Raw genomic sequence first — 57,671 nt, 5'->3', positions numbered from 1 at the left:
TATTTTATTTTTTGAATGTCCACCTTTAATAAGAACATTTTTAGCTCCAAATTCCATAAGCTTATTTGCAGCGTAAATCATATCTTCAACAGATATGATTTTTGTTTCAGTCAAAATTTCAGCTTCAGGAATATTAGGGGTAACTAGTGAAACTTTTTTTATTAATTCCGATTTTAATAACTTAATTGCTTTATTATCTATTAATTTGGCACCACCTTTTGCAACCATGACAGGGTCTAAAATAATACTTTTAACTTTAATTAAATTTAATGCTTTAATTACCATCTTGATAACATTAGATGAGTGTAACATTCCTATTTTGATTGCATCAGGCTTAATATCTTTTGAAGTAAAAACTATTTGATTGAAAATTTCTTTCGGATTAATACCAACAATTGATTTCACACCTGTAGTATTTTGAATTGTAACTGCAGTTATAGCTGTCATCGCATAAGAACCTAGAGCTGTAACAGTTTTAATATCAGCTTGTATACCAGCCCCACCAGATGAATCTGAACCAGCAATAATTAAAATTTTCGAATTTGGTTTCAATTTATTTTATTTTTTTGGATATCATTTTTACACATCTGGATAAAAGTATTTTATTATCACTTTCTGCCATCACTCTAATTTTAGCTTCTGTTCCCGATTTTCTAACTAAAACTCTTCCCTTACCATGAATTAATTTTTCTGCGAATTTTATAACTTTTTTTATTTCAGGTTTATTAATAATATTTTTATCTTTAACAGTTATATTTTCTAATAATTGAGGAGTTTTCTTAAAACTCTGAAAAAATTCACTCGTTTTTTTTCCTTTTCTCAGAGCAAAAAGAACTTCTAAAGCTACAAGCAGCCCGTCTCCAGTTGTTGCAAATTTACCTAAAATAATATGTCCTGATTGTTCACCACCTAAATTAAATTTATATTTTTGCATTTTTTCTTTAACATATCTATCGCCTACATTAGCTCTTAAAAATTTTATTCTTTTAGATTTTAAATATTTTTCCAATCCATAATTAGACATTAGAGTTCCAACAACACCACCTTTTAGCATTTTTTTATTTTTCCATCTTGCAGCTAAAGCAGCTATTATTTGATCACCATCTACAATGTTACCTTTTTCATCGCACATTATAATTCTATCAGCATCTCCATCTAAAGAAATGCCAATATGAGCTTTATATTTTTTTACAGCTGTTCTAATTTTTCTTGGAAAAGTTGAGCCACAATCTTTATTAATGTTTAAACCATTTGGGTTTACACCTATTGCTATAACTTTAGCGCCTAATGATTTTAATAACTCAGGCCCTGCTTTATAACCAGCACCATTGGCACAATCTATAACAATTCTTAATCCTCTTAAATTGAACTCTTTTGTGAAATTTTTTTTTAATATTTTAATATATTGTTTAGTTCCTGTTTCTAATCTTTTAACTCTTCCTAAGTTTTCAGGACTGGAAAGGTTATTTGATATTTTTTTATCTATAAGAGCTTCTATTTTTTTTTCTATTTTATCTGATAATTTCATTCCATCAGGACCAAATAATTTTAATCCATTGTCATAATGAGGATTATGAGAAGCTGTAATCATAATACCCATATTAGCCTTCATTTCTTTTGTAAGCATAGCTAATCCATTGGTTGGTAAAGGACCCAATGTGTAAACATGCATGCCAGCAGAAACCAAACCAGAAACAAGCGCAGGTTCGAGAGTATATCCTGACAATCTTGTATCTTTTGCTATTATTGCTGTTTGTTTTTTTTTCTTTTGGGATTTAAAATATGTACCACTAGCTAGTCCAAACTTAAAAAACATATCACCATTAATATTTTTACTATTAATAGCTCCTCTTATTCCATCTGTTCCAAAATATTTTTTTGCCATTATTTATTTGTTATCTCTTTAAAAACTTTAATTGCTTGCATAACTTCATTAACATCATGAATTCTTAAAATCTGAACTCCTTGTGTCATCAAATATAATGATGACGATATTGTTCCTCCAATTCTAGTAAAGCTATCATTTTTTTTGGAAATATCTCTAATAAATCTTTTTCTAGAATTTCCTACAAGTATAGGAAATCCTAATGAATGAAAAATAGAAACACTTCTGATTAAATTCATATTATGTTTCAGTTTTTTTCCAAACCCGATTCCAGGGTCTAAAATTATATTGTTATGTTTAATACCTTTAGACCTTAGAAGTTTTATTTTCTCCTCAAAAAAATCATAAATATCTAGTAATTCATTATTATATTTTGGATTTTTTTGCATATTTTCTGGTGTTCCAAGCGTGTGCTGAATGACAAAAGGAACTTTATTTTTTTTTAATACGTTTATTGTTTCTGTATCAAAACTTAAGCCTGAAACATCATTAATTAGTTTTACACCTAATTTAATTCCATTTTTCATTATATCAGATTTTCTAGTATCCAAAGAAATCGGAATTTTTTTTACAATAGATTTTAAGATTTCATTAATTCTTTTCCATTCATCTTCTTTATTTACTGTCTTTGAACCTGGTCTTGTTGACTCTCCTCCAACATCGATTAAATCAGCGCCATCGTTATATAGTTTAAAAGCATGACTTATTCCTCTTTGTTTTGTATTAAATTTTCCTCCATCAGAAAAACTATCTGGGGTAAGATTTAAGACACCTAGTATATTTGGAACTTTTTTAAATTCTAAGTTAGAAAAATTTTTTTTTTTAGTTTTAATTTTTTTTAAATCTAAATTAACTTTTTTCTTTAAATCATTTGGTAAATATTTTATTTGATTAATTGAAATTTTTTTCTTTGATTTTCTAGTTATTATTTCAATATGATCAAACGATATTTCCTTAATTTGATGTAATGGTATGGCTTTTTTTTTACTTACTAAAATTTTTGATTGATTACCATAATAGAAATTACACGCTCTTGTGTAATATCTTTGCATTATAAATTAATGAACAATTTTTGGTTTTAGACCCATGGCTCCTAAAGCCGAGTCATGATCATCTTTTGAGTCTTGATTTTCTAAAATTTTATCTTTTGGATATAAGTTTTTGTTAATTATGTTCTCAATCTCTTCACCTGTTAAGGTTTCGTAAGTAATTAATGCTTTAGCAATTTTATGTAGATCATCAATTTTCTCAGTCAAAATTTTCTTTGCTTGATTATATCCTTCGTCGACTAGTTTCCTAATTTCCTTATCAATTTTTTGAGCAACTTCTTCAGAAACTGATTGTGTTTGAGTAACAGATCTACCTAAGAAAACTTCCTCTTGATTTTCTCCATACTCAACTGGACCCATTTCCTCACTCATACCATATTTAGTTACCATCGCTCTTGCAAGTTGAGTAGCTTGATTAATATCTGAACCACTTCCTCCACCTGCTCCTGTAGAAATGTTATCTTTTCCAAAAATTAATTCTTCTGCAACTCTTCCTCCAAAACAAACTGCTAGTCTAGCTTTTAAATATTTGATTGAATATCCATGTTTATCTCTTTCTGGTAAATTCATAACCATTCCCAAAGCTCTTCCTCTTGGAATGATAGTGGCTTTGTGAATTGGATCATAACTAGGCATATTAAACGAGACTAAAGCATGGCCACCTTCGTGATATGCGGTAAGTTTTTTTTCATCCTCAGTCATTACCATTGATCTTCTTTCAGCACCCATTAATACTTTATCTTTTGCCTCTTCAAATTCTAATAAAGTTACAATTCTTTTATTTTTTCTAGCTGCTAATAAAGCAGCTTCATTGACTAAGTTAGCTAAATCTGCTCCTGAAAAACCGGGGGTCCCTCTTGCAATAGTTCTTAAATTTACATCGGGTGCCATCTTAATTTTTTTCACATGGACTTTTAAAATTTTTTCTCTTCCAATAATATCTGGGTTTGAAACAACTACTTGTCTGTCAAATCTTCCAGGTCTTAATAGTGCTGGATCAAGAACATCAGGTCTATTTGTTGCTGCAATTATGATAACTCCCTCATTAGTATCAAACCCATCCATCTCTACTAATAATTGGTTTAAAGTTTGCTCTCTTTCATCATTACCTCCACCTAAACCCGCACCTCTACTTCTTCCAACTGCATCTATTTCATCAATGAATATTATGCACGGAGAATTTTTTTTACCTTGTTCAAACATATCTCTTACTCTTGATGCTCCAACACCAACAAACATTTCAACAAAATCTGAACCAGAGATAGTAAAGAAAGGAACTCCTGCTTCACCTGCAATAGCTCTTGCTAACAAAGTTTTTCCCGTTCCTGGAGGTCCAACCAATAAAGCACCTCTAGGTATCTTTCCACCAAGTCTACTAAATTTTTTAGGGTCTTTTAAAAATTCTACAATTTCTTCTACTTCTTCTTTTGCCTCTTCTACTCCAGCAACATCATTAAATGTTACTTTGCCTTTAAGTTCATTCATCATCTTAGCTTTTGACTTGCCAAATCCCATTGCTCCACCTTTTCCACCTTGCATCTGTCGCATAAAAAATATCCAAACAGCAATTAATAAAAGCATTGGGAACCAAGAAAGTAGTACGCCAAATAAAGATGGCATTTTTTCTTCTAACGGAGCTGCTGAAATACTTACTCCTTTGTCTGATAATTTTTCAATTAAATTTGGATCGTTTGGAGCATAAGTTGAAAATGAATTTCCATTTGAGTAAACACCCTTGATGTTGTTTCCCTGTATCTCAACTTTTAAAACTTCTCCATTTTCAACTGAAGTTAAAAAATCTGAAAAAATTATTTGATTTCCTCCTCTAATATTTGATTGAGGATTTTTAAACATGTTATAAAGACCAATAGTTAAAAAAACTATTATTCCCCACATAGCCAGATTTTTAAAATTCATGGTGTAAAGATAAGAATTATTGCAAATTAAACAAGTGACAAAATAACTATAAATTTAGTGATATTAACGCTCTTTATATACAATTACAGTTTTCTTGATTTTTTTTATTACACAATTCCCAAGTGTAGACTTAAAAGTAATTTTACTCTGTAGATTTTCTAAAATATTGGTAATTTTTTTACCTCTGGGTGGAGAATACTTTTTCCCAACTAACTGTAAGATCTTTGAAAATGACCTGAACAAAACTTCTTGAGGAAAGTTAAAAAATTCTTCTTTTAATACAACTTTATTTTGAGAAATAATCGAATTTTCTTTTAAATTTTTTTCACAAAAAAACTGGATTGATTGATCAACACTTTTTAAATTATTAATTGATAATTTAAATTTACTTTTATCTAAACCTTCACTTTCAAGATTTTTAATTAAATTTCTAATTCTTACTCTTTTAAAAATTTCATCTTCATTTGAAGGATCTTCTACATATTTATTAAAGACCTTTTTTGAGATGTAGATTAAATCTTTTTTCTCAACGTTTATTAAAGGTCTTAAGATATTTGCATTGTTATTTAAAGTCGTTTTGTCTAAAGATACGATACCCTTTAAACCACTGCCTCTTAAAAGCCTAATTAAAAAATTTTCATAAACATCATCTTCATGGTGACCAAATAAAATATGATTAATTTTAAATTTTTTTGATTGGTTAATTAAGAGATTATATCTTTTTTTTCTTGCGAGAGATTGGATATTATTTTTGGGTTTTTTCCCATTCCATTTTAAAATATCTAAATCTATAGAAAAATCTTTTAAAAGATTTTTTACAAATAAAGCTTCTACAGATGAATTCTTTCTCAATTTATGGTCAACAAGAAAATATTTGACTTTTAAAGATTTTTTAATTGAATAAATTTTTGAAAAAAAAGCTAAAGCAAGGCTATCTGGGCCACCTGATACAGCAACTGTAAAATCGTTATTTAAATTTAAATTATTTTCAAATTTATTATAGATTTTATAAATTCTTTTATCTCTTAATTTATTAAGAAGTTGTTTATGAATCTTGCTTGACGCATTCAAATTTTTTAGACTCATATTTTGCTTTTTGTATTACAGACTGATTTGCATTTGGATATTGCAACTCTACACCATTAATCATCTTACAGCCTTGATCTTTTTCGCCAATTTGAACCATTGAAACTCCAAGCTTTAATAAATTTATTGGAGCTTTCTTGCCTTTTGGATATTTTTGGTATCCTTCGAGATAAGCTGAAGCAGCATCGGTATAAAGTTGTCTTATTCTGAAAGTTTCTGCATACCAATATTGAGCACTACCTGCTAATTCATCATCAGGATTTGACAACACAAATTCTCTAAAAGCTCTTTCTGCTGTACTGTAATCTCCAACTTTTAAGAAACTTGTTGCAAATTCATATTGTTCTTTTGGAGTTAAATCTATTGGTAAAATTTTATCTTCAGTTTGAAAAGTTTCTTCTACAATAGAAGCTGTAGTATCAACCGATTGAATCTGTTGATTCTCCTCTGAAGTTTCCATATCTTTATAAGAAATTGTGCCTAAGTCCTGAGGCTGTGAGCTTCCAGGAAGAATTTGCTTTTCAATTTTAGGCGCAGAACTCAGTTGTTGATTACTATCAATTATACTGACAGAACTTAAATCATTTTCTATATCTTGAAACCTTATCTGATTATCGGATTGTAGCTTGGATACTCTGTTTGAGAGTTTATCAAGCTTAAAATTAATTTCCTCAAATTTATTAGTAAGTTCTCTAAACTGCTCTTCTACCTCAGATAACTTTAACAGATGCCTGGTCAAAACATCTTCAGAGTTATTATCAAGATTTGATACTGATTGATTATTTGTGTTACTTTCTATTTCAATTGATCCAGAGTAAACAGCTCTTTCAAGAGTTTTTAAATCTTTTTTTATTAAATCTAAAATTTCATAAATATTGTGATTATCTGAATAAGCAATTCCTGAAAAAAAGAAATTTAATATTATTATTAAATTAAATAATGTTGATCTGAAAAGTGATCTCATTAAATTTTTATATGATTATAAAAAGGCGAAAAAAAGACCCTAAAATTTTTCGATTTTAGGGTCTTTTTTAAAAATTCTTTAATTTGCTTTAACAGTAACTGATCTTCTGTTTTTAGACCATGCTAAAGGATTTGATCCTGAATCGACAGGTCTTTCTTTACCATAACTGATTACTGTAATTCTGTCTGATGAAACACCATAAGTCATTAGATAATCTTTTGCAGCATTAGCTCTTCTTTCACCAAGTGCTAAGTTATATTCTCTTGTTCCTCTTTCATCTGCATGACCTTCTAAAACTACAGTGATGTTAGAATTTTCTCTTAACCAAGCAGCTTGAGCCCTTAAAGTTTCTCTTGAAGCTGTAGTTAATATAGATTCGTTAGTTGCAAAGAACACTCTATCAGCAACACCATCTGCTAAATATTTTACGCTATCCGTTCCAACGTAAACATCTCCTTGCATTTGACCTGCAATTTTTTCAATCTTAGTTACTTCTTCTTTTTTAGTTTCTTCTTTAGGTGCCTCTTTTTCAACGGCTACTTCTTTTTTTGTTGCACACGCTGTTAAAATTATTCCAGCAGAAATAACTAGTAACGTGTTTTTGAAAATTTTGTTTAATCTCATTAATTTGCTCCTTGCTGCTTTTTCAAATACTATTTTTTTCACAACTAAATAGATGTTTCAACCGAAAAAATCAAGAAATTTCATCGTATTTAAAGATAAATTGATATTAATTACTTAATAAAGACGACCAAGATGGGTCAGATGCGTCCGTCTCAGTTTTTATCAATCTTTCATTATACCCAGTTAAATCAATAGACCATAATTTAGCAGAAAAACCTTCGCCTTTAGAATTAGTTTTTGTTTCTCTATAAAATATCAAAACTCTTCCATTCGGTGACCAAGATGGGGCCTCTTGATAATAGTTTTCTGTTAATAATCTTTCACCAGTCCCATCTGTCCGCATAACTCCGATATAAAATTTTCCTTTATGTAATTTTGTAAATGCTATTAAGTCACCCCGAGGAGACCAAACTGGTGTTCCGTACAAACCATTGCCAAAAGAAATTCTTTTCACATCACTTCCATCATTTTTCATGACATAAATTTGTTGGTATCCACTTCTATCAGAGTTGAAAGTTATATATTTTCCGTCTGGAGAATAAGAAGGTGATGTATCAATTGAAGGATGATTGGTTATTCTCTCTACCAATCGAGTTTCTAAATTCATAGTATAAATATCTGATTTTCCATCTTTTGCGAAACTCATGATTATTTTTTTTCCATCAGGTGAAAATCTAGGAGCAAATGTCATTCCAGGAAAATCTCCAACAACTTCCTGTGTTCCTGTTTCAATATCTAAAAGATAAACTCGTGGCATATTTTTAAAATAAGATAAATAAGTAACCATTTGACTTGCAGGGTTAAATCGTGGAGTAAGTACAAGCTCATTTCCCAAAGTTAGAAATTTATTATTAGCGCCATCTTGATCCATTATAGCTAATTTTTTTATTCTTTGCGTTTTTGGTCCTTCTTCAGCTACATAAATTATTCTTGTATCAAAATATCCTTTTTCTCCCGTTAATCTTTCATACACTTTATCTGATATGATATGCCCAACTCTTCTCCAATTTGTTGGCACAGTTGTAAACGCTAAAGCCATCATCTCTTTTGCAGCAAGCACATCCCAAAGTCTAAACTCAACTCTTAATTTATCATTAATAAAATTTACTTTACCCGTAATAAGAGCTTGGGCTTTAATTAAATTCCAATCCTCAAATCTTGGTTTTAAATTTGCTATATCTGGAGCTTGTAAAAATGCTTTTTTGTCTAAAGGATTAAATAAACCTGAAGTTCTTAAATTATTTTCAACAATTAATGATATTTCAGAACCAATGTTCTCTTTATCTAAAATCTGTTCAAAACTCTTTCTAGATGTTTCATCTATTGACAATGGGGAGACTGCAAGTGGCAGAGGGTTTAGGTTTCCCCTTGTAATATCAACTTCAATTAACGCTAAAGCTTTTATTGGAATTAAAACAAAGATCACAATTATTAGTTTTTTAATCATAAACTCTTTATACTAACCTCCTAACATCTCTCTTGCATCAAAATTTAATTGTAATTCTTTCCACCTCTCATAGCCAGAAGCTGGAACTCTTAAAGGTTGACATAATCTTACTGCTCTTAAGGCACTTTCTGCTAAGACTTTATAGAAACCTTGGCCAGGTTTATTCATTCTAGCATGATCTAATATCTCAGTTTTGGTGACTGAACCATCTGGTTTAAGCTTTAATTTTATTCTAACCAGTAAATTTTCATCATATGGCAAACCTAACGGGATACTCCAACAACCAAAAATTTGGGCTTTTAAAGCATCTTCCTCACTTAGAGTAAGCTTAGAGTTTTCAACGTTTCTTACTTGATCTTGTGTAACATCATTATTGGTTTTAACTTTTTCCGCTGTTTCCTCTTTTGATTTATCTATCAATGCAGCAATGTTATTTGGATCAAATAAATCTTTTTTTTCAAATTCAGATACTTGTTTTACTTCATTATCTACCTTTTCTGGATTTTGTTTTTTTTCTTCTTTAGTCTTTAGTTTTTTTACCTCTTTATCTGGCAAAGGGACAGCTTCAGGATTTTGTTTTTCTATCGTTTTGTTTTTTTTCTCTGAGACAACAGTCTTAGTTTTAGTTTTTTTTACCTTTTTGGGTGGAGCTTGTTCTGAAACAAGTTTTTTTTCTTTTTCTTTTACTTTTTCAATAATTTTTTTTGCTTTAGGCGCAAAAGGAATATTTGTTTCTTCTGTTATTTGAATTAATTCAACAGAAACTATGGGTGGAAGGTCTATTGGTTTTTTTGACAGAAAAGGCAAACTTAAAGCTGTAAGGACAACTAAAGATATGTGTAAAGCTGAGGATATAGCTATACTACTACTCTTCACCGCAACTACCTTTGTTTAAGAGGCTCAGAGATTAAAGCAACTTTTGTAAAACCAGATCCAGATAATAAACCCATTATCTCTAAAACTCTTCCATAGTTTATTGTTTTATCACCTCTTACATAAATTCTTGTGTCAGTTCTATTTTTTGAAACAGCTAAAACTTTAGCAATTATATTGTCATATTCAACTTTTGACTCCTGTATAAAAATTTCACCTTTAGCATTGATAGATAATGTTAAAGGTTCTGTTTCCTCAGGTAAAGAATCTGCTGAACTCTCAGGTAAGTCAACTTGAACACCAACTGTTAAGAGCGGTGCCGTGACCATGAATATAATTAATAGAACCAACATCACATCAACAAAAGGAGTGACGTTAATCTCACTCATTGGTTCCTTAGATGAGCGATTTAATTTAAAAGCCATTTAAATTATTGTTAAAAATCTTTTTGAAAAATTCTCTAATTTTTCTGAGTATTTTTTTGCGTCAGTATTAAATTTATTATAAGCAACTACCGCAGGTATAGCTGCTAAGAGTCCTAACGCTGTTGCAAATAATGCTTCCGCGATACCAGGTGCAACTATTGCAAGACTAGTATTTCTTGAAATAGCAATTGACTGAAAAGAATTCATAATTCCCCAAACTGTTCCAAATAATCCAATAAATGGTGCCGTTGAACCAACAGTTGCTAAAAAAGTAAATCCTTTTTCAATCTTTGACATTTCTTTTTCTATTCCACCCTCAAGGAAGGCTGTCATTCTTTCACTCAAGTTTGTTTTAGATTTTTTCTTTAGTAAGTTTTCCATGGCATTTTGGAATACCAAAGACATTGGGTCTTCTAAATTATTTGGTAAACTATTATAAAAATTTTCAGCAGATTTAGAGTTCCAAAATTTTTCTTCAAATTCCTCTGAAGATTTATTTATTTTTTTAAATAGTCGATATTTTTCTATAATCACCGCCCATGAGTATACTGAGCAAAGTATTAAGCTAATCATTACTGCTTTAACAATTATGTCTGCTTTTAAAAATAAACTAAAAAGTGAAAAATCTGTATTTGTTCCTAAGTCTATTGCATTTGCGGCTATGTCTGCTTCCATAATCACTCATCACACTTAATTGTGTCATGAATTTGACTATATAATTTTAAAGATTAGTCATTTTTGTATGTTTCGTGAAAATAACTGGCTATCAGAATTGCATCTGCTTTATTAGAATCTTTTTTTTTTGATAAATTTGACGAAAAATAAGGAAATATTTCAATAGCTCTTGTCCTGCTAGCATCCTTTTCTGAGTTAATTAAATTAAAATATTTTTTCCATTTTGCTGGTCTTACAAAATAAATTGGCAACTGCATTGCGCTGCAAATTCCTTTTAAAATTCCAAAAGATTGACCAAAATTAAACATACTAGTTACACCTTGACCTGGCATGGCTGAAACTTGTTCTACAACAACTTTAATATTTTTTTTTTCATATGTTTTTATTCTAAGAGAAATTTCATTAAATATTTGAGATCCATTTACTTGTTTTTTATTTTTTTTTCCTTCGATCATTGTTGGCATTTCAATCACATCTTTGATTATTCCATCTTCTAAAAAACATATAGATCCTGATATTCCTGGATCTATTCCAATTATTAACATCAAATATTTCCCAAATTTACGTTTGAAAAAACGTTCTGAACATCATCATCATCTTCTAAATTTTCTAAAAACTCAATCACACTTTCTTTCTCATCATTTTGAATATCAACACTATTTATAGGCACCCACTCAATTTCTGTTGAAATAAAGTTTGCTATTGTATTTTCTAAATTTTTTTTAACATTATATATTTCATTTGAAACACATTGAACTTCATGAAAATCCTGGTGAGAAATACATTCCTCTGCACCAGCTTCTATAGCCAATTCAAAAATTTTATCATCTGATATTTCATTTTTATCAATTTTTATTATCCCAAGTTGTTTAAAGTTATGAGATGCTGATCCTTGGGTACCTAGACTTCCACCAGATTTTTGAAAAATAGTTCTCACATTGGAAGCTGTTCTATTTTTATTGTCAGTTAAAGTTTCTACAATTACTGCAATTTTCTTTGGTCCAAATCCCTCATACCTCAAGTTTTCAAAATTTGCACCAGATGCAGCAGAAGACTTATCTATTGCTCTTTCTATATTATCTTTTGGCATATTTGCTGATCTAGCAGCCTGTACTGCTGATCTTAATCTTGGATTCATTGCAGGATCTTTGTCTCCAAGTTTTGCAGCTACTGTAATTTCTTTAGATAACTTTGAGAATATTTTTGAACGTTGCTTATCAGCTTTTCCTTTTTTATGTTTAATACCCGCCCAATGAGAATGACCTGCCATATCTAAATTAAAAATTTTTTAATTTTTCTCCAAATATATAACTATTAATACTTTTAGCTAAACCAGTATTTATATCACAATCAACAATAACACCAGACAAAGTCCCTTCTCCAACTGCAGGAAAATGTTTAACCGAGTCTTTTTTTAAAAATCTGTTTAATGAATTCTCTTTGTCCATCCCAATTACAGAGTCGTAATCTCCACACATGCCTGCATCAGTTTGATATCCAGTGCCTTTGTTTAGTATTCTGGCATCATTAGTTGGTACATGTGTATGAGTTCCGACAACCAAAGTTGCATGACCATCAAAAAAATGACCTATGGCATTTTTCTCACTGGTAATTTCACCATGAAAATCAACCACTAATAAATCGTAATCATCTTTTAATTTATATTCACTTAAAAATTTTTTTGAAGTTTCAAAAACATCTTCACACTTTTTCATAAAAACATTTCCCATGAGGTTAAGTACCCCAACTCTTATATTTTTATCTGTTTTAAAAATTTGAAAACCTCGACCAGGTGCAGGCTCAAAAAGATTTTTAGGACGTAACAATCTCTCTTCTTTTTCTATGTATTTCATGATTTCTTTTTGATCCCAAACATGATTACCTGTTGTGATTACGTTAACACCAGAGTTATAAAAATCTTTGCAAATTTCTTCTGTCAAACCAACACCTTGGGCTGCAGCATTTTCACCGTTGGCAATAACAAAATCTATTTTTTTTAATTCAACTTCACTAAGTAAGCTGCTTGTAAGTTTAGAGCACCCCGAAATACCAACAACATCGCCTAAAAATAAAATTCTCAAAATATTAAACCTCTTTCTGTAATTATTAAATCAAGCTTCTTATCATAATTATTAATTGGTACCTCTTTTAATTCTTGGAAAGAAAAAGCAAATCCAACTTTAAAGACCTTTTTTTTAATTTCAATTTTTTCAATATAACGATCATAAAAACCACCACCATAACCTAAACGGTTAAATTGCTTATCAAAAGCTAATAGTGGAACTAATAAAATATCTGGATAAACTTTCTTTTGAGATAATGGTTCAATAATCCCATATTTGTTTATCTTTAATGGATTATCTTTGGACCATTCATAAAAGTCCATTTGGTTATCTTTCTTGATGATCGGTAATGAGGTAATTTTTTTATTTTTACTAAATAAATTTAAAACTTCTAAGTCATCTATTTCATGATTGCATGGATAATATCCTCCAACAATTCTTGTTTTAAGCTTATTATCACTTAGGAATTTAATTAATTTTAAAGAATTGATTTTCAAATTTTCTTGAAAATTTTTTTTTCTAAGTGATGTTATCTTTCTTCTTAATTTAGATTTATTCACAAATTTATTGAGGTAAATTTTCTTGTTTTGCTTTTTCCACAAAACTTGAAATTTTCTCTGCTGCAGTATCAATTAAATCTTCATATTTTTTTTGATTAGTTTCAATCTCGATTTTTAATTTATCATGATTTAAATTTAACTCTTTTATTTCTTCTTCTTTTTTATCTTTATATTCATAAATTAGAGTTTTTAATTCCTTAAATTTATTTGATAAATCTTTTAATTCTTGTTTTTTTTGTTCAACTTTCTTTTTTGTTTCGTAGTATTCATCCATTATTTTAACTGCTGTAATTAATAAGAGTTTATTCTCTCCTAAATTGCCAAGATCATTTTTTAAATGATTAAATTTTTGGTTTATTTGTATTAACAATTCTTCTAGATGTTCCTCTTGCCCATCATCACAAGATAGTAAAAACTCTTTATTATTAAATTTAATACTTACATTTGCCATTTATCAATCTCTTCCAACAAAGTATCTGTTTCTTGATTTAATTCATCAATTTTCTCAGAAAACTCTATTTGTTTTCTTTCTTCAGCCTTTTCTTTACTTCTGAACTCATCTAATCTTTTTGACAAAATTTCGTTCTGATCTGATAGCTCTTTATATTTTTTTTCTAGCTCATTTTTTTCAATCTCTAATTGATTTTTTTGCAAATTAAGATTTTGAATATTATTTTTCAAATCTGGATTAGTTAGATCTAAATTTTTTAATTCTTCTAAAGCTTGATTAAGTTTTTTTTCTTTTTCGTTTATAGAATTCATATATATATACTTATAATATTAAATAGAATCTTCTTAGTCTAGTCAGGATAATTTTGAGTAAAATACATAACGATTTAGCAAATTGTATTAGATTTTTATCTATTGATGCAGTTCAAAAAGCTAATTCTGGCCACCCAGGAATGCCAATGGGTATGGCGGACGTTGCGACAGTACTTTTTAGGTATTTTTTAAAATTCAATCCACAAAATCCAAATTGGATAAATAGAGATAGATTTGTTTTATCAGCTGGGCATGGCTCAATGCTTCTTTATTCATTATTATACTTAACTGGTTATAAAAGTATTTCGTTAAATTCGATTAAAAAGTTTAGACAACTAAAATCTATTTGTGCAGGTCATCCAGAGTATCATCCAAAAACTGGAATTGAAACAACCACTGGACCACTAGGACAAGGAATAGCTAATGCAGTTGGATTTGCAATAGCTGAAGAAATCCTCAAAAAAAAATTAGGTAAAAATCTAATTAATCACAAAACTTATGTTCTAGCTGGCGATGGTTGCTTAATGGAAGGTATTAGTCACGAAGCAATGAGTTTAGCTGGTCACTTAAAATTAAAAAATTTGGTGATGCTTTTCGATAATAATAATATTTCAATTGATGGTCCAACAAGCCTTGCTGTATCAGATAATTTTAAAAAAAGATTTGAAAGCTATGGATGGGATTACATATTAGTTGATGGTCACAATCAAAATCATATTTATAGAGCTTTAAAAAGAGTTCAAAATGCAAAAAAACCAACAGTAATTTCTTGTAAAACAAAAATTGGATATGGTTCTCCAAATAAATCTGGTAAGTCGTCTTCACATGGTAGTCCTTTGGGATTAGATGAAATTAAATTAGTAAGAAAATTACTTAAATGGAAATATAAACCTTTTGAAATTCCAAATAAATTATTAGACCAATGGAGAGCTATTGGAAGAAAGGGTCAGTTAATTGAAAAAAAATGGGACAAATTAACTAAAAAACAAAGTAAAAAATTAAATCTAATCAAAAATAATAATAACTTTAAAAATGTTTTAAATACAGAAAAGAAACTTGCAATCAAAGAACCTAAAAGCTTAGCAACAAGAAAATGTTCTGAGTTAACTTTAAGCGCATTAACCAATTCAAATAATAATCTTATTGGTGGTTCTGCAGATTTGGCTGGATCTAACAATACAAAAACAAAAAAACATAAAATTATTACACCAGGAAATTTTGATGGAAATTATATTCACTATGGAGTCAGGGAACATGCAATGAGTGGGGTTATGAATGGAATCGCACTACATAGTAATTTTATTCCTTATGGTGGAACTTTTTTAATATTTTCTGATTACTGTAAACCATCGATAAGATTGTCAGCTCTAATGCAACAAAGAGTTATTTATGTGATGACACATGATTCAATTGGCTTAGGTGAAGATGGGCCAACACATCAACCAATTGAGCAATTATCTGGTTTAAGATCAATTCCAAACCTAAATGTCTTTAGACCTGCAGATAGAATTGAAACAATTGAATGCTGGGAACATGCTTTAAAAACTACAAAGACTCCAAGCGTGTTGTCTCTAACAAGACAAAATTTAGATCCAATCAGAAAAAAATATTCCTCAAATAATAAATGTTCACTTGGTGCTTATGAGGTGCTTAGAACAAATAAGAAAATTAAATTAACAATTTTGGCAAGTGGTTCAGAAGTAAATCTTGCAATCGAGGCTAGCCATAAACTTGCTAAAGATAAAATTTATTCTAAAGTTATATCAGTACCTTGTATGGAACTTTTTGATAAACAAAGTAAAACTTATAGAAATAAAATACTAAATGAAACCAAAAATAAAATCTCTATAGAAGCTGGTTCAAGTGATTGTTGGAAAAAGTATGTTGGTGAAAATGGAAAGAATTTTGGAATTAATGAATTTGGTAAAAGTGCACCATTTAAAGAAATATATAAATATTTTGGGCTAACAAAAGAAAATATAACCAATAAATCAAAAAATTTAATTAAAAATTAATAATGACAATTAAAGTTGGAATTAATGGAATGGGTAGAATTGGTCGAATGGTAGTTCGATCAATTATAGAAAACCAGGATAAAAAAATAAAAATACAACACATAAACAATAGATCAAATTCTGAGACTACTTGTACATTAATAAAATATGACTCAATTCATGGTAGATTTGATGCTGATTTAGATTTTGATGAAAATCACTTAATAATAAATAATGAAAAAATTACATTTTCACAGGAGTCTAATATTGAAAACATAGACTGGAAAAAATTTGATGTTGATTATGTTTTTGAGTGTACAGGAAAATTTAATTCTAAAGAAAAACTTTTAGCTCATGTTAAAAATGGAGTAAAAAAAGTAATAGTATCTGCGCCATGTAAAAACGCAGATAAAACAATTGTATTTGGTGTAAATGAAAAAGATATAACCAGTAAGGACCAAATAATCTCAGCCGCATCATGCACCACAAACTGTTTGGCTCCAGTTGTACATACACTAAATGAAAATTTTGAAATTGAAAAAGGGTTTATGACCACTATTCATGCGTTTACAAGTGATCAAAGAATTCTGGATAATTCACATAAAGACCCAAGAAGAGCAAGATCAGCAAGTCAATCAATTGTCCCAACATCTACTGGTGCATCAAAAGCAATTGGTGAAATAATTCCTAGCTTGAAAGGTAAATTAGAGGGAGTTGCAATGAGAGTACCTACCCCAAATGTTTCACTTGTAGAATTAGTTTTCTGTACAAAAAAAAATATCAACAAGGAAAATATAAATAAATCATTTGAATTAGCATCAAAAAATAATCTTAAAAATGTATTAGAAATCACTCATGAGAAGTTAGTATCAATTGATTTTAATCATAACCCTGCATCTGCGATTGTTGATGGATCTCTTACCAATGTTGTTGGAGACAGTATGGGTAAAATTTCAGCCTGGTATGATAATGAATGGGGTTTTTCAAATCGTATGTGTGATATTGCAGAATTTATTCATCAAAATTCTTAATGCAAAGTGTTTCCAAACTAACCAACCTACAAGGTAAAAAAGTTATTTTAAGATTGGATTTAAATGTCCCTCTTAACAATGGTGAGATAACTGATACAACGAGAATTGACAAAGTTCTTCCAACAATAGAATTTTTATTAGAGCAAAATTCAAAAATAGTTATCTTATCTCACGTTGGTCGACCTAAAGGAAAAGTAATTAAAGATCTTTCGTTAAAACCAATTCAAAATGATATAGAAAAAAAATTAAATGAGAAAATTAACCTTATTGAAAAAAGTATTTATGAGATAAATAAAGACTTACTTGATAATTTCAGTGAAAAAATTTTATTAATTGAAAATATTAGATTTTATCCAGAAGAAGAAAAAAATGACACTAATTTTGCAAAACATTTAGCAAGTTTAGGTGATATTTATGTAAATGATGCTTTTTCATGCTCACATAGAGCTCATACATCTGTTTGTGAAATTTCAAAATTTTTACCGTCTTTTTCAGGATTACAACTAGATTTAGAGATTGGTGCATTAAAAAAAATTACATCTAATATAATTAAACCTGTTACTTGCATAATTGGAGGATCTAAAATTTCTACTAAAATTAATATTATTAAAAATTTAATTCCAAAATTTGATAACATAATAATTGTAGGTGCAATGGCGAATAACTTAATTGAACACGATGGATACAACATTGGAAAATCTCTTAAAGAAGAAAATGTTAATTCTATAGTTAATGACATACTCTCATATTCAAAAGAAAAAAAATGTAATATAATTTTTCCAGAAGATGTAATAGTGGCAAATGGTTTAAATGGTCAGCCTAAAATTAAAGAATTGAATCAAATTAAATTAGATGAAATGATTTTGGATATAGGTCCAAAAACTATTGAAAGTATATGTAATATTATTGATAATACAAATACCATATTATGGAACGGTCCTGCTGGATATTTTGAAAATCCTAATTTTGCTAATGGAAGTGCTGCAATTGCAAAAAAAATAGTTGAAAAAAATAAAGAAGATAAAATTTACTCTGTTGTAGGTGGTGGAGATACCGTTTCATTAATTAATTCTTTGAATGCTGTTAATGACTTTAATTTTGTTTCAACTGCAGGTGGAGCATTTTTGGAATATCTTGAAGGAAAAGAACTTCCTGGTATAAGCTCCTTGAATTGATATGTCAGAACTAAATAAAATAGCTCTTAAAATACTTTCAAATGGCAAAGGAATACTTGCTGCAGATGAAAGTAACGGAACTATGACAAAAAGACTTGAGGCTGTAAATATTGAGTCTACACCAAAAAACAGACTCTCTTTTAGAGAAACACTTTTTAGTTCAGAAAGCATGAAAGATTGTATCGGTGGTGTGATCTTATACGATGAAACAATAAACCAAATTTCAAGTTTAGGTAAATCAATTCCTGAATTAATCTCTGCTAGTGGAGCAGTACCTGGAATTAAAGTAGATACAGGTGCAAAAATTTTAGCAAACTCTCCAGAGGAAAAAATTACAGAAGGACTAGACGGGCTAAGAGAAAGATTAAAAAAATACTATGAGCTTGGTGCAAGATTTACAAAATGGAGAGGTGTTTATTCGATAAGCAATAACTATCCTAGCAAACTTGCAATTCATTCTAATGCTCATGCACTTGCAAGATATGCCGCTTTAGTTCAAGAATGTGAAATGGTTCCTATAGTAGAACCAGAAGTTTTAATGGATGGTGATCATTCAGCTGATGAGTGTTTGGAAAAAACTTCAGAAGTTATAAAAAAGTGCTTTGAAGAATTAATTTTGCATAAAATTGATTTATCAGGGATTATATTAAAACCAAATATGATTTTAGCTGGCAGTAATTCAAAAAACAAAATCTCTAATGAAGAAGTTTCAAATAAAACACTTGAATGTCTTAAAAATTCAGTGCCAACGGAAGTCCCTGGAATAGCTTTCTTGTCAGGAGGTCAATCTGAAATAGAAGCAACAGAAAATCTAAATTTAATTAGCAAAAACAATAGTACTAATTTTATAATGACCTATTCATATGGTAGAGCTTTACAACAAAGTGCTCTTAAATTTTGGTCTAAAGATACAACTAAAATAACCGAAACACAGAATGTATTTAACCATAGAGCAAGAATGTGTACTTTAGCTGCTCAAGGCAAATGGGCAAGCGATCTTGAGAATAAATAAAAAAAAATTCATCTATCTTATCTCTCCAAATAAAATTAAGAAGGATTTTTACCAAAATCTAAACAAAGTATTAAAATCAGATAAAATTAGTTTTTTTCAAATGAGATTTAAAAAATACTCTTTTAAGAAAAAAATTTTGATAGGAAAAAAAATTAGACAACTATGTAAAAATAATAGAGTAAAATTTATCGTTAATGATGACCCAATTCTTGCAAAAAAATTAAACGCTGATGGATGTCATTTGGGGCAAAAAGATATAAATATTAAAGAGGCCAAAAAAATAATTGGAAATAAAATTATTGGAATAACATGTCACAACTCAATTAAACTTGCAAAAGAGGCAATAAAAAATAAAGCTAATTACATTGCGTTTGGTGCTTTTTTTCCAACAAAAACAAAAAAAGCTAAATACAGTGCTAATATAAAAACTTTGAATAAAGTAAAGAAATTAACAAATATTCCCATAGTTGCTATTGGTGGAATAACAAACGAGAACTATAAAAAACTTTTATTGAACAATGCAAATTTTTTAGCTATCTCAGGTTACATTTGGAATAATAAAAAATACAAAGCTACAGAAGCTATAGAAAGTTTAATATGAAAATAAATGCAAGTGAAATTAGAGTTGGGATGCTTTTAGAATATAAAAATGATCTTTGGCAAGTTCTAAAAACACAACATGTAAAACCTGGAAAAGGTGGTGCATTTGCACAGGTAGAAATGAAAAGTGTTGGTAAAAATACCAAGCTAAATGAAAGATTTAGATCTAGTGAAACTGTTGAAAAAGCATCACTAGATGAGAATAAATATAATTATATGTATGAAGATGATGCTAATTATTTTTTTATGGAACCGAAAACTTTTGAACAAATTGAAATTAAAAAAGAAATTATTGGAGAACAAGGCAAATTATTAACTGAAAATCTTGAAGTATCTGTAAGTTTTTATAATGAAAATCCAATTTCAGTTGAATTACCAAATCAGGTGCAGTGTAAAATAGAAACAACTGATGCAGCATTAAAAGGCCAAACTGTATCTTCATCTTATAAACCTGCAACCTTAGATAATGGTTTAAATATTCAAGTTCCGCCATTTATAGAAGCAGGGGACGAGGTAATTGTTGATACTCGAAATTTAGAATACGTTAAAAAAATTTAAAATGATATCAATATCATCAAATCTTAATTTAATGATAAAGGCTGCTGAAAAAGCATCTAAATCTGTGATTAGAGATTTTGGTGAAGTGGAAAAATTACAAGTTTCTAAAAAAGGCCCTTACGATTTTGTTACAAAAACAGATAAAAATGTAGAAAAAATTTTAATTGAAGAATTGTCTAAATCAAAAAAAAATTACTCATTCATTACAGAAGAAACGGGCAAGATAAATAATAAAGACAAAGAAAATGTTTGGATTATAGACCCCATAGATGGAACTACTAATTTTCTTCATGGAATTCCTCATTTTGCTATTTGCATAGCACATATGTCTAATAACGAAATTATAAGTGGATTAATTTTTGACCCAATAAAAGATGAAATGTTTTTTTCTGAAAAAAACAAGGGGGCATATTTAAACAATCAAAGACTAAGAGTTTCTAAAAAAAATTCTACCGAAGATTGTTTATTTTCAAGTAACCATGAAGGTACAAAATTTAGTGACCTAAATATGAGATGTAGTGGATGTGCAGCACTTGATCTAGCATATGTGGCTTCTGGAAGACTTGATGGTTTTTTTCACAATAAAATTAATATTTGGGATGTTGCGGCTGGTGCTTTGATGGTTGAAGAGGCTGGTGGAATAGTTAACGAAATCAACAAGTTTGATATAAAAAATATTGATATCCGAGCCTCAAGTAGTGCAATTAACGATAAAATGCTTGAAAAATTAGTTAACTTTTAATTGTTTTAAAAAATTCTTTTGCTATAAGTCTCCGCATGAAAAAAAATATTCATCCAAACTATCATACTATTAAAGTAGAAATGACTGACGGTACACAATTTGAAACAAAATCAACTTGGGGTGCTGAAGGAGATTTACTTAAGCTTGAAATTGATCCAAAATCGCATGCTGCGTGGACGGGTGGAAAACAAAAATTAATGGATAAAGGTCGAATAAGTAAATTTAATAAAAAATTTCAAAACTTTAAATCAGAAAAGAAAAATTAAATGTCAAATGCACCTCTAATGCCAATGGCTACTGCCGTTTGGTTAGTAGAAAATACAACTCTAACATTTAAACAGATTGCAGATTTCTGCAAGCTACACGAAGTAGAGATACAAGGTATAGCAGATGGGGAGGTTGCGAAAGGAATTAAAGCTTATAATCCAATTATTTCAGGACAACTCTCAAGAGAGGAAATAGAATTATCATCTAAAGATGAGAATAGACCACTACAAATCAAAAGTAGTGATATTGAGATTTCAAATGATGAAAAGAAAATAAAAAAATATATACCCCTTTCAAAAAGACAAGACAAGCCAGATTCTGCTTTGTGGCTTATCAAACAACATAATATTTTAAAAGATTCACAAATAGCTAAATTGGTTGGAATTACAAAAAATTCTGTAACTTCTATAAGAAATAAAAGTTACTGGAATTACAATAATCTTAACCCAAAAGATCCTGTAGCATTAAATTTATTTTCTCAAAAAGACCTTATGGATGCAATAGAAAAAGCTGAAAGAAGAATTAAAAGAGAAAAAAAAGAGAAAGAAAAACAAAATAAAGTTAATCAAGCAAATATATAATGTACAAAACCAATAGACATAAATTAATAAAAGTGATAACAAACCACTTTTTTGGAGGTAGTTATTAAAATAGAAGTTAAAGATAATAATGTTGAACAAGCATTAAGAGTATTAAAAAGAAAACTGCAAAGAGACGGTTTCTTTAAAGTTATTAAATTAAAAAATACATACGAAAAACCTTCTGAAAAGAAAAAAAGAATTCTTCAAGAAAACATTAAAAGAGTTAAAAAGTTAAATAAACTAAAGAATAGAATTTAAATATATCGCGGGGTGGAGCAGTCTGGTAGCTCGTCAGGCTCATAACCTGAAGGTCGGCGGTTCAAATCCGTCCCCCGCAACCAATTTAGTTATAATTTAAAATTAGATTTTTTGCTATCGATTAAAAATGCTTTGACTGTTTCAACAGTTAGCTGTTTAAAGGACTTACCAAAATTTTCAATTTTTTCAATTAGGGTTGGTGGGATAGTAATTATATGACATCCCAATTGTTTAGCTTGTAAAAAATTATATGGTTCTCTCACACTGGCCCATAAGATTTCTACATTTTTAAATTTCTTTGCTAATTTTATACTTTTAACAAATTCTGGAATTGGATCTTTGCCAGTGTCACCTGCTCTTCCAGCAAAAATAGATATAATTACATTTGTTTTTTTGTTTATTACTTTAAGTATTTTTGAAGTTTGTTTAGCTGTGTATACAGCTGTTATATTCAACTTAATATTTTTACTATTTAGCTCTTTAATAACTTTTCCTGAAAATTTATTTTTTGAATTAACTACTGGAACTTTAACGTATACATTTTTTCCCCAAGTATTTATTTCGTTTCCTTGTTTAATCATAGATTCTTGATCATCAGCAAATACTTCAAATGAAATTGGTTTATTTTTACAAACTTGAAGTATTTGTTTAGAGTATAATTTGTAATCTTTTGCTCCAGCTTTTCTCATTAAGCTTGGATTTGTTGTAAATCCTTTTACAATTTGTTTCTTATTAAATTTTTTAATTGAAGATAAATCTGCAATATCACAAAAAATTTTTGTATTCATTAAATCTATAAATTCTTTGTAATATCCTCAGTCATTTTTTTTGCATCAGCAAATAACATCAATGTATTTTCTTTATAAAATAAATCATTATCAATTCCTGCGTATCCAGGAGACAAACTTCTTTTAACAAATAACACAGATTTACATTTTTCAACATCTAAAACTGGCATTCCATAAATTGGACTTTGTGGATCTGTTTTTGCTACAGGATTAGTAACGTCATTTGCACCAATTACAAATGCAACATCTGCATTTGCAAAATCGTTATTAATCTCCTCAAGTTCAAATACTTCATCATATGGTACATTTGCTTCTGCCAACAATACATTCATGTGTCCAGGCATTCGTCCTGCAACTGGATGAATAGCGTATGAAACTTTAATATCATTTTTCTTTAACGTATCTACCATTTCTCTAAGGGCATGTTGAGCTTGCGCAACTGCCATTCCATATCCTGGGACAATTATAACTGATGACGCATTTTTCATTAAAAAGGCTGCATCATCTGCATTACCACTTTTTACTGGTCTTTGCTCTTTACTTGGACCTCCAGTTGTTTGATCAGTTGCACCAAAACCACCTAATATAACATTAAAGAATGATCTGTTCATTCCTTTACACATAATATATGAAAGTATTGCTCCTGATGATCCAACCAAAGCACCAGTAATAATCAGCGCAGTGTTTTCCAAGGTAAATCCAATTCCTGCTGCAGCCCAACCAGAGTAAGAATTCAGCATCGAGATTACAACCGGCATATCTGCACCACCAATAGGAATTATAATTAAAAATCCTATTAAAAAAGAAACTGCAATTAATATCCAAAATAGATTAGATGATTGAGTCGAACAAAGATAAATTGTTAATATTACAATCAATATTAACAATAAAGCATTCAATAAGTGCTGACCTTTAAAGGTTATAGGAGCACCTGACATTATTCCTTGCAATTTTAAAAACGCTATAACAGAACCAGAAAAAGTGATAGCACCAACAGCTGCTCCTATTGCCATTTCTATTAAACTTGCAAGCTTAATATTTCCTGGAGTTCCAAGATTAAAGGCAGCAGGATTTATAAATGCTGAAATTGCAACAAATACCGCTGCTAATCCAACCAAGCTATGAAAGCCAGCGACCAATTCTGGCATTGCAGTCATTGGTATACGATATGCTATAAAAGCTCCAATGCTGCCACCAATAGCTAAAAAAATTAAAACATAAATAAATCCAGAGCTAAGATTACCAACAGACAGGAATGTAACTGTTACAGCAATAACCATTCCTATGATTCCAAATAAGTTTCCTTGTCTTGAGGTTTCTGGGGATGATAATCCTCTTAAAGCTAATATAAATAATACACCAGATACTAAATATAAAATTGCAGATAGATTTGCAGACATTAATTATTAATCCTTTTTCTTTTTTTTATACATAGCCAACATTCTTTGGGTGACTAAAAAACCACCAAAAATATTAATTGCTGCTAAAATAATTGCTAAAAATCCATAAATACTAGACGATGAAAAAACAACACCATCTCCTCCAGACAAGGCTGCAATTATTGCACCCACAATAATTACTGAGGAAATTGCATTCGTAACTGACATTAACGGAGTATGTAAAGAAGGTGTTACACTCCATACAACATAATATCCAACAAATATTGATAATATGAATATACTTAATCTAAATATAAAAGGATCTATTTCCATAATACTACTTAATAAGCGTTTTCTCTATTATTTCATCTTCTAAATTAATATTTAATTTCTTGTTTTCTTTGTCATATAAATTTGAAATAAAATTAAATACATTTTTAGCATATAAATTAGAGGCTGATACGGGTAGTTTATTTAGTATATTTGCCTCTCCTAAAATTTTAACACCATCTCTTACAACAGTTTTATCAACTTCGGTAAAAACAGTATTTCCTCCTTGAACCGCTGCTAAATCATAAATAACTGAACCTGGTTGTAAGTTTTTAAACATATCTTCTTTAATTATTTTTGGAGCTTCTTTACCTGGGATTAAAGCAGTACAAATTACTATATCAATTTTTTTTAATGTCTCTGTTAATAATTCTTCCTGTTTCATTTTAAACTCCTCTGATGCTTCTTTTGCATATCCGCCTTCAGTTTCTAAATTCTCAGATCCTTCAACTGTAAGAAACTTTCCACCTAAACTCTCAACTTGTTCTTTGGAGGCCATTCTTACATCGGTTGCAAATACCACTGCTCCCATCCTTTTTGCAGTTGCAATAGCTTGTAATCCTGCAACACCCGCTCCAACTACTAATACTTTTGCTGCAGGAATTGTACCAGCTGCAGTCATCATCATTGGAATAGCTCTTTCATAAATTTGGAAAGCTTCTACCACAGCTTTATATCCAGCAAGGTTGGCTTGAGATGATAAAATATCCATCGATTGAGCTCTTGTTATTCTAGGTAGCAACTCTAAAGAAAAACAATTTATTTGATTTGATTTTAAATTCTCTAATTTTTTTTTATTTAAAAAAGCATTTAATGAACCAATCAAATTTTGGTTTTCTTTAAATAATGATAATTTTTCTTCATCTGGTAATCCTAATTGAATAACAATGTCAGAATTTCTAATTATTTCCGCTTCATTATCTAAAAAACTGACTCCTAAATTTTTATAATCCTCGTCAATAAAACCTAAATGAGCTCCATAATTATTAGGTAATGTTAAATTAAAGCCTAAGCTGATATATTTTTTTGCTATTTCAGGTGTTATAGCTATTCGCTTTTCAATATCTTGATTTTCTGAAATGGAAGCTAAATTCATGATAAATATAAATTAAAATATTATAAAAGAAATATCGCCATTAAAACTAAAACTAAAATTACTATGATTGTTCCCCACAAAACAAACTTGGTAAAATTATTCCAGGTGTTTTTATGGTTTTCATTGTCCATAAATTTACTTTTGTCTTGCTTTAAATTTAGGATTGGTTTTATTTATTACGTAAACTCTACCTCTTCTTCTGACCAATTTAGAGTTTAAGTCTCTTTTTTTAATAGATTTTAATGAGCTTTTTATTTTCATAATATAATAGCCGGCGATGTCCTACTCTTCCATGTCTTAAGACAAAGTACCATCGGCGCAGAAGGGCTTGACTTCCGAGTTCGGAATGGGATCGGGTATGACACCTTCGCAATAATCACCGGCGAGTGTGTTATACATAATTAATGAATATTGTAAACAAAGAAAAAGTGTAAGATTAGGATGATTTAATCAAATTTAATATGTAATTTTTCAAGCTTTTCTTGCCAAACAATTTATATACCCTGTTAGATAAATTCATGTTAGTCAAAGCTGAAGCGTATCTTTCACCAGGTCTTTTAGGCAAATATTTAATCTTACCTCTAAACATTTTTGCAACCTGAACAATAGTATAACTTTTTTTGTTAGAAATGCTGTAATGTCTACATTTATTTTCTTTCCACGCATAATAACAAGCCCATACAGTATCATCTACATGTGTAAATCTTCTTGATTGAGTACCAGGTTTTACAACTGTTAAAGGTTTCTTTTTTTTATATTGATTTTCAAAAATTCCTATCACGGTAGCCATACTTCCTGCAGAAATTTGCATTGGTCCATATACATTATAAAAGTAAATTACCTCATACTTAAATCTAAACCATTTTTTTAAATTTTCTAATAATTCTAAGTTTTTTGCTTTTGTAAAAGCATATGGGGATAAATTTTTATCGAGTCCCCTATTTCCTATACTTGCTGAAGTAGCTGAATAAACTAACTTAATATTATTAATCAAGCAAAAATTAAATACTGCATTTGATCCTATAGAATTTGAGTCAATGCATTCATTCATTCTAATAAAACTCTGATAAATTCTCGCAAACTCACCAAAATGAAAAATGGTATGTATTTTGTTTTTAAATTTATTAAGAATATTTGAAATATTTTTTGTATCTGATTTAATATATTTTACTCTTCTGCTATTGTTATGATTTTTTTTTGTTCCTGTGGAGTAATTATCTATACTAATAATTTTATATTTTGTTTTTTTAACAAATAAATTAACTAAGTTTGATCCTATAAAGCCAGCTCCTCCAGTTATTACAATTGTATTTTTCATTTTTTTATCTCTTTTAAAAAAGAATTGTAAGTTTTGATAATTGATTTTTTTAAGTTTAATTTAGGCTTCCAACCATATTTTTTTGCAAGGCTAATATCTAGTACTTTTCTCTTAACACCATTAGGTTTTGACCTATCATAATGAATTTTAATTTTTTTTTTAAGAATTATTTTTGATATTGTATTTGCATAATAATCAATAGTGTAATCTTTGCCTGTACCTATATTTATTAAAGAATGATCAGTTTTCTTTTTCATAAAAAAAACACAGGCTTCAGCTAAATCATCAACATGAATAAATTCTCTTTTAACTTTTCCATTTCCCCATAAAGTTATGTTTCTTAAATTATTAATTTTTATTCTATGCGATTTTAATATTAAAGCTGGTAAAAAGTGGGAATTTTTTTCATCATAATTATCATTAGGTCCAAATGTGTTCGCAGGCATTAAGCACTTATAATTACATTTATATTGCTCATTAAAACTTTCACACATTTTTATACCTGCAATTTTAGCCACAGCATAAGCATCATTAGTTTCCTCTAATTTACCTGTTAATAAATATTTTTCTTTGATTGGTTGTTTGGAATTTCTTGGATAAATACAGCTAGAGCCTAAAAAGATAAGATTCCTTACTCCAGCTAAATATGATGAATAAATTAAATTAGTTTGAATTTGTAAATTCTGAGTAATATAATCAGCTTTAAAGTTTTTATTTGAATAAATACCACCAACTTTTGCAGCAGCAATAAAAACAAAATCTGGTTTCTGTTTTTTTAAAAATTTGGCAACTTGAACTTGGTCTGTTAAATCTAATTTGTTTTTTTCTCGAAAAACTATGTTTTTATATCCTTTTTCATTTAGTTTTCTAACAATCGCACTTCCTACCAAACCTCTGTGACCAGCAACATATATTTTAGATTTAAAATTGATCATTTTTGATCGTTTAATTTAATTCTTTATGAACCATTTCTTTTATTAACTTTTTGATATTTCTTTTAGGTCTCCAGTTCAATTCTTTATGGGCTTTTCTTGAGTCTCCCAACAAAGTATCTACCTCTAATGGTCTGAAGTATTTTTTATCACATTCTATTATACATCTTCCATTTGACATAAAACATCTTGATTTTATTCCTTTTCCTTTCCAATAAAATTGGATTTCTAACTCATTTAAAACCATATTAACAAATTCTCTAACACTATATTGAACGCCTGTTGCAATCACATAATCTGAGGGCGTTTTTCTTTGTAACATTTTCCACATTGCTTCTACAAAATCTTCCGCGTGTCCCCAATCTCTTTTAGCCTCTAAATTTCCTAAATATAGTTTTTTTTGACTGCCTAACTTTATTCTACATAGGGCGTTGACTATTTTTTTTGTTACAAATGTTTCTCCTCTAACTGGGCTCTCGTGATTAAACAAAATTCCGTTACAAGCAAAAATTTTATATGCCTCTCTATAATTTACTGTGATCCAATGTGCATAAACTTTTGCTACTCCATAAGGACTTCTTGGATAAAATGGAGTATTCTCATTCTGTGGGACCTCACTCACTTTTCCAAACATTTCTGAAGTTCCAGCTTGATAAAATTTTGTTTTTTTTTCATATCCATGAAATTTAATAGACTCTAAAATTCTTAAGGCACCTATAGCATCAGCGTTTGCAGTATACTCAGGTACCTCAAAAGATACTGCAACGTGTGATTGAGCGGCTAAATTATATATTTCATCTGGTTTTACTTTTTTTACAATCATTGAAACTGAAATTGCATCAGTTACATCACCATAATGTAAAAAAAATACTTTGCCTTTTTCGTGGGGATCTTGATAGAGATGATCTATTCTACCAGTATTAAAGGAGGAGGATCTTCTTTTAACCCCATGAACATAGTATCCTTTTTTTATCAAAAAATTTGCTAGATATGAACCATCTTGTCCAGTGATACCAAATATTAAAGCTGTCTTTTTTTTCATTTTAAAAAAAACATCTTAATCATTTTTATTAAAATTAGTAGTCCATCCCAAAATGCATTTACTTTTTTTTTTCCTGCAATTCTATTTCTTTCAAATGATGGTATTGTACTCAATTTAAAATTCTTTCTCTTTGCTTTTACTGGCATTTCTACACACAAAGTAAAATCATTTGAAGAAAGATTTAATTCATTAAAGATTGATGTCTTTCCCATTACGTAAGTAAACAAAATATCAGAAATATTAAGTTTAAAAAATATGTTTCCAATTGAGGTAAAAAAGTAATTTCCAAATAAAGTTATAAAATTATCATCATCACTTCCACCTTCAGGTTTTTCATATCTACTTGCAAATAAAAAATCTATGTCCTCAACTTCTACTTTTTTTAACATTTTATCTAAATAAATTGGGTTCATTGAACCGTCTGCATTAATTATACAAAAATATTTTGTATCTGTGATACTAATTCCTTCTTTTATTGCAGCTCCATAACCTTTTATTTTTTGATAGTGTATTTTTATGTCTCCATAACTTTTAATAGAGTTAATTGTTTGAAGGTCATTCTTCTCTAAAATTACTATTTTTTTACATTTAAAATCTTTTATTTCATCTAGAAAAATTGGTAGTGACTCACTTTCATATTTTGCTGGAATTACTAGTGATAAATCTTGCATTCAATTTCTAATATTTTTAATATAAATTATTCAATTAGTTTTTGAGTTTATAAACATTTATAAAAAAAAATCTTAATAAAATTGATTTGATTAAATAATTTTATTTAAATTATAATCATAGATACAACTATTATTTCTGTATTTGAATAAAATAATATCCATTTTTTTCATAAGTAACTATATTGTCACTGTAACCTTCTCCACAAGGAGATGGGGTATCCCAACAATGATGTGCAAAATACATGGTTAAACCTGTATCAAAATTTTTTTGAGTATACTCTTTTTCTCTTAAAGCAAAAAACGGGAAATTTGAAAAATTATAATAGTCTGATCTCTTAAATTCTTTAGTGATTCTTATTATATTTTTAATGTCTACTATACTAATTACTAATATTATAATAAATATTATTTTTTTTCTTTCATTATTATTATTTTTTAATTTGTAAAATAAAAATGCAAATGGAAAAGATACGAGTAAGTAAAATGCGCTATAACCTCCATATCGAAGTGTTGGATGGTTTGAAAACCAAATATAAAAAATAACTACTATCATTGATAAAAATAATACAAACTCTCTTTTAAATAAAAATTTTTCATTTGATAAACTGAATTTTTTTAGGAGGAAAAATATTAATACAATACAAGATCCTAATATTGCAATTTGATCTAAAAATTTTACAATAAAATATTTTTCTATCCAATTAGATAACCAATTAAAGTTTTTGATATACTCTTCACCATTCTCAATTACATATGTAGGACTAGCACCTGCTTTTGACCATTGTTCCACCCACATTGAAAGTCCTTTAACATCATTTAAATCTCTAGCCCATATCAATGATTCATCAAAACATAAAATTGGTAAAGGAGAAATTAAACAGCCAGTAGCGACAAAGTGATGAGAAAATGTCAAAGTTAATATCAAAACAAAAGATAGAAATGGTTTTGAAAAAATTAAATAATTAAAATTTTTAAGATAATTTTTATCAATTATAAAAATTGATAATCCGAGCAATAAATATGTCAAAAAGTAGGTTTTGGTACTTATACAAAGTCCAACTAGAGGCACAAGTAACAAAATATTGTCAATTTTTTTTTCATTACTTTTTTTTATTATTGTTTCAAATAGTGATATTATCAAAATAACTATTAATAGCTGTCCAGGTTTATCCATTCCAAATTCAGCTAATCGATTAAATGATAAGTTAAAGAAAATAAAAGTTAGTAAATAAAAATATTTGAAAAATTTGTCTGTTTTAGAAGAAAAAATTTTTACTAATAAAAAATAATTAAAAAAAAGTAAAAACGAAATTATAGTAAAATGAAACGAATATAATTTTATGAAGGGTAAATAAAATGTTGAATTTAAGAAAAATAAAGACGATAAAAAATTATACCCAGTATTGATATTTCCCATTCCAAAAATAATATGATACTCCGTCAAAAATTTGGTAAATGGATAATGATAAAATGAAAAATCATCATGAGTTTTAGAAATAAATAGAACAGGTAATAAAAAGATAGAAATATAAAATATATTTTTAAAAAATATTTTATGTTCTTTAAGTGGGCTATAAAAAAAATAACTTACACCAATAATATGAAAAATAATATTGTGATAAAAGTTATGTTTTAAAAAAAAACTAGTAAATAACGATAATAAAGTCATTAACATAATCCCATAAAATCCTATATAAATTGTAATGTCCTCATCATAATAAATTTTATTTAAGAAGACTTTTTGAAATATTTTGCCATATCCAATAATAGAAATTAAAGAAACATAGAAGGAAAATATAAAAAAAAATAAATTAATCACTTTGTAACTTTAGTTTTTTCAACAGTAAATAATAGCTAATAAGATAAACAAAAATACAAAAGAAAATTAAAAATATTAACTTAACTGTTGAGTATAAAAAAAAACTACCGATATAAAAAACAAACAAATTAAAAGAATTAATAATTAAACCTGAGATCGAAAATTTTAAATAATTGTTAAATTTGTAATTATTGTTAAAATATTGAAAGATAAGATGATGCAAATGCATTAAATCAGCTTTATCAGGTCTAGAATTCTTTGAAAAAACTCTTCTTAATATTGAAAATAAATTTTCAAATGCAGGATACCATAGAAATAATACTACAAGATATGGTGAAACGTTTTCAATAATTTGGAAGTTAATTAAAGTATATCCAATAACTAATGATACTAAATAAGATCCACCATCTCCTAAATAAGATTTATTTAAAAAATTATAAAAGACAAAACTTAGCAAAACAGGGAATAGTATATAAATAAGATTAATATCATCTACAGCTACTACTTTTGAATTTAATAACATTAATATTATTGAAATTGTTAAATAAAAACCCGAACACTGAAAATTTGACCCATCAATAAAATTTGAACCATTGATCAGAATTAGCATACAAAATGATGTAAAAATTAGTGAAAATAAATCATTGTTTAGGTAAAAATCAAATACTGGCAATCTAATTGATCTTAAAAAAAGCTCATTAAGAAATATAAATATTACAATTAAAACACATTGAAATATCAGTCTTTTGGTCGGAGAGTTTAATCTTTGAATATCAGCCAATAATCCAATTAAGAAAATTAATGAGATTAATATATAGTTTACTAAACTAAAATAATTAAAAAATAATAAATTTAAAAAAATTACAACACCTCCTGATATTGGGACCTCATCTAAATTAATTAACTTCTTATGAGAATTTTTTTTTTTAAGGTCGATTAAAAAATTTTTCTTTAAGATAAATTTATTAACTAAATAAAATACTGATATATTGATAAAAAAAATTAACAATGATTGTAAAAATAAACTATTGATCATTTTTTTTTAAATTAACTGTATAAAATAAATAATTCATCCAAAAAAAAGTTGAGGTAAGAGTGGAGAAAAAACTACCATTTGGCAGTATTGGAATAAAATAAGTAATTAAATATATTAAACAAACAGAATTTATATTAAATTGATAACTGGAATGCATGTTTCTTAAAAATAGTTTCAAAAAAATAAATATTAAAACTATTAATCCAAAAAGACCATGCTCACTTAAAATTTCATTATATATTTGATGCGGATGACTACCACATCCATTAGGATAAATCCTACCTTTATTTTCGTCAATATTTCGCAAAATTTTATTTACTTTATCTGTATAATTAGAACATTCTTTTCTAAAATTTTTTGTACCAACACCAAATAAAGTATTTTCTTTAAATATTAAGTAAGACGAAATTGTATGTGAACCATACTCTGATGTTAAGTAACTATCAATAAGATTTAAATTTTGATTTGATGAATATGTTATGTTTGACAAATATCTACTTTTTAGATTTTCTGAAAAATTTAATAAGATTGCTAGAAATAAAAATATCAGAGAAATTTTTATAGTTTTTAATAAAACACTATCTTTAAGTAAAAAAAGATAAATACAAAAAAAAATAAAAATAAATTTTAAAAAATTTGATCTTTCACCTGTTAAAAAAATTATAATTAAAAAGAAAAAGAAATAAGAAAATAAATAAAGTTTATTTTGATTACTAAAAATTAAAGTATAAATGATGTATACAAAAGATAATAAAAAACCTCCAGCTACTAACTCATCCATAAAAAATCCACTATTTCTGTTTTCAATATAAGAGACGTAATTAAAAATGTTATTTCCAAAAATAGATTGATAAATTATATCAAAGCTTAACAATCCAATTGTAATAAACCAAACTAAACCTAGTTTTTTTTTATTAATTCTTTTATTTTCTAAAAAATCTTTGTAGACAAGGATAAAAACAAAAAATTTAAAGTAAGGTATTGTTCTCAACAAAGAAATCTCAATATCCTTAGCCAATAAAGAGTTTAACAACAGATATAAATAAAAACACAGAAATATTTTAAATTCAGAACTTTCACTAAAAATAATTTTTTTTTGGTAAAAGCATTTAAAAAAATATATCAAACAAATAACAACTAATGATAAATTAATTAAAGCATTACCCAGTATTATAAATACAGGAAAAAGATAAAGTATAAATTTAAGGATTTGATTTAAATAATTTGACTCTGCTGTCATTATCTATACTTAATAATGTTAAATAATCTTCCTAAAAATCTGAAAAAAAAACCTAAACTTCTGTAAAAATTATTTATTGGATTTATCGGTAAAATCAATATGTAATAAACTGACAAAAACAAATTTAAGATTAATTTAATTAAATTAAGTACAATAGCTATTAAAAATCCATAAATTTCAGTATCAATTAAAATTCCAGTTAAGCCATATTTAAAATTTCTTTGTAAAAACCATTTGATGTTTTCTCTGTTCTTTTGTTTAATTTCATAAGTTGGATTTCTATTCCAAATAATTTTCTCACCCAATTTTGACAATTTATAAAAATAAAGTTGATCTTCTCCAAATCCGTACTGACTTACAATATTTGAAAATAATAATTTATGTTTCAAAATACTTTTTTCAAAAAAAACATTATTTGTTGAAGCCCATGATACTAAGGATTTGTTTTGAAAATTTCTCTCCAAAAATCTAAAAAATGCTTTTTTAGACATATATAATTGGGGACCGCCAATTATTTTACTTCCACTTTTTTTTATAAAATTTAAATGAGAAATTAAAAAATTTTTTTTAATTTTACAATCATCATCTAAAAAACAACAATATTCAAAATTCAAAAATTTTAACTGCTTTAAAATTTTATTACGTGCGTATGAAATTCCAATTTTTTTCTCATAAAAAATTTTATATTTTATTTTTCTTAACTTTTTTTTAATTACTTTTTCCTCTACTGATTTAATCTTTTTAAAATTATTAAATACAATTAAAACTTTTATATTTAAATTATAACTTATTTGATTTTCAAAAATATTTTCTAATAAATTGACAAAATTATTATTAAAATTTCTAGAACAAATACAAATAACTATTTTATCTTTTTTCATTGATTTGAAATAATTTATTGAAATTTTTACTATGCTCTATTTCTGAGTATTTCATTGAATTTATGTAATTAATTTTAATATATTTTTTTATTTTTTTTTTATCTGTAGACATAAATTCATCAAAAGTTGAGATTAAACTTTTAATATTATTATTCTTAAATAGAAAACCACTTTTTCCATTATTAAAAAATTCTCTCGGACCACTGGGGCAATCACTACTTATAACTATTTTTTTTAAAGCAGCAGACTCTATCATAACAAAACCTGGATCTTCCCACAAAGAAGAAACTATCACACAAACTGATTTATTAATGTATTGATAAACTTTTTTTTTATGTCCAAGAAATTTTATACTTTTTTCAACATTAAGTTTTTTTGCTAAGTTCATTAGTTCATCTAATTTTTCACCTTCACCTAATATTAATAAATTAATTTTTTTATATTTTTTTGAAATTTTTGAAAAAAAATTAATTAATATTTTTTGATTTTTCTGCTCAGTCAATCTTCCAACATTTAAAATATATTTATTATTAAAGTTTAACTCTTTTTTGTGATTGGAATTTATTTCTTTTTTTAAAAATACTGGATCAGGTAAATAGTACAATTTTTTTTGATCAAAAATATTCATTTTTTTTATTTTATTTAAAGTTTGAATTGTTGGCACAGTAACAAAATGAATATTATTTTTTGATAATTTCCAAATCATTTTTCTAAAAAAATTAAATTTAGGCTGACCAGATATTCTTAAGATTAGTTTGGTCTTGAAGTTATAAAAAAAGAATAAAACTAATGGCAATGAAGTAATTAAATGAATGATTAAATATTCTGGATTATTTTTTTTTAAGATATTTTTAAGAAAAAAAAATGATTTAATAAAAATCTTAACAAATAAAATTCGACTTAATATATATCCACTTACAAATTTAATTTTACCTTTTTTTTTATTTTCTAAAATTTTTATATTTTTATTTTTTATTTCTTTTTTAAAATTATTCCATTCACCAAAAGAGTTTAGGATGTATGTGTCGTGATAAAAATATTTTTTAAGACTGTAAGCTGAATTTATAACTGCTTTAATTGTTGCAACATAAGATGTAAAAGGTGACCAGTAATATATTTTCATAAATTGATAATTGTTATTATATATATATCTTCTATTAAAATTAAAATTATGAAAAAAATTAAATTATACTTTTTTCATCCGTATTCTAGAATTGGTGGTGCAGACCTTTCATTATCTCGATTAATAAATAGTTTAGATAAAAAGAAGTATAGTATTACCTTTATTACACTGGAAAAACCTAAAATTAATTATTATTTAAACAGGAAGATTGACATTAAAGTCATAAAACAAAAAAGAGTAATATTTTCAATTTTTGATCTAAGAGAAATTGTCAAAAAAAATAAAGAAAAATTTTCTAAAGTTATTTTTTTATCTAATCAAAATTTTGCGAATGTAATTTCAATAATATCCTTATTAGGAATTAAATGGGTTAAAATAATTTTAATTGAAAGAAATAATCCTATAGAATTAAATTATTCAGGTAAGATTAAAGATAAAATAATTAAAGTTTTAATTAAATTAACATATAGATTTTCAGATAGGATAATAGCTATAAGCAAAGAGCTTGGAAGAGATTTGCAAAAATTATGCAAAAAAAAAGTTACTACGATTTACAATCCATCTTTTGATAAAAACATTCTAAAGTTTATTAAAAAGAAAAAAAATAGTGACACTAAAATTATTTTAAATGTTGCTAGATTTGAAAAACAAAAGAATCATTCGATGTTATTAGAAAGTTTTAAAGACATTCACAATCAGGTAAATGCAAATCTTTTATTGGTGGGTTATGGTGCTGAAAAAAAAAAAATCAGCAATTTTATAAATAAAAATAAATTAAATAATAGAATCATAATTGTTAAAGATTACATAAACGTATTTAAATACTATAAAATAGCTGATCTTTTTGTTCTTACATCATTATATGAGGGATTTGGAAACGTTTTGGTTGAAGCAGGGATTTTTAAAATACCAATTATATCAACTGATTGTAAATCAGGACCTAAAGAAATTTTAAATAATGGTAAATATGGGGATCTCGTAAAGATAGGACAAACTAAGAAATTATCAAAACTAATATTAAAAAATCTAAAATTTCCTAATAAAAATAAAATTACCAAAATGTATAAATCGTTAAAAAGATTTAATATTCAAAATCATATTAATGCATATGAAAAAATCTTTAAAGAAATTTAGAAATAATATTATTTTTTTCTGTCCTTCTATTGAAGAAGGAGGTGTTGAAAAAAATCTTATAAATATAAGTAATGGACTGTCTTATAATCATAACGTATCGTTGATTACTGCGAACAAGAATAAAAAAAAGTTTTTTAATAAAAAAATTAATTTTATTTCTTCAAAAAGTGATTTTTTTAATAACAAAAGTAGAATTACTAAAAGTATATATTGTTGTTATTTACTATACAAATATTCTAAGGACAATAAGGCTACAATAATTTCTTTTCAAGCTAATGTCTCTGCTATATTAGCCTCTAAAATTTTAGGATATAGAGTCATCATAAGATCAAACCAAAGTCCAATTTTCTATGCAAAGAATTTTTTAAAAAGGAAGTTGATACAGTTTTTTTTTAAAAAAGCTGACAATATAATTGTTAATAGCAAAGACTTTCAAACTGAATTTAAAAAATATTTCAATTTAAAATCAGCTGTAATTTATAATTTATTCGAGAAACAAAAGATTATTAATAGATTAACAAAAAAAAATATTAAACAAACTTTTTTTAAAAATTCAAAAAACATTACAAATCTTCTATCAATCGGAAGACTAGTAGCTCAAAAAGATCAGATAACAATTCTAAAGGCTTTAAATTTAATTAAAAATAAAAAAAAGTTCAAATTATTAATAATAGGTAAGGGTGTCGAATATAAAAACTTAATATCTTTCATCAAGGACAACAAATTAGGTAATTCTGTTAAAATTTTAAATTACCAAAAAAATGTATATCCTTATTATTTAAAAGCCGATGTATTTATTTTAAGTTCATTATATGAAGGTCTTCCAAATACATTGATAGAAGCTGTTTCACTAGGGGTACCTATTATTTCATCAAACTGTAAAACAGGTCCTAAAGAAATTTTAAGAAATGGTAGATATGGTAAATTATTTGAAGTAAAAAATTATAAAAAACTCTCATTGCTTATTTTAAAAACCAAAAAAAAACGAAAAATTAAATTTATTAAGGACAAGAGATTTGATTTTATGTCAAATTTAAAAAAATATGAAAAATTAATCAATTCATTAAAATAATTATGAATATTTTATTTTTAGGAGCATCATCATTTACTGGTTTTCATTTTGTTAATCAATTATCGAAAGTCAAAAATATTAAAATTTATTGCACTTTAACCAAAAACATAAATCAGTACGAATCTTTGAGATATATGAGAATTAAATTATTATCAAAAAAAGAAAATGTAATATTTGTAAAAAAAATAAAATTTGGAGATAAAAAATTTACTAATTTATTGGAAAAAATTAGGTTTAATGTTTTTTGTTTTCATCATGCTTTAACAAAAAACTATAATGATAATTCAAAGTTTAATCTTAAAAAGTCATTAAAAGAAAATACAAATAACATTGAGGAAGTTTTTAGGAAAATTGATTATAAAGCTACTGTTATTATATCAAATACAATCTTTCAAAATATACCATCTAAAAAATATAGAGCTGTAAATAATTATGGAATTTCTAAAAGTCAAAGTTTTGATAAAATAAGATTATTATGTGAAAAAAATAATATAAAATTTAGATCAATTTACATAACAAATCCGTGGGGCATATATGAGGAAAAAAAATTAAATTTTTACTTAATTAAAAATTGGTTAAACAACAAAAATGCTAAAATATCACATCCTAACTATATTAGAGATAATATTCACATAGATTTATTAAGCAAAATGTATAAAAAAATTGTCTTGTCAAAATCAAATAAAATCAATTACTTTCCGTCAGGTATTTGTTCTACAAATAAGCTTTTTATTGAAGCTCTGCGTAATAAATTTGAAAAATTTTTTAATAAAAAAGTTGAAGTTGCTTATGAAAATAAAGCTATTTACAACCAACCTATGTGTAGAATTAATGGAAATAAAATAGTCAAAAACGTTAAAATTAAACAAAATTTAAATAAATACTTTGCGTATTATCAAAAATTACTTTCTTCTTAATTTAAAAAACAAGTTTCCACCCCTGAATTTTCAAAATTAAAATTAATTTTTTTACAATTACTCAATTTATTTATAACTTTTTTTTGATGTTTTTTTTCGCAAATAAATAAAAAAAAACCTCCACCACCTGCTCCTAACAATTTACCTCCATAACAACCATTATCAATTGCTGTTTTGTAAATCTTGTCTAAATGATTACTAGATATATCTTTTGAAAATTTTTTCTTTAAATTCCAGTTGATATCAAGAAAATATCCAATTTTTTTCAAGTTTAGTTTAGATTTTTTTAACTCTTTCTCAAATTCAAGTGATAGACTTTTTAATTTTATTAGGCTTGTAAGATTTGTTTTAAAATTTTTCTTTTGTTGTAAAAGATTTTTGTTTGATAATCGTAGTTTGCCTGTCCAAAAAAAAATTAAATTTTCGTTCAAATATTTAAGATTTTTGTTTTTTAAATTTACTCTTTTTACATCTACTATTTTTTTGCTGTATAAAATTTTTTTTAGCCCCCCATAAGCGGCTATGTAATGATCCTGCTTACCTAATGAGTTATTGGTAATTTTATTTTCGATTTTAAAAGCGATCTCACAAATTTTGGACAATTTAATATTTATATTTTTTAATTTATATATTGCTTTAATCAAACCTATTAAAAATGCGCTAGACGATCCTAATCCTGTATTATATGGAAGATCTGAAATCGTATTAATGTATAAGGGTTCTCTTACATTTAAATACTTTAGAGTTTCTCTAATTCTTAAATTTTTTATTTTATCAATTTTGTTTACTATTTCTGTTTCAGAATAATTTAATCTATATTTTTCATTAAAATTAGTATGTTTTTTAATAGTCACATAGATAAATTTATCTATAGAACTACTTATTGTAATACCACCATAATTTTCATAAAAATAAGGCATATCTGTACCTCCACCTAAAAATGATATCCTTAGGGGTGTTTTGGTGGTAACAATTTTATATTTAAAATTTGAATTCTTGTTTTTCATTATATAATTTTTTTATACTATTTTTTAATAATATAAATTCATATTTTTTCTTTTCTCTAGCAGTAAACTTTTCTTTTCCAATATAAATTGCATGCGTATTAGCATTATAAGCAGCCTCTATATCTCTTTTATCATCTCCAATGTAAAAAGTTTTATCTAGTATAAAATTATTATCTTTAGCTGATTTAAAAAATAAACCAGGATTTGGTTTTCTTTTAATAGATTTTGAATTAAAATGATCTGTGCTTATATAAAATCTAGTCAATTTAATTTTTTTTTTCTTTAAATATTTAATAATTTCATAATTTATTTGCATCAAATCCTTCATTTTAATATCTTTTGTTGCAATACCTGCTTGATTTGTAATACAGATTAATTTTGATTTTTCCGGAAATTTTTTACAGAATTTAATATTAATTTTAAGGTTTTTTTTATTTATTATGTATCTATGATTTCTTGATTTAAAGTTCAAAACTCCGTCTCTATCAACTAAAATATATTTATTATTTAGAAATGTTTTTTTAGTATTTAAAAGTCTTTTTCTATCACCGATGCTTAAATAACTATTTAATTCAATATAACCAAGACTAATTTTTTTTTTTGATATTTTTTCTAAAAAACTTGAAAAATTAAAATCTTCAATTGTTAGCTTATCAAGAGCCTCTTTTTTTATAGCCATATATCCTATTTCAACAAAAGGATATTTTGTATTTCTTTTTTTTTTATAAAAAATATTTCCGTTTTGACTAATTTTACAATTTCCATTTTTTTTTCTTACTAATGAAAAAATAATTTTTTTTTTTGGTTCATTTAAAGCAATATCTAATTTTTTTACATTTAATGAAGAATAATTATCACAATAAAGTAATAAGAATTTTGAATGCAAAAATCTTTTGGCTTTATAGATTCTTGAACCAGTATCAAAGTTTTCTGGTAAATAGGAATATTTTATTTTTACATCAAATTTTTTACCATCTGCGAAATAATTTTGGATTATATTGTTTTTATAACCTACTAATAACAATATTTTTGAAATGCCATTTTTCTTAAGTTGTAAAATTAAATGTTCTAAAAAAGGTTTTCCTGCAACCTCAATCATTGCTTTTGGTTTATCTAAAGTTAATGAGCCCAATCTTGTCCCGAGACCACCACAAAGAATTACGCCCTGCTTAATATTTGGCATCAAAATTTAAATTATGACAGAAATGAAAAATTTGCATCTCTTTTTGAGATTACTTTTGGTTGCTTTGTCCATTTGATTTTTAATTTTGGGTCCTTATAATTAATACCAGAACCTTTATTTTTTTTGTAGTAAGTTGTCATATAATAACTTACTAAAGTATTTGACTTAAGAGTTAAAAATGCTGTTGCACAAGTTTTTGATACAAGAACAGATTCATTTAAACTTTCACTTAAAATTATTTTAATATGGTTTAAATATGTTTTAGATTTTTTATTTAGATCTAACAAGACTAAGAGCAACTTTCCCTTTAAGCAAGTAATTATTTTATCTTCTGAATATGGTGATTTTTGAAAATGAAAACCTCTTAAAGTTAAATTTTTTTTATTAAAAGATAAGTTTGTTTGTCTTATTTTAAAACTTATACCTGCTTTTTTTAATTCATTATCACAAAAACTTCTCATAAAAAAACCTCTGTTATCAAAATTTTTTTTATGTTGAATAATAAATGTATTTTTAAATTTTGTTTTTTTTATTTTCATTATTTTAATTTTATTATTTTTATTCTTGGAAGAGGTAAAATTATTTCACCTTTAAATTTTATTTTTTTTAAATATTGAATTATCTCTTCTTTAAAATTCCATGCAAAAATTATTAATAATTTATATCTATTAATGATACTTCTTGAAGGCTTTAAAATTTTAATATGTGTTCCTGGCGTAAATAGATTAGTTTTTAATTTATTTTTGTCAAAAACAACATCAATCAATTTATTATTTAAATTTAAATAATTAATCAAAGTTGAACTTCTCGCTGATGCTCCATATGCTGAAATTTTTTGTATTTGGTTTAACTTTTTTAATATAATGGCAAAATTTTTTTTGTGATTTTTGCAAACTTTATCTAATTTTTTCCAGTTAGATACAGAATTTATTTTGAAATCTCTTTCTTTCTCAATCATCAATTTAAACCGATTAGTTCTTTTTGTTTTATTTTTTTTGAACAATATTACGAAAGATCCTCCACTTATTGGGCTTTGAAAAAAATCAAACGCATGTAAATCATGTTTTTTAAGAACATTATTTATAGATGTAAGTGTGAAATAAAAAATATGTTCGTGATAAATATAATCATAATGTTTATTTATGATCAAGTTTTTCGCATTATGAAATTCTATTGCACCAACTCCATTATCAGAAAGTAATTTATTCAATCCCTTCATTACACTTTGAATATTTTCAATATGAGGAATAACATTTCTACAAATTACTAAATCTGGTTTTTTTTTATGTTTTTTGATTATTTTGTTTGCTGTTTTTAAATTAAAAAAATCTGTATAAGTTTTTATACCTTTTAAATTGGAAATTTTTGCAATGTTTTTTGCTGGGTCAATCCCTATCACTTCATTTTTTTTTCTAACATACTCTAAAAAAAATCCATCATTACTTGCAATCTCACAAATAAATTTTTGATGTAAATTTATTTTTTTATTTATTTCATCAAAGAAAAACTTCCTGTAAGACTTTATTTTTTTTGATGTCCCAGTTACCCATAAATATTTCTGAAATAATACTTTTGGATCTACTGTATGGTTTAATTGAGCTAATTTACACTTATTACAAACTACTAACTCCAATGGAACTTTAATTTCTTTTTTAAAATTTTTTTTTTTTATTAAAGCATTTGCAAGTGGTTGTTTACCAAGATCTACTATAAATGATAAAAAACTAGAGCTACATGATCTGCATTTTTTAATTTTTTTATACATTAATTAAACTTTAAATTTTTATTTAGTTTTTTTGATTTTAAAAGTTTTCTTAATTTTAAAATTCGATTTGTTTTATCAGATGTAAAATCTTTTAAAGTAAATTTTTTCTTTATAAAATACATTTTCAGTTTCTTAATATCCTTTATTATATTTTTATTTTTAAAATTAATTGTGTCTGAAAAGCTACTTTTTAATAAATCAAAATTGACTTTGTAAGATCTTTCATCATGACTTGGTTTATTTAAAACTATTAATGGCGCATTTTTAAAAACTTTTTTAACCATTTTTCCAATTTGCAAAATTGTAAAATTTTTACCAGGATACCCTACATTAAATATTTTTTTCTGCATTTGTTTTTTAGGTTTAAGAAAAGATGAAATAATAATTTTACACAAATCATCTATATACAATACTGGTCTATAAGGTTTACCATTTGTATTGATTATGATTTTTTTTTTTGTAAATGCAGAAGCAGCTAAATTATTTAAAACTATATCACTTCTAAAATTTTCTGATGGACCATGAACTGTAGATGGTCTCAAAATTACAACGCAGAATTTATTATCAGCTAATTTTAACAATTCTTTTTCCGCTCTTAATTTAGATTTTGCATATTCTGTGATAGGTTTAATATTTTTATCATTTTCTCTTATTGTCTTATTTTTATATTTCGATATGCCATAGACACTTTGTGTTGAAATAAAAATAAATCTCTCTACATAAGACTTCTTGGATAATCTTGCTAATTTTGTTGTAGCTCTGTGATTGATTTGCTTGGTAAGGTCTTTATTTAACTCGCCCAGTGGATCATTAGAGAGACTAGCCAGATGAATTACAACATCAATATTTTTAAGATCTTCAATTTTAATATTTCTTAAGTCCTTTAATAAAAATTTTTTTTCAAATTTTTTTTTAAATTGGTAAAAATTATTGTCCAAACCAATAATGTCGAATTTATTTTTATATTTTTTATTTAGTATTTGGCACAAACGTGTCCCGATATAACCTCTGGATCCAGTAATTAAAATTTTCATTTGTCTTTCTTTATAGATTTATTAAATAATTGCACTAAAATAAATTTATGAAGCGTTTTCAAAAAAATATATCAGCAAAGTCTTTTTTTATAACTTACATAAATAAATTATCTAACATTTTAAAAAAAGAGCATTTTGATGAACTTGAAAAAATTTCAACCCATTTAGAAAAAGTAATAAAGAATAACAAAAATATTTTTGTATGTGGAAATGGAGGTTCAGCTTCAATATCAAATCATTTTTTATGTGACTTTAATAAAGGTATTAAATTTTCCTCAAAAAATAAACTTTTACCTAAAGTTATATCTCTTACAAATTCCATAGAATTGATAACAGCTATATCTAACGACTTAGGTTATGATAAAGTATTTGAAAATCAGCTAGAAAATTTTTCAAAAATTGGAGATACATTAGTAATCATAAGTTGTTCAGGAAAATCAAAAAATATTTTAAGAGTTATCAAGTTTGCTACCAAAAAAAAATTACAAATTATTTCTTTAATTGGATTTAATCAGAATAAATATATTAAAAAATATTCAAAATACTACATAAATCTAAATACAAAAAACTATGGTCTTACTGAGGATTTATTTCAATCAATAATGCACATGATATCTCAGTATATAAGGTTTAAAAATTCAAAAATATCATCTGAAATTCTCTAATAAAATTAAATGATAAATTTTTTAAAAAAAATAAGAAAATTTATTAAAGGATACACTATGACAAATGTTTTCAACTTGTTTGTTTCTAAAGATTTAAAAAAATATTGGATAAATGCTGATAAAAAAAATTTTGATAAAAATCTAATAATATCTATGAATAAATTTTTAGAAAGTGTAGATTATCAAAAAACTTCAACAAATCATAAATTTGCGATTATTAAAATTTTAAAAGTAATTGAAAAATATAATAATAAAGAAAGTGCAGATGATTTTCAATTTAATAACCCTAATTTTCATAGTGATTTTTCGGACTCAACTATATCTGAATTGATTAAAAACTTTGATAATAATCAAATATTTGGAGATTTATTCAAAATTTATCCCTCATTAAAATCAGAGCATTCAATTAAGTTGAACATATTAAATAATCTTATTTATAATAATATTAAAAATAAAAAAATTTTTTCATTAATAAATAATTTGAATGATAAAACTTTTATTGGAAATGATGAAATATATAACAATGTTGATGGTATTAAAATTACTCAAGAAAAACTTAGAACTTTAATTGAATATGAAAATATTGAGCAATTAATAAATTCAAAAGATAATAAAATTTTAGAAATTGGTTCTGGGAATGGCAGAATGTGCGAATGTATTTTTAGCTGTAATAATAAAGTTTCAAAATATATTTTGATTGATATTCCACCTGCTCTCCCATCGGCATATAAAAGGCTTAAGTTGTCTTTAAAAAATAAAAAGATATCATATGCAATTGATGTAACTGATAAAAATGATTTAGATAAAGTTATACAAAATAATGATATAGTTCTTTTATTTCCAAATCAAATTAACTTATTAAATCATAAATTTGATATTTTTTTAGCAATTGATTGCCTTCATGAAATGAAAAAAAGTACAATTAAAGAATATATGCATGTAGCTTCAAAAATTTCAAAAAAAATTTATTTCAAAGTTCATGAAGATGCTCATGTTCCATTTTCATTTGATAGACTTTCTGTACACAATAAGGATGACTATTCTATTAATCAAAATTGGAAACAAATTTTTAAGAAAAGATCTCTTTTTCCTTCAAATGATTATGAAATAGCTTATGAAACAAAATAATATTTTAAATACTAAATACAGTACTCATAAGAAAATGATTGTATATATCAATGGAAAATTTATTAAAAGTGAAGATGCTAAAATATCAATTTATGATCTTGGATTTACTAATGGTGAAATGATATATGATACATTTAGAACTTTTAATAAAAAGCCTTATCATGTTGATTTTCATTTAAAAAGGCTTTGGGAAACTTCAAGATACACAGGAATAAAAATCAATCTTACTAAAAAAAAAATAAAGTTAATTATAAAAAAAATTCTAAGTAATAACAAAAAATATATTGGTAAAAACGACGACTTGTGGTGTTTTATGAGATTTACTAGAAGCGGATCAAGTATTATTGAAATGAATAGAATTAAGTTTGAAAATTATTCAAAATATTACACTGATGGCTTACGATTACACACTTCTAAAATCAGAAGAACCCCAGAGATATGTGTAGACCCTAGAGGAAAAATTGCAGCAAATTATGTAAACTTATCTTTAGCAAGAGAAGAAGTTTGGAAATTTGACAGACAAGGTAATGCGATACTTTTAGATTTAGATAAAAATATTAATGAAGGATATGGCTTTAATATATTTTTTGTTAAAGGAAAAAAAATTTTTACTCCTAAGGATGAAAAAGTATTAAATGGAGTTGTGCGTCATTTTATAGAAATAATATCAAAAAAAAATAACCTTAAATTTATAAAAAAAAATATAAAGTTAAATGAAGCATATAAAGCAGATGAATGTTTTATTACAGCAACAGGTTGGGGAATTTGTCCAATTAGAAGCTTAGATAAAAAAAAATATTTCAAAAAAATTGATGAATACAAAGTTTTAAATCTTATTCAGAATGAATATAGCAAAATTGTTGGTTTAGATTTTGTCAAACAATATTTAAAATTTTGATTTATGGAAAAGGTTTTAATTGTAGGTTCAAACGGATATTTTGGTTCAGAATTAATTAAATTCTTAAAAACTAAGAACATTTATTGTGAGGGAACAGATATAAATTATTTTAAAAATTGTAATATTTTTAAGACAAAAAAAATTATTATTAGAGAATCATGTGCATCAAAATTAAGTGAAGATTACTTAAAAAAATTTACATCCATCATTGGTTTTGCTGGATATTCAAATAATCCAGTTTTTAAAAAAGAAGAAAAAAACTTCCATAAAAAAGAATTGATATATCTAAAAAGAATTGCAAAAATTTGCAAAAGATATTCGATTAAATTTATTTTTCCTTCAAGTTGTTCATTATATGGTGCATCAAAAACAAAAAAGCTCATTAATGAAAAAGGTGAATTAAATCCAATCACTCATTATTCAAAAAATAAAAAAGAAGTGGAAAAATATTTAATTAAAATTTCAAATGATAAATTTAGACCAATAATTATGAGATTTTCAACTTTATACGGTTTGTCACAAAAAATGAGATTTGACATTGTTATTAATATGTTTTGTGGTTCTGCTATATCAACAAAAAAAATTGAACTTAACTCTGATGGTAAAGTATACAGACCTTTTATAGAGATATCTGATGCTTGTAATGCCGTTTACAAAGTTATCAAAAGTAATAAAAAATTTAATAATCAAATTTTCAATATTGGTTCAAATGTAGATAACTTTAAAATTTTAAATGTAGCTAAAATGATCAAGAATAAAGTAAAAAATTCTAGAATAATTTTTCTTAAAAAAGAAAAAAAACTGGTATCAGATAACATTATAAAAAGAGGTAAAGACAAAAGAGATTACAAAGTTAATTTTTCAAGTTTTGAAAAAACATTTTCTTATAAAACAAAGTATAATTTAGATAAAGGAATTTCTAAACTTATAAGGGATTTAAAAAAGATTAAGTTAAACAAAAAAACGTTTAACTCTACAAAATTTTACAGACTTCAATATTTAGAGGATCTTTATAATAAAAAAATAATTGATAGAAAAATGAAATTCTTAATTTAGAATTAATCATTTCCAATAAAGGAGTTTTTTTTCTTTGAAAGTTTTAGAGTCAAATTTTTCACATCTTTTAATCCACTTTTTTAGAAGTGAATGATTTTCTTTTAAATTTGATAATTTAAATCCTGAATTTTTATAAAATATTGTCACTCTTTTTGTTAAATTCTTGTAAACATGAACTGTTGTAAATTTTTTTTTATTCAATAATGCATCAATTATCATTTTTCCTAATCCTTTTGATCTTGATTTTTTATCTATGTATAAAAATTGTAAATGATCCTGATTTCTTAATTTAATTATAACTGCTATTCCAATTATTTTATTTTTTAATTTAACTCTATAAAAATGGAAAAGTTTATTTTTAAAATGAACCCATGGTGTATTATTAAAATTTTTATTAAGCTTAAATTCTTTTTCTTTTATAGAATATAAAAATTCTCTCAATTTAAAATTTTTTTTTTTAATTTTTGAAATTTTTAATGCTTCCATTACGCAACCAATATAATAAATATATTGAATATATGACAGATAACCATTTAGATACATCATATAAATTTCACATTCAAACTCTTAGGGCTTTATCTGTTTTATTAGTATTCTTTTATCATTTAAAAATTGAGTTTTTTGAATATGGATACTTGGGTGTTGATATTTTTTTTGTAATTTCTGGATTTGTAATTACTCAATCAATTTACTCTAACTATTTAAAATATAAAAAAATTGATCTCAAGAACTTTTATTTCAAAAGATCAAAAAGAATTTTACCTAATCTAGTTTTTATACTTACTGTAACATATTTAATTTATCTCATTTTTGGGCCACCTGAGATATCTTTATGGAATGATTACTTATCAAGTTTATTTGGAATTTCTAATTTTTATTATCTCTTTTCTGATAAAGGATACTTCTACAATATTTTTGATAATCCATTTGCGCACTCTTGGTCACTTGGAGTTGAAGAACAATTTTATTTAATTTATCCTTTTATAATTTTTATTTTTTTTAAAATTTATAAAAATGAAAAATTATTTGAGTTATCTCTTATTGTTTTAATTTTAATATCTTTTTTTTTATCTTTTATATTATTTAAAAAGTATCCAGATATATCATTCTATTTTTCACCTTTAAGATTTTGGGAATTAGGAATTGGATGCTTGTTTTTTTTTATTAATAACAAAATATTTAAAAAACCTTACGTAGCAATATTCTTTTTAATTTTTTTAATGGTAATAATTTTCACTAATATTATTCAAAATATGATCCTAAAAAATCTTCTATCTGTTTTGACAGCTGGATTATTTATCACATCATACAAAAAGATTAAATTCTTAGAAAACTTTTTTTTTCAATACTTGGGAAAAATTTCTTATTCGTTTTATTTATGGCATTTACCAATTATTTTTTTTTTAAATATTTATCTATCAAATAATAATTTAATAATTTTTTTAAGTTTTATTTTGACCTTCTTTTTTTCAATTCTTACATTTAATTATGTAGAAAGTTTTTTTATTAATTCAAAAAAGATATATACTTCAAAAATAATTTTACCTTTAGTTTTAATTTTATCATTTTCATTTTCTTTTTTAATATATATCAAATATTTTGATCAAGAGTTGAAATATAAAGTAAGGAAAAAAATTTATGATCTAAATTTTTTAGAGAGAAATTATGATTGGAAATCAAAAGCAATTTTTCAAAACATTTTCATTGATGAAAATGAAATTCACAAACATTGTAACGAAAACTCAGATATTAATTATAGAAATGAAGCAAATTTAATTGTTAAATGTTTAAAGGAAAAAAATCGTAATTATTTATTTTTTATATCTGGAAATAGTCACACTGCTCAATATGTAAATACTTTTAATAATATAAAAGAAATAGAAAATTTATATTTTGAATCTACAAACAAAATAATGCCTCCAAAAAAAAAATTAAATATATTGAAAAAGTACTATAAAAAAATAATCTATGTTACAGACATCAATAATATTAATAAACTAAATTTAATTTTAGAATCTGACCTTATTAATTCAAAAAATATTGAATTTATATTTTTTAACTCCACTCCTTTTTTACATAATATTGAAAAACCATTATATTGTATTTCTAAACAAATTGATTGTTATTCAAGCAAGAAAATAGATTATAAAAAAAGAAATTTAAAAATTTTAAATTACAAACTATTTGGGTTAGAAGAAAAATATAAAAATATCCACATATTTGATAGTTACAATACTCTATGTCCTAAAGAAAAATGCTTGGTTTACAATAAAGCAATAAATAAGCTTATTTTCATGGATAAGACACATTTATCAGTAGACGGAAGTTATGTATTAGTTAAAAGCCTAAGATCTTTTTTAAATAAAAAAATTAATATAAAAGAACTATAATATGAAAAAAAATTTCAGAGATTTTCCTTTATTGGAAAGTAAAAACAAACATATAAGTTTATTTTATCCTCATATTTCAAAAGATTCTTACAATTCAATAAAAAAAGTTTTATCATCAAGATGGATTGGTCAAGGTCCTCTTGTGGATAAATTTGAGGAAAATTTCTCAAAAAAATTTTGCAATAATATGCCTACAGTTGCCGTTGGTTCAGGCACAGATGCCTTGCACTTAGCATATATTCTAGCAAATATTAAAGAAAACGATGAAGTTATTTGCCCTGTTTTTACATGTACTGCAACTAATATTCCTCTTCTTTATTTGAAGGCAAAAATAAAATTTGCTGATGTAGACTTGAATGATTTAAATATTTCTGTTGACCATGTTGAAAAACTTATAACTAAAAAAACAAAAGCTATAGTATTTGTAAATTACGGTGGTTTATTATGTAATTTAGAAAAACTTCAAAAAATTTCAAAAAAATATAAAATACCACTAATCCAAGATGCAGCTCAATCACTAGGTGCAAAATATAATGGTAAAAGTATTACAGAATTTGCTGATTTTACTATTTTTAGTTTTCAAGCTATTAAACACATCACGAGTGGAGACGGAGGAGCTTTAGTTTGTAAAAATAAAAATTTAGCAAAAAAAGCAAGAATTATAAGATGGTTCGGAATAGATAGGCCAAAAAAACAAGGGGGAACTTGGGAAAACGATATAGTTGATATTGGTTATAAATATCAAATGACTGACATTGGTGCGGCTCTACTCCTAGATTCAATGAAGGAGTTTAATTTTATAAAAAAAAGAAGAAATCAAATACATAATATATATGTAAAATTATTAAAAAATATTTCTGGACTATCTTGTTTAGCAAATAATAGTAAGAAAATAGATCCAGTAATATGGTTAACTACAATAATTTGTGATCGTAAAGATTTTTTACAAAAAAAATTGAGGAGTAAACTTATTGAAACTAATCAAGTCCATTTTAGAAACGATAGATACTCTATTTTTAAAAAGTTTTGTAAAGGCAAAAAGTTTCCAAATATGGATTTATTAGAAAATAAATATCTTGTAATACCTACACATACTAAAATGTCTGACAAAGATGCTATACTAGTAGCAAATAATATTAAAGATATATTGTCAAAAGCATAATTTAGATGTTTAATTTTTCTAGTAAGCCGATAGTTGCTTATGTAGCTTATGAACCTTTTGGAATTGAATATTTAAATAGATTTTTAGATAAATATAATCAATTTTCTAGTGGTTTAGATCATGATCTTCTAATTTGTTTTAAACAATTTAGAGATAAAAACCTAATTGAGGATTGGAAAAAAAAAATATCAAATCCTTTTATTGAATTTGATGACAGTAATCAACCAAATGATTTCGATATTGGAAGTTATATTAGAATAGCTAAAGCGTTTCCTGAAAGATACACTCTATTTTTAGATACTCACACAAGACCCAATTCAGATAATTGGCTTAAAATATTCGCAAATCATTACAAACCTAAGAGTATTCTAGGCGCCACTGCATCTTATTCAAGTTTATCAAGTCAGTTTTTAAATCTCTATTATAAACAACATACTATATTTCAACAAATTAGATGGGGATTGAATCATTTAATTAATGTTCAGCTTTTCCCAAATCCACATATTAGAACAACAGCATTTTTTATTTTAGCAAAAGATTTAGTAGATCTAAATTTTGATATTTCAGGTTTTACAAAGAAAATTGCAACAAACTACTTTGAAGGTGGAAGAAAAGGATTGTCAAACAAACTAAAAAAAAATGGTTTTGAGTTACTTTTAGTGAATTCGGATAATAATGTTTTTTCAGTTTCACAATGGCCAAAAAGTGAAACTTACTGTTTAGATAATCAAGATAAACTCTTATTTATTGACAATAGAACAGAGGAATATAAAAATTCTGATGAGCTAACAAAGAAAAAAATGGCTAAATTCACTTGGGGATGAATTTATTCTAATTCAATCCTATAATGTGATTTTTTATTTAAAAAAGAATTAATTGATCCTAAAAAGAATAGTTTGTAAATTTGTGTTTTTTTTTTATCTCTAATAACAAAAAATATGCAAAATTTTAAAAAATTTTTTACTGCAAATGGAATATTTAACATCAAAGAATAAAATACTCCAAAATGTTTTTTATAATAGTAATATCTTGACCAAGCATGGTGCCATGAAGCTTCACATTTCATTTGAAATGCAAATTTAGGGTCTGCGGATTTTCCCTCTAAATGCTGGGATTTAGCATTAAAGTCGATTAGAATTTTCTTTCCTTTCAAAAATATTCTTCTTTGGAAATCTCTTTCATCATATTCTAAAAAAAAATTTTCATCAAAAGCTCCAATCTCCTTAATTATATTTTTTTTTAATAAAAAAACATTACCATTTACCCAATCTACTTCCATTATATTAAACTCATTTTTTTGAAATTTTTTTTTTTTAAAAAAACCAAAAGCTGAAAATTGTTCTGTATTGTTTTTTAAATAAGTTACCGGTGTAATCATAACAGCATCTCTGTATTTATTTGCAGTCGAAATTAATTTATCAAAACAATCTTTTTCAGGAAAACTATCTGGATTAATTGATATTACATAATCAGATTTAACATTTTCTAAACCTCTATTTAAAGCATATCCAAAACCTGAGTCATAACCAATATTAATTGTTCTTAAATTTTCATATTTTAGTTTTAATCTTTTAGTTAATACTTCATTGTCAGAATTTTCTATTAATAATATTTGAAATTTTTTATCAATATTATCTAAACATTTCTCGATAATGTGATCACTTTTATATGTAACAATTATAATAGTAACACTTTTCTGATTATAATTTAAATCCATTATTAGATTAAATAATTATATTGATCATACCAACCAATTGTTTTGTCTACACTATTGTAGAAGTCAGAAAATTTATTAAAATTAATTTTTTTCAATATTTTTTTATTCTGTCCATGCGTTTTAAATGCTTCAATTTTATTATGTTTTTTATTTTTAATTTTCTCAAAATTTGTTTTTTTCATCAAATATTTTAAAAGTTCTTTAATATGAATTGGGCGATTACTACAAATATTATAAATTTCAAATTTTTTAAATTTTTTATTCATTAATTTTTCTAATATTTCGACAACATCATCAATATAAGTAAAATCTCTCCAATGATTACCTGAGTTATTTACAAAAAACGTCTTATTTTTTTTTGCATGATCTAAAAATTTTAGAATCAACATGTCTGGCCTACCCCACTGTCCAAAAACTGTGAAAAATCTCAAGCCTATATACTTAGTTTTCTCTCGATAATTTAAATTAACATATTCCTCATTCATTTTTTTACTTAGGCCATAAATATTTTTAGGGTATAATTTTACCTCTTCACTAACTGGAAAATTATTTTTATCTCCATAAACAGAACTCGACGATGCATAAAAAAATTTTAAAATAGGATATTTTTTTGAAACTTCTAGCAAATTGTGAAATCCATAAAAATTACTTTCAATAAATTTTTCAGGATGACTCGAAACATACCTTACCCCAGCCTGAGCCGCAAAATTAAAAATAATTTCAAACTTTCTTTTTTTAAATAATGTATCTAGTTTTTTTCTCTCAAGTAAATCTATTTTGTAAAACTTAAAATTTTTATAATTTTTCAATCTTAATAATCTTTTATTTTTTAATTTTCTTGAGTAAAAGTTATTTAAGTTATCAATACCTACAATATTATGTTTGTTCTCTGAATTTAATAATTTTAATGCAAATGAACTTCCAATAAAACCAGCACAACCTGTAATTAATATATTCATATATTTTTTTAACTTTAAGTGTTAATACAAATTAGTAATGTGTGGTTTTATAGGTTTTATTTCAGATATCAATAACAATCAAATTGAAAGTATTAATAAAAAATTTAATATTTATTTTAATAGGCTTAAAGAAAGAGGACCAGATTATTCAGAAATAAAAAAAATTAAATTCAAATCAAAAATAATACAAGTTGGTTTTGCGAGACTTTCTATTCAAGACCTCAACAAAGATTCAAACAAAATATTTTATGATAATGACAATTTAATTCTTTTTAATGGTGAAATTTATAACCATAATGAATTAAGAAAAAAATATCTAGCAGATCATAATTTTTCTACAAATACAGATACTGAAGTTTTGTTTAAATTGTTTCAAAAAAAAGGTGAGGGTATTTTAAACGAATTGGAGGGCATTTTTTCTTTTGTATATATAGATTTAAAAACTGAAAAGATTTTTATGGCCAGGGATTTTACTGGCACAAAGCCTCTTTATTTTAGTCAACAAAATAATAATTTATTTTTTTCTTCTGAAGCTTGGTTTTTATATAGTCTTTCAAATAAAGAACTGGACAAAATAAGTGTAAATTTTTTTTTAAATTTTGGATTTACTGAAGAAGAAAAAACACTTATTAAAAATGTAAATAAAATTAAACCCCGTTACATTTATACCTTTAATTTATATAATAGTAATCTTGATAAAAAATTATACTTTAACTTATCGAAGTCAAAATCCATAAAAATACCAGATAATAAAGTTAGTAAAGAATTATTAGAAAACACAGTAAAAAAGAATTTAATTACAGATACAAAAATAGGAACATTCTTATCTGGAGGAATAGATTCTACAACAGTTTCTCTAATTGCAAAAAAATATAATGAAAATATTGAAGCAATTACAACGTGTTTTTTACCAAAAGATAAATTTAAAAAATTTAACGTAGACTTTGAATTTTCAGAACAAATATCAAAAGATTATAATTTTAAACTACATGTTCATTATGTTAATAATGAGAAAGATTTGTATGAGGATTTTATTAAAGTTACAAACTACCTTGATGAACCTGTGTCAAATTTAAATTTCTTGAATACTTATTGGCAAACTAAACTAGCAAAAGAAAATAATATAAAAGTAGTACTAACAGGAGACGGTGCAGATGAAATTTTTTGTGGTTATGATAGATATAAATCAGCCTATTTCGCAAAAAAACTTAGCCTTTTAAGTTTTTTGTCTAAAAGAATCGATAAAATAAACAAGCTTAAATATAACGAAATTCCACTTTATTATTATTCTATTTTTAAAAATGGTGAGCATAAAGAAATATTTAAAAATATAAATGAAATTGATGATAATCTTTCAGATGAGATATATGATAATTTTTTCTCAGCTTACAAAATAGACTACATTAACTACTTTGATACAAAATATTGGCTTACTAATGAAAGTAATTATAAGTTAGATAAATGTAGCATGATTAATTCAGTTGAGGCAAGAGTTCCATTTCAAGATATAAATTTAATTAATAGATTCTTTTTTGTATCAAATAGCTTAAAATTTAGTAATAGAAATAGAAAATATTTACTTAAAGAAATGAATATTTTGCCAAAATATATTACCAAAAGGCCAAAAACTGGTTGGTTTTCTCCTGAAAAAATTTTTTTAGAAACTAATCTAAACAAAATTATTAAAGAATTTTTTGAAAAAAAAAAAATAGAAAGTCAAAATATTTTAAATTTTAATGAAACATTAGAATTTTTTAATAGATTTCCATCAGAAAATTGGAAAATAAAAAGGCAAACTTTAACGATAATATTATTTCAGATTTGGTATGATAATATTTTACAATTAGATTAAATGATAGTTATTGGGAATCCAGATAAAAATAATTCAAAACTTCGAAATCTAGTATCAAAGTTAGAAATCAATGAAAAGTATTTAAAATCATATTCAAATTTTAGAGAAGAAATAATCAGCAAGATTAATAAAGATATGGTTGTTCTAGATATTGGTAAATCTATGAGAAATGATTTTCAAAAAATAAACTGCAAAGGAATTAAGACTTTGGACATAAATGTTTTTAATGATTATCCAGATATTCAATTTGATTTATCAGAGCCAGTAGAGATAGAAAAAACTGAAATATACAATAAATTCGATGCTATTATTTGTCTTGCAGTTTTAGAACATGTGCACGACCCTTTTGTTGCTATTAAAAATATAAATAAAATGCTTAAAAGCAAAGGCTTATTATTTGGATATGTTCCTTTTTTATATCATTACCATGCGCCAGATGATCTACATTTTCAAGATTTTTATAGATATACTAAAGATGGACTATCTTATTTATTAAAGGATTTTAAAGAAATTGAGATATACCCAGTAAGGGGGAGACTGTCTTCATCTATGCATGTACTATTAGGATCCTTATGGAAAAAAACCTTTGAAAGGTTAAGATTTAATCAATTTATTGATGTAATTTTTTCAAAACATAAAAACGCAAAACAATCAGGTGGTTTTAATTTTATTGCCAAAAAATAAAAATGTATGAATCTATTAGAAAGATTTGATTGTCCATTTTGTGAAAAAAATAAATTTAAATCTATATATAAGAAAAATTATTCTAATATTAGATTATCAAATTTTATTCAAAAATATTATAAATCAGTCACACTTAATGAAATTCTTAAATCAAAATATTATAATTTATGTAAATGTTTAAATTGTGAGGGAATATTCCAAAAGTTTATTCCAAATAATGAATTGTCAAATTTTTTATATGATGAGATAATTTCCACAAATGAAAGTTACAACAAAAAATTAAATTTTATTGAAAATAATAAAAATAAACTTGAACAAGATTTTTTAATGATTTCAAATTTATTTAATGGAAAATTAAAAAATATTAAAATTCTTGAATTTGGTAGTGGTTGGGGATACTGGTCAAAATTCATGAAATCAAAATCTCTCAACGTAAGTACATGTGAATTTTCCAAAAAAAGACATCAATATTTAGTTAAAAATCATATCAGAAACTTTAGATTTCTAGAACAAATAAACGAGAAATTTGATTTTATCTATTCAGAGGAAGTTCTTGAGCATGTTGCATATCCATTAAAGAGTCTCAATCAATTAAATAAAATATTAAACATAAATGGTTATATGTTTCATAGATTTCCATCATCATTTTTATTCGAAACTAAACTTAATGAAAGATATATACCAAATAAAGACTGTGCTCATCCTTTAGAGCATATAAATATTATTAAGAAAAGAACATTTTATAAAATGTCTCAAAGTTTAAATTTAAATATTTGCAACTCATTAAAATTTCAAAATCAAAATTTTTTTACAAAACTAAAAATAATTAAAAATCAATTTATTTT

General features: G+C 25.6%; 63 protein-coding genes, 1 tRNA gene and 1 rRNA gene (1 of these 65 running past the window's edge). 24 read left to right on the top strand and 41 right to left on the bottom strand.

Annotation, left to right across the window (positions count from 1 at the left end; translation table 11 throughout):
• The 17 genes from thiD to ACTTA8_RS00245 all read right to left on the bottom strand — a co-directional run.
• On the bottom strand, positions 1 to 552 hold the 5' portion of the coding sequence (gene thiD / locus ACTTA8_RS00325; RefSeq protein ID WP_440614001.1) for a bifunctional hydroxymethylpyrimidine kinase/phosphomethylpyrimidine kinase. It extends 261 nt beyond the left edge of the window; only the first 552 of its 813 coding nucleotides appear in the window; the start codon lies at positions 550 to 552; the stop codon falls past the left edge of the window.
• 1 nt (position 553) lies between these two features.
• On the bottom strand, positions 554 to 1,885 hold the full coding sequence (glmM, locus tag ACTTA8_RS00320; protein ID WP_440653679.1) for a phosphoglucosamine mutase: 1,332 nt from the start codon (positions 1,883 to 1,885) through the stop codon (positions 554 to 556).
• A complete protein-coding gene (folP, locus tag ACTTA8_RS00315) occupies positions 1,885 to 2,937 on the bottom strand; it encodes a dihydropteroate synthase (RefSeq protein WP_440613999.1) in 1,053 nt (350 codons plus the stop codon). The genes glmM and folP overlap by 1 nt, the downstream gene beginning before the upstream one ends.
• Before the next feature lie 6 nt (positions 2,938 to 2,943).
• Positions 2,944 to 4,851 (bottom strand): ATP-dependent zinc metalloprotease FtsH, encoded by a 1,908-nt coding sequence (gene ftsH / locus ACTTA8_RS00310; protein WP_262590286.1) that lies wholly within the window; start codon positions 4,849 to 4,851, stop codon positions 2,944 to 2,946.
• A gap of 63 nt (positions 4,852 to 4,914) precedes the next feature.
• The gene (gene tilS / locus ACTTA8_RS00305; RefSeq protein ID WP_440653678.1) at positions 4,915 to 5,937 is read right to left on the bottom strand and encodes a tRNA lysidine(34) synthetase TilS; all 1,023 of its coding nucleotides are present in this window, start codon (positions 5,935 to 5,937) and stop codon (positions 4,915 to 4,917) included.
• Positions 5,897 to 6,901 (bottom strand): tol-pal system protein YbgF, encoded by a 1,005-nt coding sequence (gene ybgF / locus ACTTA8_RS00300; protein WP_440653676.1) that lies wholly within the window; start codon positions 6,899 to 6,901, stop codon positions 5,897 to 5,899. The genes tilS and ybgF overlap by 41 nt, the downstream gene beginning before the upstream one ends.
• A gap of 78 nt (positions 6,902 to 6,979) precedes the next feature.
• On the bottom strand, positions 6,980 to 7,525 hold the full coding sequence (pal, locus tag ACTTA8_RS00295) for a peptidoglycan-associated lipoprotein Pal (RefSeq protein WP_440651922.1): 546 nt from the start codon (positions 7,523 to 7,525) through the stop codon (positions 6,980 to 6,982).
• A 106-nt stretch (positions 7,526 to 7,631) separates the two neighbouring features.
• On the bottom strand, positions 7,632 to 8,972 hold the full coding sequence (gene tolB, locus ACTTA8_RS00290) for a Tol-Pal system beta propeller repeat protein TolB (protein ID WP_440653674.1): 1,341 nt from the start codon (positions 8,970 to 8,972) through the stop codon (positions 7,632 to 7,634).
• Between the two features lie 12 nt (positions 8,973 to 8,984).
• Positions 8,985 to 9,848, bottom strand: a complete 864-nt coding sequence (locus ACTTA8_RS00285; RefSeq protein WP_440613994.1) for an energy transducer TonB — start codon at positions 9,846 to 9,848, stop codon at positions 8,985 to 8,987.
• A gap of 5 nt (positions 9,849 to 9,853) precedes the next feature.
• On the bottom strand, positions 9,854 to 10,270 hold the full coding sequence (tolR, locus tag ACTTA8_RS00280) for a protein TolR (protein WP_075506058.1): 417 nt from the start codon (positions 10,268 to 10,270) through the stop codon (positions 9,854 to 9,856).
• Positions 10,271 to 10,945: a protein TolQ gene (tolQ, locus tag ACTTA8_RS00275; RefSeq protein WP_440613993.1), complete on the bottom strand. Its 675-nt coding sequence runs from the start codon at positions 10,943 to 10,945 to the stop codon at positions 10,271 to 10,273.
• Positions 10,946 to 10,998: 53 nt separating this feature from the next.
• Positions 10,999 to 11,490, bottom strand: a complete 492-nt coding sequence (locus ACTTA8_RS00270; RefSeq protein ID WP_440613992.1) for a crossover junction endodeoxyribonuclease — start codon at positions 11,488 to 11,490, stop codon at positions 10,999 to 11,001.
• Complete coding sequence (locus ACTTA8_RS00265) at positions 11,490 to 12,215, bottom strand: YebC/PmpR family DNA-binding transcriptional regulator (protein ID WP_440613991.1); 726 nt, start codon at positions 12,213 to 12,215, stop codon at positions 11,490 to 11,492. The genes ACTTA8_RS00270 and ACTTA8_RS00265 overlap by 1 nt, the downstream gene beginning before the upstream one ends.
• A 7-nt stretch (positions 12,216 to 12,222) precedes the next feature.
• Positions 12,223 to 13,026: a TIGR00282 family metallophosphoesterase gene (locus tag ACTTA8_RS00260; RefSeq protein WP_440653673.1), complete on the bottom strand. Its 804-nt coding sequence runs from the start codon at positions 13,024 to 13,026 to the stop codon at positions 12,223 to 12,225.
• A complete protein-coding gene (locus ACTTA8_RS00255; RefSeq protein WP_440653671.1) occupies positions 13,023 to 13,568 on the bottom strand; it encodes a 5-formyltetrahydrofolate cyclo-ligase in 546 nt (181 codons plus the stop codon). Before ACTTA8_RS00255 ends, ACTTA8_RS00260 begins: the two co-directional genes overlap by 4 nt.
• Positions 13,569 to 13,572: 4 nt before the next feature.
• Positions 13,573 to 14,019, bottom strand: a complete 447-nt coding sequence (locus tag ACTTA8_RS00250) for a cell division protein ZapA (protein ID WP_440613988.1) — start codon at positions 14,017 to 14,019, stop codon at positions 13,573 to 13,575.
• Positions 14,007 to 14,330, bottom strand: coding sequence for a 5-formyltetrahydrofolate cyclo-ligase (locus tag ACTTA8_RS00245; RefSeq protein WP_075506051.1), 324 nt, complete (start codon positions 14,328 to 14,330; stop codon positions 14,007 to 14,009). Before ACTTA8_RS00245 ends, ACTTA8_RS00250 begins: the two co-directional genes overlap by 13 nt.
• A 53-nt stretch (positions 14,331 to 14,383) precedes the next feature.
• Between ACTTA8_RS00245 and tkt the strand changes: the two genes are divergently transcribed.
• The 11 genes from tkt (at position 14,384) to ACTTA8_RS00190 (ending at position 22,631) form a co-directional block, all read left to right on the top strand.
• Positions 14,384 to 16,345 carry a transketolase gene (tkt, locus tag ACTTA8_RS00240; RefSeq protein WP_440653669.1) on the top strand — a complete coding sequence of 654 codons (1,962 nt, stop codon included), beginning with the start codon at positions 14,384 to 14,386 and terminating at the stop codon, positions 16,343 to 16,345.
• 2 nt (positions 16,346 to 16,347) lie between these two features.
• Entirely contained in the window at positions 16,348 to 17,355 is a 1,008-nt protein-coding gene (gene gap / locus ACTTA8_RS00235) for a type I glyceraldehyde-3-phosphate dehydrogenase (RefSeq protein ID WP_440653668.1), read from the top strand.
• Complete coding sequence (locus tag ACTTA8_RS00230) at positions 17,355 to 18,530, top strand: phosphoglycerate kinase (RefSeq protein ID WP_440613985.1); 1,176 nt, start codon at positions 17,355 to 17,357, stop codon at positions 18,528 to 18,530. Before gap ends, ACTTA8_RS00230 begins: the two co-directional genes overlap by 1 nt.
• Before the next feature lies 1 nt (position 18,531).
• Positions 18,532 to 19,542, top strand: coding sequence for a class I fructose-bisphosphate aldolase (locus ACTTA8_RS00225; protein WP_440653666.1), 1,011 nt, complete (start codon positions 18,532 to 18,534; stop codon positions 19,540 to 19,542).
• Entirely contained in the window at positions 19,529 to 20,143 is a 615-nt protein-coding gene (thiE, locus tag ACTTA8_RS00220; protein WP_440653664.1) for a thiamine phosphate synthase, read from the top strand. Before ACTTA8_RS00225 ends, thiE begins: the two co-directional genes overlap by 14 nt.
• Positions 20,140 to 20,700: an elongation factor P gene (efp, locus tag ACTTA8_RS00215; protein ID WP_440618057.1), complete on the top strand. Its 561-nt coding sequence runs from the start codon at positions 20,140 to 20,142 to the stop codon at positions 20,698 to 20,700. Before thiE ends, efp begins: the two co-directional genes overlap by 4 nt.
• Position 20,701: 1 nt before the next feature.
• Positions 20,702 to 21,442: an inositol monophosphatase family protein gene (locus ACTTA8_RS00210; protein ID WP_440653663.1), complete on the top strand. Its 741-nt coding sequence runs from the start codon at positions 20,702 to 20,704 to the stop codon at positions 21,440 to 21,442.
• A 35-nt stretch (positions 21,443 to 21,477) separates the two neighbouring features.
• Positions 21,478 to 21,708 (top strand): 50S ribosomal protein L31, encoded by a 231-nt coding sequence (gene rpmE, locus ACTTA8_RS00205; protein WP_075506043.1) that lies wholly within the window; start codon positions 21,478 to 21,480, stop codon positions 21,706 to 21,708.
• The gene (locus ACTTA8_RS00200; protein ID WP_440653661.1) at positions 21,709 to 22,290 is read left to right on the top strand and encodes a cell cycle transcriptional regulator TrcR; all 582 of its coding nucleotides are present in this window, start codon (positions 21,709 to 21,711) and stop codon (positions 22,288 to 22,290) included. It begins immediately after the preceding gene.
• Positions 22,291 to 22,353: 63 nt separating this feature from the next.
• On the top strand, positions 22,354 to 22,548 hold the full coding sequence (gene rpsU / locus ACTTA8_RS00195) for a 30S ribosomal protein S21 (RefSeq protein ID WP_075484443.1): 195 nt from the start codon (positions 22,354 to 22,356) through the stop codon (positions 22,546 to 22,548).
• A 6-nt stretch (positions 22,549 to 22,554) separates the two neighbouring features.
• A tRNA-Met gene (locus ACTTA8_RS00190) sits at positions 22,555 to 22,631 on the top strand.
• A 6-nt stretch (positions 22,632 to 22,637) separates the two neighbouring features.
• Here ACTTA8_RS00190 and ACTTA8_RS00185 read toward each other — a convergent pair.
• The 16 genes from ACTTA8_RS00185 to ACTTA8_RS00110 all read right to left on the bottom strand — a co-directional run bounded on the left by ACTTA8_RS00185 (position 22,638) and on the right by ACTTA8_RS00110 (position 36,203).
• Positions 22,638 to 23,336 (bottom strand): transaldolase family protein, encoded by a 699-nt coding sequence (locus tag ACTTA8_RS00185; protein ID WP_440653659.1) that lies wholly within the window; start codon positions 23,334 to 23,336, stop codon positions 22,638 to 22,640.
• A gap of 5 nt (positions 23,337 to 23,341) precedes the next feature.
• Positions 23,342 to 24,736, bottom strand: coding sequence for an NAD(P)(+) transhydrogenase (Re/Si-specific) subunit beta (locus ACTTA8_RS00180; protein WP_440653657.1), 1,395 nt, complete (start codon positions 24,734 to 24,736; stop codon positions 23,342 to 23,344).
• Positions 24,737 to 24,742: 6 nt separating this feature from the next.
• Positions 24,743 to 25,048 (bottom strand): proton-translocating transhydrogenase family protein, encoded by a 306-nt coding sequence (locus tag ACTTA8_RS00175; RefSeq protein WP_440653655.1) that lies wholly within the window; start codon positions 25,046 to 25,048, stop codon positions 24,743 to 24,745.
• A 4-nt stretch (positions 25,049 to 25,052) separates the two neighbouring features.
• Positions 25,053 to 26,141, bottom strand: coding sequence for an NAD(P) transhydrogenase subunit alpha (locus ACTTA8_RS00170; RefSeq protein ID WP_440653653.1), 1,089 nt, complete (start codon positions 26,139 to 26,141; stop codon positions 25,053 to 25,055).
• A gap of 20 nt (positions 26,142 to 26,161) precedes the next feature.
• Positions 26,162 to 26,272, bottom strand: a complete 111-nt coding sequence (locus ACTTA8_RS00165; protein WP_440653652.1) for an aa3-type cytochrome c oxidase subunit IV — start codon at positions 26,270 to 26,272, stop codon at positions 26,162 to 26,164.
• Positions 26,273 to 26,276: 4 nt separating this feature from the next.
• Entirely contained in the window at positions 26,277 to 26,402 is a 126-nt protein-coding gene (gene ykgO, locus ACTTA8_RS00160) for a type B 50S ribosomal protein L36 (RefSeq protein ID WP_008545413.1), read from the bottom strand.
• Positions 26,403 to 26,410: 8 nt separating this feature from the next.
• Positions 26,411 to 26,525 (bottom strand): 5S ribosomal RNA (gene rrf, locus ACTTA8_RS00155).
• Positions 26,526 to 26,577: 52 nt separating this feature from the next.
• The gene (locus ACTTA8_RS00150) at positions 26,578 to 27,459 is read right to left on the bottom strand and encodes an NAD-dependent epimerase/dehydratase family protein (protein WP_440653651.1); all 882 of its coding nucleotides are present in this window, start codon (positions 27,457 to 27,459) and stop codon (positions 26,578 to 26,580) included.
• Entirely contained in the window at positions 27,456 to 28,394 is a 939-nt protein-coding gene (locus tag ACTTA8_RS00145; protein WP_440653649.1) for a GDP-L-fucose synthase family protein, read from the bottom strand. The genes ACTTA8_RS00150 and ACTTA8_RS00145 overlap by 4 nt, the downstream gene beginning before the upstream one ends.
• 10 nt (positions 28,395 to 28,404) lie before the next feature.
• Positions 28,405 to 29,433, bottom strand: coding sequence for a GDP-mannose 4,6-dehydratase (gene gmd / locus ACTTA8_RS00140; protein ID WP_440653647.1), 1,029 nt, complete (start codon positions 29,431 to 29,433; stop codon positions 28,405 to 28,407).
• A complete protein-coding gene (locus tag ACTTA8_RS00135; protein WP_440653646.1) occupies positions 29,430 to 30,104 on the bottom strand; it encodes a glycosyltransferase in 675 nt (224 codons plus the stop codon). Before ACTTA8_RS00135 ends, gmd begins: the two co-directional genes overlap by 4 nt.
• 130 nt (positions 30,105 to 30,234) lie before the next feature.
• Entirely contained in the window at positions 30,235 to 31,278 is a 1,044-nt protein-coding gene (locus tag ACTTA8_RS00130) for a hypothetical protein (RefSeq protein ID WP_440653644.1), read from the bottom strand.
• Positions 31,279 to 31,915: 637 nt separating this feature from the next.
• Complete coding sequence (locus tag ACTTA8_RS00125) at positions 31,916 to 32,959, bottom strand: hypothetical protein (RefSeq protein ID WP_440653643.1); 1,044 nt, start codon at positions 32,957 to 32,959, stop codon at positions 31,916 to 31,918.
• A complete protein-coding gene (locus ACTTA8_RS00120; protein ID WP_440653641.1) occupies positions 32,949 to 33,977 on the bottom strand; it encodes an O-antigen ligase family protein in 1,029 nt (342 codons plus the stop codon). Before ACTTA8_RS00120 ends, ACTTA8_RS00125 begins: the two co-directional genes overlap by 11 nt.
• A gap of 221 nt (positions 33,978 to 34,198) precedes the next feature.
• Entirely contained in the window at positions 34,199 to 35,080 is an 882-nt protein-coding gene (locus ACTTA8_RS00115) for a glycosyltransferase (RefSeq protein WP_440653640.1), read from the bottom strand.
• Positions 35,067 to 36,203 (bottom strand): glycosyltransferase, encoded by a 1,137-nt coding sequence (locus ACTTA8_RS00110; protein WP_440653639.1) that lies wholly within the window; start codon positions 36,201 to 36,203, stop codon positions 35,067 to 35,069. Before ACTTA8_RS00110 ends, ACTTA8_RS00115 begins: the two co-directional genes overlap by 14 nt.
• A gap of 48 nt (positions 36,204 to 36,251) precedes the next feature.
• Between ACTTA8_RS00110 and ACTTA8_RS00105 the strand changes: the two genes are divergently transcribed.
• The 3 genes from ACTTA8_RS00105 to ACTTA8_RS00095 are packed head-to-tail and all read left to right on the top strand — an operon-like array spanning position 36,252 to position 39,326.
• On the top strand, positions 36,252 to 37,337 hold the full coding sequence (locus ACTTA8_RS00105) for a glycosyltransferase (RefSeq protein WP_440653637.1): 1,086 nt from the start codon (positions 36,252 to 36,254) through the stop codon (positions 37,335 to 37,337).
• Positions 37,312 to 38,409, top strand: a complete 1,098-nt coding sequence (locus tag ACTTA8_RS00100) for a glycosyltransferase (protein ID WP_440653636.1) — start codon at positions 37,312 to 37,314, stop codon at positions 38,407 to 38,409. Before ACTTA8_RS00105 ends, ACTTA8_RS00100 begins: the two co-directional genes overlap by 26 nt.
• Positions 38,410 to 38,411: 2 nt before the next feature.
• Positions 38,412 to 39,326 carry a hypothetical protein gene (locus tag ACTTA8_RS00095; RefSeq protein ID WP_440653635.1) on the top strand — a complete coding sequence of 305 codons (915 nt, stop codon included), beginning with the start codon at positions 38,412 to 38,414 and terminating at the stop codon, positions 39,324 to 39,326.
• Here the strand turns inward: ACTTA8_RS00095 and ACTTA8_RS00090 are convergent.
• Genes ACTTA8_RS00090 through ACTTA8_RS00070 form a run of 5 tightly spaced genes read right to left on the bottom strand, consistent with a single transcriptional unit; the run spans position 39,323 to position 44,315 of the window.
• Entirely contained in the window at positions 39,323 to 40,333 is a 1,011-nt protein-coding gene (locus ACTTA8_RS00090; RefSeq protein WP_440653634.1) for a GHMP family kinase ATP-binding protein, read from the bottom strand. The genes ACTTA8_RS00095 and ACTTA8_RS00090 overlap by 4 nt on opposite strands.
• Positions 40,308 to 41,516 (bottom strand): HAD-IIIA family hydrolase, encoded by a 1,209-nt coding sequence (locus ACTTA8_RS00085; protein ID WP_440653633.1) that lies wholly within the window; start codon positions 41,514 to 41,516, stop codon positions 40,308 to 40,310. The genes ACTTA8_RS00090 and ACTTA8_RS00085 overlap by 26 nt, the downstream gene beginning before the upstream one ends.
• Positions 41,517 to 41,527: 11 nt before the next feature.
• Positions 41,528 to 42,055, bottom strand: a complete 528-nt coding sequence (locus tag ACTTA8_RS00080) for a dTDP-4-dehydrorhamnose 3,5-epimerase family protein (protein ID WP_440653631.1) — start codon at positions 42,053 to 42,055, stop codon at positions 41,528 to 41,530.
• Positions 42,055 to 43,281 carry a class I SAM-dependent methyltransferase gene (locus ACTTA8_RS00075; RefSeq protein ID WP_440653629.1) on the bottom strand — a complete coding sequence of 409 codons (1,227 nt, stop codon included), beginning with the start codon at positions 43,279 to 43,281 and terminating at the stop codon, positions 42,055 to 42,057. The genes ACTTA8_RS00080 and ACTTA8_RS00075 overlap by 1 nt, the downstream gene beginning before the upstream one ends.
• Positions 43,281 to 44,315 carry an NAD-dependent epimerase/dehydratase family protein gene (locus tag ACTTA8_RS00070; RefSeq protein ID WP_440653627.1) on the bottom strand — a complete coding sequence of 345 codons (1,035 nt, stop codon included), beginning with the start codon at positions 44,313 to 44,315 and terminating at the stop codon, positions 43,281 to 43,283. The genes ACTTA8_RS00075 and ACTTA8_RS00070 overlap by 1 nt, the downstream gene beginning before the upstream one ends.
• Before the next feature lie 47 nt (positions 44,316 to 44,362).
• Between ACTTA8_RS00070 and ACTTA8_RS00065 the strand changes: the two genes are divergently transcribed.
• Genes ACTTA8_RS00065 through ACTTA8_RS00050 form a run of 4 tightly spaced genes read left to right on the top strand, consistent with a single transcriptional unit; the run spans position 44,363 to position 48,062 of the window.
• Positions 44,363 to 44,980 carry an SIS domain-containing protein gene (locus ACTTA8_RS00065; RefSeq protein ID WP_440653625.1) on the top strand — a complete coding sequence of 206 codons (618 nt, stop codon included), beginning with the start codon at positions 44,363 to 44,365 and terminating at the stop codon, positions 44,978 to 44,980.
• Between the two features lie 57 nt (positions 44,981 to 45,037).
• Positions 45,038 to 46,108 (top strand): putative sugar O-methyltransferase, encoded by a 1,071-nt coding sequence (locus tag ACTTA8_RS00060; protein ID WP_440653623.1) that lies wholly within the window; start codon positions 45,038 to 45,040, stop codon positions 46,106 to 46,108.
• Positions 46,095 to 47,006 carry an aminotransferase class IV gene (locus ACTTA8_RS00055; RefSeq protein ID WP_440653621.1) on the top strand — a complete coding sequence of 304 codons (912 nt, stop codon included), beginning with the start codon at positions 46,095 to 46,097 and terminating at the stop codon, positions 47,004 to 47,006. Before ACTTA8_RS00060 ends, ACTTA8_RS00055 begins: the two co-directional genes overlap by 14 nt.
• A 3-nt stretch (positions 47,007 to 47,009) precedes the next feature.
• Entirely contained in the window at positions 47,010 to 48,062 is a 1,053-nt protein-coding gene (locus ACTTA8_RS00050) for an SDR family oxidoreductase (protein WP_440653619.1), read from the top strand.
• Between the two features lie 6 nt (positions 48,063 to 48,068).
• Here ACTTA8_RS00050 and ACTTA8_RS00045 read toward each other — a convergent pair whose 3' ends face one another.
• Complete coding sequence (locus tag ACTTA8_RS00045) at positions 48,069 to 48,548, bottom strand: GNAT family N-acetyltransferase (protein WP_440653618.1); 480 nt, start codon at positions 48,546 to 48,548, stop codon at positions 48,069 to 48,071.
• On the opposite strand from ACTTA8_RS00045, the gene ACTTA8_RS00040 reads away from it, so the two are divergent.
• The 3 genes from ACTTA8_RS00040 to ACTTA8_RS00030 are packed head-to-tail and all read left to right on the top strand — an operon-like array spanning position 48,539 to position 52,438.
• A complete protein-coding gene (locus ACTTA8_RS00040) occupies positions 48,539 to 50,452 on the top strand; it encodes an acyltransferase family protein (protein ID WP_440653617.1) in 1,914 nt (637 codons plus the stop codon). The two genes, ACTTA8_RS00045 and ACTTA8_RS00040, sit on opposite strands and share 10 nt — an antisense overlap.
• Before the next feature lies 1 nt (position 50,453).
• Positions 50,454 to 51,614 carry a DegT/DnrJ/EryC1/StrS family aminotransferase gene (locus ACTTA8_RS00035; RefSeq protein WP_440653616.1) on the top strand — a complete coding sequence of 387 codons (1,161 nt, stop codon included), beginning with the start codon at positions 50,454 to 50,456 and terminating at the stop codon, positions 51,612 to 51,614.
• 5 nt (positions 51,615 to 51,619) lie between these two features.
• Positions 51,620 to 52,438 (top strand): hypothetical protein, encoded by an 819-nt coding sequence (locus tag ACTTA8_RS00030; protein ID WP_440653615.1) that lies wholly within the window; start codon positions 51,620 to 51,622, stop codon positions 52,436 to 52,438.
• Positions 52,439 to 52,440: 2 nt separating this feature from the next.
• Here ACTTA8_RS00030 and ACTTA8_RS00025 read toward each other — a convergent pair whose 3' ends face one another.
• Positions 52,441 to 53,331: a glycosyltransferase family 2 protein gene (locus ACTTA8_RS00025; RefSeq protein WP_440653613.1), complete on the bottom strand. Its 891-nt coding sequence runs from the start codon at positions 53,329 to 53,331 to the stop codon at positions 52,441 to 52,443.
• A 2-nt stretch (positions 53,332 to 53,333) separates the two neighbouring features.
• The gene (locus tag ACTTA8_RS00020) at positions 53,334 to 54,290 is read right to left on the bottom strand and encodes an NAD-dependent epimerase/dehydratase family protein (RefSeq protein ID WP_440653612.1); all 957 of its coding nucleotides are present in this window, start codon (positions 54,288 to 54,290) and stop codon (positions 53,334 to 53,336) included.
• A gap of 37 nt (positions 54,291 to 54,327) precedes the next feature.
• On the opposite strand from ACTTA8_RS00020, the gene asnB reads away from it, so the two are divergent.
• The 3 genes from asnB to ACTTA8_RS00005 form a co-directional block, all read left to right on the top strand.
• Complete coding sequence (asnB, locus tag ACTTA8_RS00015; RefSeq protein ID WP_440653610.1) at positions 54,328 to 56,142, top strand: asparagine synthase (glutamine-hydrolyzing); 1,815 nt, start codon at positions 54,328 to 54,330, stop codon at positions 56,140 to 56,142.
• Positions 56,143 to 56,826 carry a class I SAM-dependent methyltransferase gene (locus ACTTA8_RS00010; RefSeq protein ID WP_440653608.1) on the top strand — a complete coding sequence of 228 codons (684 nt, stop codon included), beginning with the start codon at positions 56,143 to 56,145 and terminating at the stop codon, positions 56,824 to 56,826.
• A gap of 6 nt (positions 56,827 to 56,832) precedes the next feature.
• A partial coding sequence (locus ACTTA8_RS00005) for a class I SAM-dependent methyltransferase (RefSeq protein WP_440653607.1) occupies positions 56,833 to 57,671 on the top strand: 839 nt, incomplete at its 3' end.

Source organism: Candidatus Pelagibacter sp. HIMB1506 (assembly GCF_052047935.1).
In the GTDB taxonomy this organism is placed as follows: Bacteria; Pseudomonadota; Alphaproteobacteria; order Pelagibacterales; family Pelagibacteraceae; genus Pelagibacter.
The sequence above is the reverse complement of the archived record's forward strand: the minus strand, read 5'-3'. Positions and strand labels throughout refer to the sequence as shown.

What these genes read in the sequence shown, in the direction of transcription:
- glmM (WP_440653679.1), bottom strand. Translation starts at nt 1,885, where the DNA reads ATGGCAAAAAAATATTTTGGAACAGATGGAATAAGAGGAGCTATTAAT.
- folP (WP_440613999.1), bottom strand. Translation starts at nt 2,937, where the DNA reads ATGCAAAGATATTACACAAGAGCGTGTAATTTCTATTATGGTAATCAA.
- ftsH (WP_262590286.1), bottom strand. Translation starts at nt 4,851, where the DNA reads ATGAATTTTAAAAATCTGGCTATGTGGGGAATAATAGTTTTTTTAACT.
- tilS (WP_440653678.1), bottom strand. Translation starts at nt 5,937, where the DNA reads ATGAGTCTAAAAAATTTGAATGCGTCAAGCAAGATTCATAAACAACTT.
- ybgF (WP_440653676.1), bottom strand. Translation starts at nt 6,901, where the DNA reads ATGAGATCACTTTTCAGATCAACATTATTTAATTTAATAATAATATTA.
- pal (WP_440651922.1), bottom strand. Translation starts at nt 7,525, where the DNA reads ATGAGATTAAACAAAATTTTCAAAAACACGTTACTAGTTATTTCTGCT.
- tolB (WP_440653674.1), bottom strand. Translation starts at nt 8,972, where the DNA reads ATGATTAAAAAACTAATAATTGTGATCTTTGTTTTAATTCCAATAAAA.
- tolR (WP_075506058.1), bottom strand. Translation starts at nt 10,270, where the DNA reads ATGGCTTTTAAATTAAATCGCTCATCTAAGGAACCAATGAGTGAGATT.
- tolQ (WP_440613993.1), bottom strand. Translation starts at nt 10,945, where the DNA reads ATGGAAGCAGACATAGCCGCAAATGCAATAGACTTAGGAACAAATACA.
- ACTTA8_RS00270 (WP_440613992.1), bottom strand. Translation starts at nt 11,490, where the DNA reads ATGTTAATAATTGGAATAGATCCAGGAATATCAGGATCTATATGTTTT.
- ACTTA8_RS00265 (WP_440613991.1), bottom strand. Translation starts at nt 12,215, where the DNA reads ATGGCAGGTCATTCTCATTGGGCGGGTATTAAACATAAAAAAGGAAAA.
- ACTTA8_RS00250 (WP_440613988.1), bottom strand. Translation starts at nt 14,019, where the DNA reads ATGGCAAATGTAAGTATTAAATTTAATAATAAAGAGTTTTTACTATCT.
- ACTTA8_RS00245 (WP_075506051.1), bottom strand. Translation starts at nt 14,330, where the DNA reads ATGAATTCTATAAACGAAAAAGAAAAAAAACTTAATCAAGCTTTAGAA.
- gap (WP_440653668.1), top strand. Translation starts at nt 16,348, where the DNA reads ATGACAATTAAAGTTGGAATTAATGGAATGGGTAGAATTGGTCGAATG.
- ACTTA8_RS00230 (WP_440613985.1), top strand. Translation starts at nt 17,355, where the DNA reads ATGCAAAGTGTTTCCAAACTAACCAACCTACAAGGTAAAAAAGTTATT.
- ACTTA8_RS00225 (WP_440653666.1), top strand. Translation starts at nt 18,532, where the DNA reads ATGTCAGAACTAAATAAAATAGCTCTTAAAATACTTTCAAATGGCAAA.
- efp (WP_440618057.1), top strand. Translation starts at nt 20,140, where the DNA reads ATGAAAATAAATGCAAGTGAAATTAGAGTTGGGATGCTTTTAGAATAT.
- ACTTA8_RS00210 (WP_440653663.1), top strand. Translation starts at nt 20,702, where the DNA reads ATGATATCAATATCATCAAATCTTAATTTAATGATAAAGGCTGCTGAA.
- rpmE (WP_075506043.1), top strand. Translation starts at nt 21,478, where the DNA reads ATGAAAAAAAATATTCATCCAAACTATCATACTATTAAAGTAGAAATG.
- ACTTA8_RS00200 (WP_440653661.1), top strand. Translation starts at nt 21,709, where the DNA reads ATGTCAAATGCACCTCTAATGCCAATGGCTACTGCCGTTTGGTTAGTA.
- ACTTA8_RS00185 (WP_440653659.1), bottom strand. Translation starts at nt 23,336, where the DNA reads ATGAATACAAAAATTTTTTGTGATATTGCAGATTTATCTTCAATTAAA.
- ACTTA8_RS00180 (WP_440653657.1), bottom strand. Translation starts at nt 24,736, where the DNA reads ATGTCTGCAAATCTATCTGCAATTTTATATTTAGTATCTGGTGTATTA.
- ACTTA8_RS00175 (WP_440653655.1), bottom strand. Translation starts at nt 25,048, where the DNA reads ATGGAAATAGATCCTTTTATATTTAGATTAAGTATATTCATATTATCA.
- ACTTA8_RS00170 (WP_440653653.1), bottom strand. Translation starts at nt 26,141, where the DNA reads ATGAATTTAGCTTCCATTTCAGAAAATCAAGATATTGAAAAGCGAATA.
- ACTTA8_RS00165 (WP_440653652.1), bottom strand. Translation starts at nt 26,272, where the DNA reads ATGGACAATGAAAACCATAAAAACACCTGGAATAATTTTACCAAGTTT.
- ykgO (WP_008545413.1), bottom strand. Translation starts at nt 26,402, where the DNA reads ATGAAAATAAAAAGCTCATTAAAATCTATTAAAAAAAGAGACTTAAAC.
- ACTTA8_RS00150 (WP_440653651.1), bottom strand. Translation starts at nt 27,459, where the DNA reads ATGAAAAATACAATTGTAATAACTGGAGGAGCTGGCTTTATAGGATCA.
- ACTTA8_RS00145 (WP_440653649.1), bottom strand. Translation starts at nt 28,394, where the DNA reads ATGATCAATTTTAAATCTAAAATATATGTTGCTGGTCACAGAGGTTTG.
- gmd (WP_440653647.1), bottom strand. Translation starts at nt 29,433, where the DNA reads ATGAAAAAAAAGACAGCTTTAATATTTGGTATCACTGGACAAGATGGT.
- ACTTA8_RS00135 (WP_440653646.1), bottom strand. Translation starts at nt 30,104, where the DNA reads ATGCAAGATTTATCACTAGTAATTCCAGCAAAATATGAAAGTGAGTCA.
- ACTTA8_RS00130 (WP_440653644.1), bottom strand. Translation starts at nt 31,278, where the DNA reads ATGGATAAACCTGGACAGCTATTAATAGTTATTTTGATAATATCACTA.
- ACTTA8_RS00125 (WP_440653643.1), bottom strand. Translation starts at nt 32,959, where the DNA reads ATGATCAATAGTTTATTTTTACAATCATTGTTAATTTTTTTTATCAAT.
- ACTTA8_RS00115 (WP_440653640.1), bottom strand. Translation starts at nt 35,080, where the DNA reads ATGAAAAAAGATAAAATAGTTATTTGTATTTGTTCTAGAAATTTTAAT.
- ACTTA8_RS00110 (WP_440653639.1), bottom strand. Translation starts at nt 36,203, where the DNA reads ATGAAAATATATTACTGGTCACCTTTTACATCTTATGTTGCAACAATT.
- ACTTA8_RS00105 (WP_440653637.1), top strand. Translation starts at nt 36,252, where the DNA reads ATGAAAAAAATTAAATTATACTTTTTTCATCCGTATTCTAGAATTGGT.
- ACTTA8_RS00100 (WP_440653636.1), top strand. Translation starts at nt 37,312, where the DNA reads ATGAAAAAATCTTTAAAGAAATTTAGAAATAATATTATTTTTTTCTGT.
- ACTTA8_RS00095 (WP_440653635.1), top strand. Translation starts at nt 38,412, where the DNA reads ATGAATATTTTATTTTTAGGAGCATCATCATTTACTGGTTTTCATTTT.
- ACTTA8_RS00090 (WP_440653634.1), bottom strand. Translation starts at nt 40,333, where the DNA reads ATGAAAAACAAGAATTCAAATTTTAAATATAAAATTGTTACCACCAAA.
- ACTTA8_RS00085 (WP_440653633.1), bottom strand. Translation starts at nt 41,516, where the DNA reads ATGCCAAATATTAAGCAGGGCGTAATTCTTTGTGGTGGTCTCGGGACA.
- ACTTA8_RS00080 (WP_440653631.1), bottom strand. Translation starts at nt 42,055, where the DNA reads ATGAAAATAAAAAAAACAAAATTTAAAAATACATTTATTATTCAACAT.
- ACTTA8_RS00075 (WP_440653629.1), bottom strand. Translation starts at nt 43,281, where the DNA reads ATGTATAAAAAAATTAAAAAATGCAGATCATGTAGCTCTAGTTTTTTA.
- ACTTA8_RS00070 (WP_440653627.1), bottom strand. Translation starts at nt 44,315, where the DNA reads ATGAAAATTTTAATTACTGGATCCAGAGGTTATATCGGGACACGTTTG.
- ACTTA8_RS00065 (WP_440653625.1), top strand. Translation starts at nt 44,363, where the DNA reads ATGAAGCGTTTTCAAAAAAATATATCAGCAAAGTCTTTTTTTATAACT.
- ACTTA8_RS00060 (WP_440653623.1), top strand. Translation starts at nt 45,038, where the DNA reads ATGACAAATGTTTTCAACTTGTTTGTTTCTAAAGATTTAAAAAAATAT.
- ACTTA8_RS00055 (WP_440653621.1), top strand. Translation starts at nt 46,095, where the DNA reads ATGAAACAAAATAATATTTTAAATACTAAATACAGTACTCATAAGAAA.
- ACTTA8_RS00050 (WP_440653619.1), top strand. Translation starts at nt 47,010, where the DNA reads ATGGAAAAGGTTTTAATTGTAGGTTCAAACGGATATTTTGGTTCAGAA.
- ACTTA8_RS00040 (WP_440653617.1), top strand. Translation starts at nt 48,539, where the DNA reads ATGCTTCCATTACGCAACCAATATAATAAATATATTGAATATATGACA.
- ACTTA8_RS00045 (WP_440653618.1), bottom strand. Translation starts at nt 48,548, where the DNA reads ATGGAAGCATTAAAAATTTCAAAAATTAAAAAAAAAAATTTTAAATTG.
- ACTTA8_RS00035 (WP_440653616.1), top strand. Translation starts at nt 50,454, where the DNA reads ATGAAAAAAAATTTCAGAGATTTTCCTTTATTGGAAAGTAAAAACAAA.
- ACTTA8_RS00030 (WP_440653615.1), top strand. Translation starts at nt 51,620, where the DNA reads ATGTTTAATTTTTCTAGTAAGCCGATAGTTGCTTATGTAGCTTATGAA.
- ACTTA8_RS00025 (WP_440653613.1), bottom strand. Translation starts at nt 53,331, where the DNA reads ATGGATTTAAATTATAATCAGAAAAGTGTTACTATTATAATTGTTACA.
- ACTTA8_RS00020 (WP_440653612.1), bottom strand. Translation starts at nt 54,290, where the DNA reads ATGAATATATTAATTACAGGTTGTGCTGGTTTTATTGGAAGTTCATTT.
- asnB (WP_440653610.1), top strand. Translation starts at nt 54,328, where the DNA reads ATGTGTGGTTTTATAGGTTTTATTTCAGATATCAATAACAATCAAATT.
- ACTTA8_RS00010 (WP_440653608.1), top strand. Translation starts at nt 56,143, where the DNA reads ATGATAGTTATTGGGAATCCAGATAAAAATAATTCAAAACTTCGAAAT.